The sequence below is a fragment of the Metabacillus bambusae genome, assembly GCF_017497975.1.
GTDB classification, from domain to species: domain Bacteria; phylum Bacillota; class Bacilli; order Bacillales; family Bacillaceae; genus Metabacillus; species Metabacillus bambusae.
The window spans coordinates 1-57,133 of record NZ_JAGDEL010000030.1; the positions used below are offsets into that span (position 1 = coordinate 1).

Annotated in this window: 70 protein-coding genes, 1 tRNA gene, 3 pseudogenes, 1 riboswitch and 1 other annotated feature (1 of these 76 cut by a window edge); of the genes and pseudogenes, 62 read left to right on the forward strand and 12 right to left on the reverse strand. The window is 35.0% G+C overall.

What is annotated here, in order from left to right; all coding sequences use genetic code 11:
- The 6 genes from I7822_RS25715 to I7822_RS25740 form a co-directional block, all read left to right on the forward strand.
- Positions 1-332 (forward strand): DnaD domain-containing protein (locus tag I7822_RS25715; RefSeq protein WP_372442229.1); only part of this gene is annotated, 332 nt, incomplete at its 5' end.
- A gap of 4 nt (positions 333-336) precedes the next feature.
- Entirely contained in the window at positions 337-537 is a 201-nt protein-coding gene (gene fbpA, locus I7822_RS25720) for a Fur-regulated basic protein FbpA (protein WP_207981920.1), read from the forward strand.
- Complete coding sequence (locus I7822_RS25725) at positions 534-683, forward strand: DUF6011 domain-containing protein (protein WP_207981921.1); 150 nt, start codon at positions 534-536, stop codon at positions 681-683. Before fbpA ends, I7822_RS25725 begins: the two co-directional genes overlap by 4 nt.
- Positions 673-1,113 (forward strand): DUF1064 domain-containing protein, encoded by a 441-nt coding sequence (locus I7822_RS25730; RefSeq protein WP_207981922.1) that lies wholly within the window; start codon positions 673-675, stop codon positions 1,111-1,113. Before I7822_RS25725 ends, I7822_RS25730 begins: the two co-directional genes overlap by 11 nt.
- 117 nt (positions 1,114-1,230) lie before the next feature.
- The gene (locus I7822_RS25735; RefSeq protein ID WP_207981923.1) at positions 1,231-1,683 is read left to right on the forward strand and encodes a hypothetical protein; all 453 of its coding nucleotides are present in this window, start codon (positions 1,231-1,233) and stop codon (positions 1,681-1,683) included.
- A 213-nt stretch (positions 1,684-1,896) separates the two neighbouring features.
- On the forward strand, positions 1,897-2,061 hold the full coding sequence (locus tag I7822_RS25740; protein ID WP_207981924.1) for a hypothetical protein: 165 nt from the start codon (positions 1,897-1,899) through the stop codon (positions 2,059-2,061).
- Between the two features lie 64 nt (positions 2,062-2,125).
- Here I7822_RS25740 and I7822_RS25745 read toward each other — a convergent pair whose 3' ends face one another.
- Positions 2,126-2,506, reverse strand: a complete 381-nt coding sequence (locus I7822_RS25745; RefSeq protein ID WP_207981925.1) for a DUF4183 domain-containing protein — start codon at positions 2,504-2,506, stop codon at positions 2,126-2,128.
- A 160-nt stretch (positions 2,507-2,666) separates the two neighbouring features.
- Between I7822_RS25745 and I7822_RS25750 the strand changes: the two genes are divergently transcribed.
- Positions 2,667-3,011, forward strand: coding sequence for a DUF4183 domain-containing protein (locus tag I7822_RS25750; RefSeq protein WP_207981926.1), 345 nt, complete (start codon positions 2,667-2,669; stop codon positions 3,009-3,011).
- A gap of 359 nt (positions 3,012-3,370) precedes the next feature.
- On the opposite strand, the gene I7822_RS25755 is transcribed toward I7822_RS25750, so the two are convergent.
- From I7822_RS25755 to I7822_RS25765, 3 genes are all read right to left on the reverse strand, one after another.
- Positions 3,371-3,520, reverse strand: coding sequence for a hypothetical protein (locus I7822_RS25755; protein ID WP_207981927.1), 150 nt, complete (start codon positions 3,518-3,520; stop codon positions 3,371-3,373).
- Positions 3,521-3,750: 230 nt separating this feature from the next.
- The gene (locus I7822_RS25760) at positions 3,751-4,239 is read right to left on the reverse strand and encodes a Spo0E family sporulation regulatory protein-aspartic acid phosphatase (protein ID WP_207981928.1); all 489 of its coding nucleotides are present in this window, start codon (positions 4,237-4,239) and stop codon (positions 3,751-3,753) included.
- A 440-nt stretch (positions 4,240-4,679) separates the two neighbouring features.
- On the reverse strand, positions 4,680-5,132 hold the full coding sequence (locus tag I7822_RS25765) for a hypothetical protein (protein ID WP_207981929.1): 453 nt from the start codon (positions 5,130-5,132) through the stop codon (positions 4,680-4,682).
- Positions 5,133-5,289: 157 nt separating this feature from the next.
- Between I7822_RS25765 and I7822_RS25770 the strand changes: the two genes are divergently transcribed.
- From I7822_RS25770 to I7822_RS25815, 10 genes are all read left to right on the forward strand, one after another.
- On the forward strand, positions 5,290-5,451 hold the full coding sequence (locus tag I7822_RS25770; RefSeq protein ID WP_207981930.1) for a DUF6877 family protein: 162 nt from the start codon (positions 5,290-5,292) through the stop codon (positions 5,449-5,451).
- A 253-nt stretch (positions 5,452-5,704) separates the two neighbouring features.
- Positions 5,705-5,887, forward strand: coding sequence for a DUF3954 domain-containing protein (locus tag I7822_RS25775; protein WP_207981931.1), 183 nt, complete (start codon positions 5,705-5,707; stop codon positions 5,885-5,887).
- Between the two features lie 45 nt (positions 5,888-5,932).
- Positions 5,933-6,205, forward strand: a complete 273-nt coding sequence (locus I7822_RS25780) for a helix-turn-helix domain-containing protein (RefSeq protein WP_207981932.1) — start codon at positions 5,933-5,935, stop codon at positions 6,203-6,205.
- Positions 6,206-6,307: 102 nt separating this feature from the next.
- Positions 6,308-6,499, forward strand: coding sequence for a hypothetical protein (locus I7822_RS25785; RefSeq protein WP_207981992.1), 192 nt, complete (start codon positions 6,308-6,310; stop codon positions 6,497-6,499).
- Entirely contained in the window at positions 6,496-6,954 is a 459-nt protein-coding gene (locus I7822_RS25790) for a hypothetical protein (protein WP_207981933.1), read from the forward strand. Before I7822_RS25785 ends, I7822_RS25790 begins: the two co-directional genes overlap by 4 nt.
- Positions 6,955-7,057: 103 nt before the next feature.
- On the forward strand, positions 7,058-7,519 hold the full coding sequence (locus I7822_RS25795; RefSeq protein ID WP_207981934.1) for a DUF3908 family protein: 462 nt from the start codon (positions 7,058-7,060) through the stop codon (positions 7,517-7,519).
- Between the two features lie 310 nt (positions 7,520-7,829).
- The gene (terS, locus tag I7822_RS25800) at positions 7,830-8,585 is read left to right on the forward strand and encodes a phage terminase small subunit (protein ID WP_207981988.1); all 756 of its coding nucleotides are present in this window, start codon (positions 7,830-7,832) and stop codon (positions 8,583-8,585) included.
- The gene (locus tag I7822_RS25805) at positions 8,582-9,841 is read left to right on the forward strand and encodes a PBSX family phage terminase large subunit (RefSeq protein ID WP_207981935.1); all 1,260 of its coding nucleotides are present in this window, start codon (positions 8,582-8,584) and stop codon (positions 9,839-9,841) included. Before terS ends, I7822_RS25805 begins: the two co-directional genes overlap by 4 nt.
- Before the next feature lie 22 nt (positions 9,842-9,863).
- Positions 9,864-11,372, forward strand: a complete 1,509-nt coding sequence (locus I7822_RS25810; protein WP_207981936.1) for a phage portal protein — start codon at positions 9,864-9,866, stop codon at positions 11,370-11,372.
- On the forward strand, positions 11,372-12,415 hold the full coding sequence (locus I7822_RS25815; protein WP_207981937.1) for a phage minor capsid protein: 1,044 nt from the start codon (positions 11,372-11,374) through the stop codon (positions 12,413-12,415). Before I7822_RS25810 ends, I7822_RS25815 begins: the two co-directional genes overlap by 1 nt.
- Positions 12,416-12,424: 9 nt before the next feature.
- Here I7822_RS25815 and I7822_RS25820 read toward each other — a convergent pair whose 3' ends face one another.
- Complete coding sequence (locus I7822_RS25820) at positions 12,425-12,760, reverse strand: hypothetical protein (RefSeq protein WP_207981938.1); 336 nt, start codon at positions 12,758-12,760, stop codon at positions 12,425-12,427.
- A 176-nt stretch (positions 12,761-12,936) separates the two neighbouring features.
- On the opposite strand from I7822_RS25820, the gene I7822_RS25825 reads away from it, so the two are divergent.
- The 16 genes from I7822_RS25825 (at position 12,937) to I7822_RS25900 (ending at position 29,228) form a co-directional block, all read left to right on the forward strand.
- Entirely contained in the window at positions 12,937-13,662 is a 726-nt protein-coding gene (locus I7822_RS25825; protein WP_243459686.1) for a scaffolding protein, read from the forward strand.
- A 21-nt stretch (positions 13,663-13,683) separates the two neighbouring features.
- A complete protein-coding gene (locus I7822_RS25830; protein WP_207981939.1) occupies positions 13,684-14,055 on the forward strand; it encodes a head decoration protein in 372 nt (123 codons plus the stop codon).
- Between the two features lie 64 nt (positions 14,056-14,119).
- On the forward strand, positions 14,120-15,190 hold the full coding sequence (locus I7822_RS25835) for a major capsid protein (RefSeq protein WP_207981940.1): 1,071 nt from the start codon (positions 14,120-14,122) through the stop codon (positions 15,188-15,190).
- Positions 15,191-15,247: 57 nt separating this feature from the next.
- Positions 15,248-15,502, forward strand: coding sequence for a DUF7210 family protein (locus I7822_RS25840; protein WP_207981941.1), 255 nt, complete (start codon positions 15,248-15,250; stop codon positions 15,500-15,502).
- A 10-nt stretch (positions 15,503-15,512) separates the two neighbouring features.
- Complete coding sequence (locus tag I7822_RS25845) at positions 15,513-15,878, forward strand: hypothetical protein (RefSeq protein WP_207981942.1); 366 nt, start codon at positions 15,513-15,515, stop codon at positions 15,876-15,878.
- Positions 15,875-16,192 carry a hypothetical protein gene (locus tag I7822_RS25850; protein WP_207981943.1) on the forward strand — a complete coding sequence of 106 codons (318 nt, stop codon included), beginning with the start codon at positions 15,875-15,877 and terminating at the stop codon, positions 16,190-16,192. Before I7822_RS25845 ends, I7822_RS25850 begins: the two co-directional genes overlap by 4 nt.
- A complete protein-coding gene (locus I7822_RS25855) occupies positions 16,185-16,628 on the forward strand; it encodes an HK97 gp10 family phage protein (RefSeq protein ID WP_207981944.1) in 444 nt (147 codons plus the stop codon). The genes I7822_RS25850 and I7822_RS25855 overlap by 8 nt, the downstream gene beginning before the upstream one ends.
- A 9-nt stretch (positions 16,629-16,637) precedes the next feature.
- Complete coding sequence (locus I7822_RS25860; protein WP_207981945.1) at positions 16,638-17,042, forward strand: minor capsid protein; 405 nt, start codon at positions 16,638-16,640, stop codon at positions 17,040-17,042.
- Positions 17,043-17,059: 17 nt separating this feature from the next.
- A complete protein-coding gene (locus I7822_RS25865; protein ID WP_307847889.1) occupies positions 17,060-17,593 on the forward strand; it encodes a hypothetical protein in 534 nt (177 codons plus the stop codon).
- Between the two features lie 48 nt (positions 17,594-17,641).
- A complete protein-coding gene (locus I7822_RS25870; RefSeq protein ID WP_207981947.1) occupies positions 17,642-18,019 on the forward strand; it encodes a hypothetical protein in 378 nt (125 codons plus the stop codon).
- 89 nt (positions 18,020-18,108) lie between these two features.
- Entirely contained in the window at positions 18,109-18,342 is a 234-nt protein-coding gene (locus I7822_RS25875; protein ID WP_207981948.1) for a hypothetical protein, read from the forward strand.
- 16 nt (positions 18,343-18,358) lie between these two features.
- Positions 18,359-21,121 carry a phage tail tape measure protein gene (locus tag I7822_RS25880; RefSeq protein WP_207981949.1) on the forward strand — a complete coding sequence of 921 codons (2,763 nt, stop codon included), beginning with the start codon at positions 18,359-18,361 and terminating at the stop codon, positions 21,119-21,121.
- A complete protein-coding gene (locus I7822_RS25885; RefSeq protein WP_207981950.1) occupies positions 21,122-22,555 on the forward strand; it encodes a distal tail protein Dit in 1,434 nt (477 codons plus the stop codon).
- Positions 22,552-27,678 carry a phage tail spike protein gene (locus tag I7822_RS25890; RefSeq protein WP_207981951.1) on the forward strand — a complete coding sequence of 1,709 codons (5,127 nt, stop codon included), beginning with the start codon at positions 22,552-22,554 and terminating at the stop codon, positions 27,676-27,678. Before I7822_RS25885 ends, I7822_RS25890 begins: the two co-directional genes overlap by 4 nt.
- 18 nt (positions 27,679-27,696) lie before the next feature.
- Complete coding sequence (locus tag I7822_RS25895) at positions 27,697-27,957, forward strand: hypothetical protein (RefSeq protein WP_207981952.1); 261 nt, start codon at positions 27,697-27,699, stop codon at positions 27,955-27,957.
- A 161-nt stretch (positions 27,958-28,118) separates the two neighbouring features.
- Complete coding sequence (locus I7822_RS25900; protein WP_207981953.1) at positions 28,119-29,228, forward strand: GerAB/ArcD/ProY family transporter; 1,110 nt, start codon at positions 28,119-28,121, stop codon at positions 29,226-29,228.
- A gap of 202 nt (positions 29,229-29,430) precedes the next feature.
- Here I7822_RS25900 and I7822_RS25905 read toward each other — a convergent pair whose 3' ends face one another.
- Positions 29,431-29,598, reverse strand: a complete 168-nt coding sequence (locus tag I7822_RS25905; RefSeq protein WP_207981954.1) for a hypothetical protein — start codon at positions 29,596-29,598, stop codon at positions 29,431-29,433.
- A 190-nt stretch (positions 29,599-29,788) separates the two neighbouring features.
- Here I7822_RS25905 and I7822_RS25910 point away from each other — a divergent pair, with 190 nt between their 5' ends.
- The 4 genes and pseudogenes from I7822_RS25910 to I7822_RS30040 all read left to right on the forward strand — a co-directional run bounded on the left by I7822_RS25910 (position 29,789) and on the right by I7822_RS30040 (position 31,400).
- The gene (locus I7822_RS25910; protein ID WP_207981955.1) at positions 29,789-30,070 is read left to right on the forward strand and encodes a hemolysin XhlA family protein; all 282 of its coding nucleotides are present in this window, start codon (positions 29,789-29,791) and stop codon (positions 30,068-30,070) included.
- A gap of 1 nt (position 30,071) precedes the next feature.
- Positions 30,072-30,317: a cation diffusion facilitator family transporter gene (locus I7822_RS25915; RefSeq protein WP_207981956.1), complete on the forward strand. Its 246-nt coding sequence runs from the start codon at positions 30,072-30,074 to the stop codon at positions 30,315-30,317.
- Between the two features lie 48 nt (positions 30,318-30,365).
- Positions 30,366-30,884 (forward strand): annotated as a pseudogene (locus I7822_RS30035) (peptidoglycan recognition protein family protein); the annotation flags it as partial.
- Positions 30,861-31,400 carry a peptidoglycan-binding domain-containing protein gene (locus I7822_RS30040; RefSeq protein ID WP_307847890.1) on the forward strand — a complete coding sequence of 180 codons (540 nt, stop codon included), beginning with the start codon at positions 30,861-30,863 and terminating at the stop codon, positions 31,398-31,400. The pseudogene I7822_RS30035 and the gene I7822_RS30040, both read left to right, overlap by 24 nt.
- Before the next feature lie 293 nt (positions 31,401-31,693).
- Here the strand turns inward: I7822_RS30040 and I7822_RS25925 are convergent, their stop codons facing one another.
- Both I7822_RS25925 and I7822_RS25930 read right to left on the reverse strand, forming a co-directional pair.
- A complete protein-coding gene (locus tag I7822_RS25925) occupies positions 31,694-32,065 on the reverse strand; it encodes a hypothetical protein (protein ID WP_207981958.1) in 372 nt (123 codons plus the stop codon).
- Positions 32,066-32,084: 19 nt separating this feature from the next.
- Positions 32,085-32,798, reverse strand: a complete 714-nt coding sequence (locus tag I7822_RS25930) for an EAL domain-containing protein (RefSeq protein WP_207981959.1) — start codon at positions 32,796-32,798, stop codon at positions 32,085-32,087.
- An 89-nt stretch (positions 32,799-32,887) separates the two neighbouring features.
- Positions 32,888-32,970: riboswitch (cyclic di-GMP riboswitch) on the reverse strand.
- A gap of 227 nt (positions 32,971-33,197) precedes the next feature.
- Here I7822_RS25930 and I7822_RS25935 point away from each other — a divergent pair.
- The gene (locus I7822_RS25935) at positions 33,198-33,671 is read left to right on the forward strand and encodes a CBO0543 family protein (RefSeq protein ID WP_207981960.1); all 474 of its coding nucleotides are present in this window, start codon (positions 33,198-33,200) and stop codon (positions 33,669-33,671) included.
- A gap of 630 nt (positions 33,672-34,301) precedes the next feature.
- Here the strand turns inward: I7822_RS25935 and I7822_RS25940 are convergent.
- The 3 genes from I7822_RS25940 to I7822_RS25950 all read right to left on the reverse strand — a co-directional run bounded on the left by I7822_RS25940 (position 34,302) and on the right by I7822_RS25950 (position 35,372).
- Entirely contained in the window at positions 34,302-34,751 is a 450-nt protein-coding gene (locus I7822_RS25940) for a hypothetical protein (protein WP_207981961.1), read from the reverse strand.
- A gap of 86 nt (positions 34,752-34,837) precedes the next feature.
- Positions 34,838-35,038, reverse strand: coding sequence for a hypothetical protein (locus I7822_RS25945; protein ID WP_207981962.1), 201 nt, complete (start codon positions 35,036-35,038; stop codon positions 34,838-34,840).
- Positions 35,031-35,372 (reverse strand): YolD-like family protein, encoded by a 342-nt coding sequence (locus tag I7822_RS25950; RefSeq protein ID WP_207981963.1) that lies wholly within the window; start codon positions 35,370-35,372, stop codon positions 35,031-35,033. Before I7822_RS25950 ends, I7822_RS25945 begins: the two co-directional genes overlap by 8 nt.
- Positions 35,373-35,479: 107 nt before the next feature.
- Between I7822_RS25950 and I7822_RS25955 the strand changes: the two genes are divergently transcribed.
- On the forward strand, positions 35,480-35,701 hold the full coding sequence (locus I7822_RS25955; RefSeq protein ID WP_207981964.1) for a hypothetical protein: 222 nt from the start codon (positions 35,480-35,482) through the stop codon (positions 35,699-35,701).
- A gap of 12 nt (positions 35,702-35,713) precedes the next feature.
- Here I7822_RS25955 and I7822_RS25960 read toward each other — a convergent pair whose 3' ends face one another.
- Positions 35,714-35,932, reverse strand: a complete 219-nt coding sequence (locus I7822_RS25960; protein ID WP_207981965.1) for a helix-turn-helix transcriptional regulator — start codon at positions 35,930-35,932, stop codon at positions 35,714-35,716.
- A 311-nt stretch (positions 35,933-36,243) separates the two neighbouring features.
- Between I7822_RS25960 and I7822_RS25965 the strand changes: the two genes are divergently transcribed.
- The 23 genes and pseudogenes from I7822_RS25965 to clpX form a co-directional block, all read left to right on the forward strand.
- Positions 36,244-37,524 carry an FtsK/SpoIIIE domain-containing protein gene (locus I7822_RS25965; protein WP_207981966.1) on the forward strand — a complete coding sequence of 427 codons (1,281 nt, stop codon included), beginning with the start codon at positions 36,244-36,246 and terminating at the stop codon, positions 37,522-37,524.
- Positions 37,466-38,044: a replication-relaxation family protein gene (locus I7822_RS25970; RefSeq protein ID WP_207981967.1), complete on the forward strand. Its 579-nt coding sequence runs from the start codon at positions 37,466-37,468 to the stop codon at positions 38,042-38,044. Before I7822_RS25965 ends, I7822_RS25970 begins: the two co-directional genes overlap by 59 nt.
- Before the next feature lie 130 nt (positions 38,045-38,174).
- Positions 38,175-38,591 carry a hypothetical protein gene (locus I7822_RS25975; RefSeq protein ID WP_207981968.1) on the forward strand — a complete coding sequence of 139 codons (417 nt, stop codon included), beginning with the start codon at positions 38,175-38,177 and terminating at the stop codon, positions 38,589-38,591.
- 15 nt (positions 38,592-38,606) lie between these two features.
- Positions 38,607-38,897, forward strand: a complete 291-nt coding sequence (locus I7822_RS25980) for a hypothetical protein (RefSeq protein WP_207981969.1) — start codon at positions 38,607-38,609, stop codon at positions 38,895-38,897.
- Between the two features lie 261 nt (positions 38,898-39,158).
- Positions 39,159-40,700 (forward strand): recombinase family protein, encoded by a 1,542-nt coding sequence (locus I7822_RS25985; RefSeq protein ID WP_207981970.1) that lies wholly within the window; start codon positions 39,159-39,161, stop codon positions 40,698-40,700.
- 33 nt (positions 40,701-40,733) lie between these two features.
- Positions 40,734-40,823 (forward strand): annotated as a pseudogene (gene gerE, locus I7822_RS25990) (spore germination transcription factor GerE); the annotation flags it as partial.
- Positions 40,824-41,023: 200 nt separating this feature from the next.
- Entirely contained in the window at positions 41,024-41,473 is a 450-nt protein-coding gene (locus I7822_RS25995) for a MarR family winged helix-turn-helix transcriptional regulator (protein ID WP_207981990.1), read from the forward strand.
- A gap of 9 nt (positions 41,474-41,482) precedes the next feature.
- Positions 41,483-42,304 (forward strand): glutamate racemase, encoded by an 822-nt coding sequence (gene racE, locus I7822_RS26000; RefSeq protein WP_207981971.1) that lies wholly within the window; start codon positions 41,483-41,485, stop codon positions 42,302-42,304.
- A gap of 183 nt (positions 42,305-42,487) precedes the next feature.
- A complete protein-coding gene (locus I7822_RS26005) occupies positions 42,488-43,558 on the forward strand; it encodes a GerMN domain-containing protein (protein WP_207981972.1) in 1,071 nt (356 codons plus the stop codon).
- Positions 43,559-43,671: 113 nt separating this feature from the next.
- Positions 43,672-44,439 (forward strand): ribonuclease PH, encoded by a 768-nt coding sequence (gene rph, locus I7822_RS26010; protein WP_207981973.1) that lies wholly within the window; start codon positions 43,672-43,674, stop codon positions 44,437-44,439.
- Complete coding sequence (locus I7822_RS26015) at positions 44,436-45,029, forward strand: XTP/dITP diphosphatase (protein WP_207981974.1); 594 nt, start codon at positions 44,436-44,438, stop codon at positions 45,027-45,029. Before rph ends, I7822_RS26015 begins: the two co-directional genes overlap by 4 nt.
- An 18-nt stretch (positions 45,030-45,047) precedes the next feature.
- Complete coding sequence (locus tag I7822_RS26020; RefSeq protein ID WP_207981975.1) at positions 45,048-45,560, forward strand: metallophosphoesterase; 513 nt, start codon at positions 45,048-45,050, stop codon at positions 45,558-45,560.
- 179 nt (positions 45,561-45,739) lie between these two features.
- Positions 45,740-45,816: transfer RNA gene (locus I7822_RS26025), tRNA-Arg, on the forward strand.
- A gap of 759 nt (positions 45,817-46,575) precedes the next feature.
- Positions 46,576-46,829: a binding site (T-box leader), on the forward strand.
- Positions 46,830-46,939: 110 nt separating this feature from the next.
- Positions 46,940-48,664 (forward strand): acetolactate synthase large subunit, encoded by a 1,725-nt coding sequence (gene ilvB, locus I7822_RS26030; protein ID WP_207981976.1) that lies wholly within the window; start codon positions 46,940-46,942, stop codon positions 48,662-48,664.
- Positions 48,661-49,176, forward strand: a complete 516-nt coding sequence (ilvN, locus tag I7822_RS26035; protein ID WP_207981977.1) for an acetolactate synthase small subunit — start codon at positions 48,661-48,663, stop codon at positions 49,174-49,176. Before ilvB ends, ilvN begins: the two co-directional genes overlap by 4 nt.
- 99 nt (positions 49,177-49,275) lie before the next feature.
- On the forward strand, positions 49,276-50,307 hold the full coding sequence (gene ilvC, locus I7822_RS26040) for a ketol-acid reductoisomerase (protein WP_207981978.1): 1,032 nt from the start codon (positions 49,276-49,278) through the stop codon (positions 50,305-50,307).
- Positions 50,294-50,513 (forward strand): annotated as a pseudogene (locus I7822_RS26045) (hydroxymethylglutaryl-CoA lyase-like TIM-barrel protein); the annotation flags it as partial. The gene ilvC and the pseudogene I7822_RS26045, both read left to right, overlap by 14 nt.
- Before the next feature lie 48 nt (positions 50,514-50,561).
- Positions 50,562-51,671 carry a 3-isopropylmalate dehydrogenase gene (leuB, locus tag I7822_RS26050; protein WP_207981979.1) on the forward strand — a complete coding sequence of 370 codons (1,110 nt, stop codon included), beginning with the start codon at positions 50,562-50,564 and terminating at the stop codon, positions 51,669-51,671.
- Positions 51,672-51,839: 168 nt separating this feature from the next.
- Positions 51,840-53,267 carry a 3-isopropylmalate dehydratase large subunit gene (gene leuC / locus I7822_RS26055; RefSeq protein ID WP_207981980.1) on the forward strand — a complete coding sequence of 476 codons (1,428 nt, stop codon included), beginning with the start codon at positions 51,840-51,842 and terminating at the stop codon, positions 53,265-53,267.
- A 14-nt stretch (positions 53,268-53,281) separates the two neighbouring features.
- Positions 53,282-53,875 (forward strand): 3-isopropylmalate dehydratase small subunit, encoded by a 594-nt coding sequence (leuD, locus tag I7822_RS26060; RefSeq protein ID WP_207981981.1) that lies wholly within the window; start codon positions 53,282-53,284, stop codon positions 53,873-53,875.
- Positions 53,876-53,986: 111 nt separating this feature from the next.
- Positions 53,987-54,991 (forward strand): tetratricopeptide repeat protein, encoded by a 1,005-nt coding sequence (locus tag I7822_RS26065; RefSeq protein WP_243459687.1) that lies wholly within the window; start codon positions 53,987-53,989, stop codon positions 54,989-54,991.
- A gap of 367 nt (positions 54,992-55,358) precedes the next feature.
- Positions 55,359-56,648, forward strand: a complete 1,290-nt coding sequence (tig, locus tag I7822_RS26070; protein WP_207981982.1) for a trigger factor — start codon at positions 55,359-55,361, stop codon at positions 56,646-56,648.
- A gap of 423 nt (positions 56,649-57,071) precedes the next feature.
- On the forward strand, positions 57,072-57,133 hold the beginning of the coding sequence (gene clpX / locus I7822_RS26075) for an ATP-dependent protease ATP-binding subunit ClpX (protein WP_207981983.1). It continues 1,219 nt past the right edge of the window; only the first 62 of its 1,281 coding nucleotides appear in the window; it begins with the start codon at positions 57,072-57,074; its stop codon lies beyond the right edge, outside the window.

The following is a 57,133-nucleotide window of genomic DNA, read 5'->3' on the forward strand; positions in this document are numbered from 1 at the left end:
ACGAACCTCAAAAAGTAATCTTAGAAGCTATAACATTATCAGCTCGTGGTAACGGTAGAACCTGGCGGTTTGTATTTAACAAATTGAATTTTTGGCGTAAACAAGGGGTTAAGAGCGTTTCAGATGCAATTAACCTTGAAAATAAACCAATTGCTAGTCCGCCTAATCGATTTGGTAAAGCAATTCGTACTGAACAACAACCTGAATGGCTTGGTAAAGAAGATCAACAACTTAAACGTGAAGCTACACCAGAAGAGATTGCAGCCTTTGAAGAAGAAAAACGTAAGCTATTCGGCCGTATTAAAGATTATAAAGAACAGAAAAGTGGGTGACCTGATGAATACACAATCAACTAGGCTTTCACAAGCAGTTGAGCAAAGAAAAGATTTTCTGAAAAATGAATTGCTAAAAATGGGGTATTTCAAAACTCCTGATAATAAGCAGATGTACCAATTGAACCTTAGCGACTTGGAGCAGATATATATCAATGTTAAGGCTCAGTTCGATAAAGAATTGTATAAGGGTGAGGATGAATGAACTGTCCAATCTGTAATCGTCCGTTAAAGAGCAAGAAAAGCATTGTGAGAGGTATTGTTCCTGTTTGCGAAAGAAAGCTTGAAAAATTAAAAGACAATGCAGATGAAGATCAATTGAAAATGGAATTGAAGAATAATGCCTGCTAGAAAATATGGGAACAAGATCGTCGTTGTAGATAATCATAAATTCGATAGCAAAGAAGAGGCTAAGTATTATGATCAGCTAAAATGGCTACTACAAGCCAAACAAATTAAATCATTCAAGCTTCAACCAAAATATTTACTGCAGGAAGCATTCAAAAAGAACGGTAAGACTTTCCGAAAGATTGAATATATCGCAGATTTTGAGATTCATAACCTAGATGGCTCGATTGAGGTAGTGGACGTAAATGGAGTAGAGACTGAGGCTTTCAAAATTAAACGTAAGCTGTTTGAAATGAAATACCCTTATAAACTATCTCTGATTACCTACGAGCTTGCATTTGGAGGCTGGATCGATCTAGAAGAGCTAAAGAAATTAAAACGGAAGCCACAAAAGAAAGTGAGGGCGAAAAAGATTGGCAAGCCGAAAACGTAAGCGCAAATGGTATTTACTCTTTCGTTTTGAAAATGGACAAGCCGTTCACCTTTATGAACCTTTACAAAGGCATGATCTTAATAGTCGTTTACGTGCAGGGTGGAGGAAGGTGAGTTAATGCTACAAGGTATTTGTGTAGACACCGAAAACACTGTGGTCTTACAAAAAGGAGAAAGTTACTATCTTTTCCCTAACGGACCGGATCATTATTATGTATCAAGGTTTCCAAATGAAGGTGCTCATACTGGTTGTTTTCAAGTAAAGCATTTTGAGTTGATCGATGAAGAAGAAAAAGCCATGCCTGGCATCGATCGAGACAAGGTGTATTTTGCTCAAATGTATTGTAAAGTTGGCTATCCAAGCTTTGAGCTAAAAGAATATTACATCAAGCCAAGAAAGACTCATTGTAACTTGTATGAAGATCAGGCATTAACACGATTTAAAGGCTGCTTTCCCCTTGAATGGTTCACTGATTTTGAGGAAATTGTTACTGAAACCAATGAAAACGATCATATTGTCGAGGGAATTGAATTTAGAAGTGCTGAAAACGGACAGCTGCTGCTGTTTTAGGAGGAATCAATGATGGATCCAATACTTACTGTTATCGCTATTGTCACTTTGATTGGTTTGGTTCTTACATTCGAACATGATTGGCGTAACCGATTTAAGTGGAGGTAAGAGCATGAAGAAGGTTAAACACTGGTTTCAATGTAGATTTTACAAGAAACATAGATACAACATCTACACTCATAAATGCATCGTTTATAGCAAGGCGGTTAGGAAATGAACGATAAATTGCAAGAAATAATCACGATTCTAGATTTATATTCCTACCACCACGAATCGGAGTACTTAAAGAAAACATTCGAAGAGCTTTTGGAATATAAAAAAGCCTATTATTCGTTGAAAAAAGCTGGTGTTGATCTGCCATATGTAAAGTCGATCTAGAAAGAAAAAGCGACATAAAACATATATGTAAAAACCCCTGAATCCAGATTCAGAGGCTCTGGTATTAAGTGACAATTGTAGTGTTTGATGTTGGTGCAAAGTTTGTAACAACTAGAACCACTGGAGAATTTTGTTCTATTGTTGAACCAGCAGGAACTGTAATTACTAGCTGCCCGACTCCTGTACCACCAGAGGTATAGGCTGATACATCATCCATCTGTAATACGCCATTAACATAAACATTAAAGTAGCTATTATCAGTAGCTAAAGCTGGTAATGTAGTTGCAGCAGCTCCAGTATCAGTAAAGAAGTCTTCAACAGCAATTGTTAAAGTTCCTGGACCTGTAACTGTTGAAGCTGCTTCATTAAAGAATCTTTCAACAGTTGGAACTGTGTCGACAGTAGAACTAGCAGTAATAGCAAGTTTCATAATTTGAAGTGCCAATTAAATTTCACCACCTTTATTGATCGCCTTATATAGATTATGTAAAATAACAACTTGTTGATTAGACCAAAAGAATATAAATCAAATTATTTATGCACAATTTTAAAGTCAAATTTATAAAATGTAAGGATATGCAATTAATTAACGAGGTGAATGGTAAATGAAAAATAAAGAAACAAACTTATTGACGCCAAGGCCATTAATAAATATCCCTACATTACCCTCAATAATAATGCATAACCGTTCGCCTAAAAAAGTAAAGGTTTTCGAATTTTATACAATATCAAATGGATTTAGCAGAATTTATAAAGAAAACGACGGAGTAAAAGAAATTGGAAAACAAATAATCCTTGACCCTAAAAAGGTATCATACATGAACCTTTTTATAAACGGAGTATTGCAACCTAAAGAAAGCTATGAAGTGGGGAGAGGAGTAATAAAGTTAAAAACAGTGGACGTACCAATAAAAGGAGCACCAGTTATACTGCAAATGTTTATAGTATAATTTTGGACACTTCTTATTCGGCGAAAGTGGACAAGTTAAAGTGGACAAGTTATAAAAAATTTATTGCGCAATTCGCTAAATTTGAGTAATTAAAAAAACTGTTATCATTCGATAACAGTCACAAGATGGATCAGTGATATGCTATTATTTTTTACAAGTTAATGATATTCAATTATTGCATATTTAAGACCAAAAAAGAGATTTTCGATTTTATTAAGTCTGTCTCAACATAAATTGCGACGTAACGAGGATGGTTTATTTTAATAAACACTAGATAAACAGTTAAAAAAAGCCAGCCAGGAGCTATAAACTCCCAACCATTTCTATTATAGCATTTTAAAGTAATTATTTTACTAACACTATACAGTTTGCTGCTCTAATATGGAGTTTAAAAAGTAAATTTCTTTTCTTATTTGATCTTTTATAGATTGATCATTACATCGGCTTAGATCATCAACTAACCGATTAATTTCCCTTGTAAAAAGGAAAAATTCAATTGAATCAAGCATATTTGTCCTCCAATTAGTTTTGAATTTGTGAAGTTCTTGGAGTATGACTTTTAATTTATTTGTAAGATAAGAAATATATATTTAATTTTAATGTAATTATTTCTAGATTAACATCAAAAACATTAATGCACAATTCGCACAAATAGTGACTTTTGATAGAAAGTGCGTTCAGGAACAAACTGTAGTAAAAATCAAAAAACGGGAAGATAAGAGACTCCCGTTTAGCGATATTATATAGCAATAAAATTCCCACAATTAATTTCTTTTAATGCATTAGGGATTCCCATAAGATTTAATACTTCAAATGAAGTTTTGGTTGTGCAGATTTTTTCTATTGAAATGTTTCTATCTCTAACTTCAAGTATTAATAAAATCAATGAGTGAATACCAGACGTATCAAAGAAATTAAGTTTACCCAGATCAATATTTAATTCTTGGACGCTTTTCCATTTATGCTTATTAGTTTCTATATATGACGATAACACTTCTGATGTAACCATATCTAAATCGCCTTCGATTTGAAGAGTTAGAGTGTAACCTTCTAGACTTCCATGGATATTCAACTTAGAAATTTTTCGATTCTGATAATGGTTAATAAAGTGATCAAGTTGTTTACTACAATGTATAGTTTCTTCTGAGGTCAAAGGAGTGCTTAAGGTAGCAAATTTGTTTAATTCTTTTCTTTTTTTTTCATAAGCATTTGAAACTGAAAAAAACATTTTTATTCTATCTCCAATTCAGTTAATAAATTTAGGAAGTAGTTGTAAACACGGTTGAATTTAGCTCTGCCCCTACAAGATATTAACTAAGTCTAAGGTATTAGGCAATATTTATTAGATATGTTAGAAAATTGAATGTTTTCAGTGCTATTTTAGAAAAACAATTATTTGATGCAAGGGAAATAGGATAGTTATATTCTGGGTAATGTTATAAAAAAATATTAGTTTAAAGTTATTTAGTTATAACTATATGAATAAGTCTAATTGCTATTTAAAATCACTTGTATTGTAGAAATTCGCAGAAAAAACGGCACAAGGTCATGGAAGTGAAAACCAAGGTGAAGTTGGAATCTTGACCCTGTACCTTAAAAGTTAAAGTGTCCATTTCGCGGGCTTCGCCAAAATTCAGAGCCATAATGAGTAAATAAATTATTCGAAATTTAATGTCCAGTATTTTTATTTCGAGCAAAATAAAAGTGCCAACGAGTAATTAGACAAGTAATTAAGAAATAGATAGGAGTCCACCAAAGCTTCCAGCCCTTATACACAACGTACCCAAAATAGCTGGATAAAAGTTCATATAATGATGAAAAGATCACCCAAAACAATAGATAATAGATAAAACTTTTTTTGTTTTTTGGCATGAAGTTTAAATATAGAATGCCAAATGTAGCTGGCAAGGTCATCTGTACAAATAAATCATATGTTTGAGGTCCAGGGTCAATTAAATCGTATAAATCAAATACATCGCCAAAAAATAGATCAGCTGCAAGTACATTGAGTGTAACAAACATCCATGTTATATAAATATCTTGTCGTGTTAGTTTAATGGGTACTAACAGAATTATTAGTATGTTAATAACTAATGAAGAAATAGTAAAAATGTAGACCAATGTAAGTCTCCTAGTTATGGAATAAATGATAACTGATTTCGTTATGTACAAAATCTAAGAAATTAAATTTATTTTTGGAAAAACATAACGAATTTATACATTAATTAAAAATTGTTTAATGCACAATTCACATAAAAATGGAAGGAGCCCAGATAAATTGAGTTATTTAGAAGAATTAAATAACATTGCACATCAACTTCCATTAGAAGTTCTTAAAGATGTTGATAAACGCATTGGTGATTGGCTTGCGAGTGGAGGTAATGAACACGATCCTTATATCGAGCAACAGTTACGATTTGCCAAGAGATTTATCACGTGAAAACAGAAGGAGGTAATAACCTATGCCACATGCTTTAGAATGGCGGTTAGTAAGAGCCTTTAAGAATGGTGATAAAGAGGAAATTCAAAGATTGAACAAAATATGGTTTAAACAAAATAAAAGCCAGGCGGCAACCTGACTTTCATAGAATGCTAATCTTATTCGATTCGATTCGATTCGATATTAGTATATACGATAAAAAAATCAAAAAGATTCATAAAAGCAAATAATATTTTACCATTGGGGTGTTTGGATGAAAACAAACATTAATAAAATGACTGTTGAAATTGACCTTATGAAAAATGCAACGTACATCGTAAAAGATGGAGAAATTAAAGTAGTCCCTACACCTGCAGCTGGATACGGAAAGCAAATTATTAATTGGCAAGGTGGTAAGCCATGTCACGGTAAATTAGAGACAGACATTAAATTTTGAAATAAAATATGAATAACTATATAAAAAAACTCTGTAGGTGAAATTATGCACAATTTTGCTAATCGCTTAAAAGAATTAAGAGAAAAAAATCGTTTAACACAAAGTGCATTAGCGTCACTTTTAGAATTTGATCAATCAACCATTTCTTACAATGAATTAGGGAAAAAAGAACCTAGTATCGAAAGTTTAATTAAATTATCTGATTTTTTTTGTGTTAGTTTAGATTATTTAGTTGGGAGAACAGACTTGGATGTACAGTTTAAAAGGTTTGTATTAGAAGAACTAAATCAATTGATTAAAAAAATTGATGAAAATTAAATAAGCTTATCGGAAAAACCGAGGGCACATTTCATTCATTGCGATTAATTCGTAGTGGTGATTTGTACCCTCTTTTTATTTTATTCAGGAGGGGACAAGCTTATGCAGAAATCATTTCAGGAACAGTTGAAAGAGTGGAAGAAGGACCATATGGAAGTGAAAGAGCAACGTAAACAAACTAAGAAAAAACCACCTGCTAAGAATCAGGAAAAGCTTTCTGAAAGTGATTTGCGGTTTTTGATGGGTTCAAGCATGCAAACTTTAAGACGCGGTAAAGGTGGGGCTTATAAATGACAGAGCAAATGATTAAATGGCAAGTAGAGGAATGGATCAGAGATTATAATTTTATGCTTAGAGAAATAGCGCGTTTGGATAGGTTATTAAACTCTGCAAGTCGAGGGGAAAAACTTACAGCGACCTATGGCATTGAATCAGCAATGCCTAAGGGTAACGGTGGAATTAGTCAGGCTGAGTTAAGACAGATGGATATTAGAGAGAGACGATTGTATAAATACGAAATGGTTATTCATTACTTAGAAGATACCTTAGACTCGTTTAAATATGATAAGCACAGGATCTTATACGATTGCATGATCGAAGGAATGAGTTACAGAGCGATAGCAGCACACTTAGCTATGTCTCGTGACACCATAAGAAAAATGCGTGATGAAATAATTGATATAGTAGTCCAAAAAGTCCAAAAAGACCAGTTTCTGCAAAAGTTGAAATCTGTAAAAGTTGCGGTGTAAGATGGGAGGGAGGTCGGCGCGGATTAGTTACACGGCCGATGATCTAGCTTCGTTCAATAACCTTCGGTTTTATTTTATTCAACAAAGAGGAAAATATCCCCTTTTGTCGAAATTAGTAGACGGAAAGGGAGTGTTAATTGTGGATATGGATTTTAAAACATTTTGTAATCACTATCGTGACTTGAAAGTTAATCAAAAACCAATCGAAAACTTAATTGAAGATACTTTACCAATCATTAGTGATCTTTCGTTCTCAAATGATCATGAAGTATTTTATCCAGAGGGAATTTTTACAGATGAAAAACTTAATTTACTTTTCTTTACTAATTCTCACATTAACAGAGTTACTATTCTTGATGACAGTTTAGAAGTTCAAACATGGGCTTATAACGAGGTAAGAAGTGTAAAATTAATTGTTCCTGATCGCTTCTATCTTAGATTGGAAATCACTTTAAAAGATGGACAACAAATTAGTCTAGATAGCGAGAAGGATACAAATAACACTTGGTCGAGTAAATTAAAAGAAAAAATTAAAACTATATATGAACTATATATGAAGTCTTGAAAAAGGCTTAAACCAAAGCATCCTTAGTGGGTGCTTTTTTTATGTGGTAAATAGCTGATTTATATTAAGTTTACTTGTATAAAGCGTTTTTTTATATAGTCGCTTAAAAACTAGCAGCAACTTAATGACAAAATATATAGTTATTACAGGTTTAATTGAGATTAAAGACTCAATATCAAAATCAGCAAAAATGTTTATAGTCATGAAACAACACCTCATATATTTATTAATTGTTTATATTTTCTCTTATCCAGTTAATTTTATACTTTCAAAACATAAACGAAATCCGGAGGTGGCAGGTGAATGTGATATGCCGAATTGGGATGAAATAAGAAAAGAATTCGAAACATCGAAAATTACACTTGCTGCATTAGCTGAGAAACATGATATTAAATTAGGCACGTTAAAGAGCCGGAAAAGTCGTGAAGGATGGTCAAGAGATCCCACTAAAAAGGATGCAACCAAAATAGAAAAGGTTGCAACCCTACCAAAAGAGGATGCAACTAGAAAGAGAAGTGGCAATCCTAATCCTCAGAATCAATTTACAAAACGGAACAAGGCAGCTGAAAAGCATGGTTTCTTTTCTAAGTTCATTCCATCTGAAACATTAGAGATCATGGAAGCTATGCAAGAGAGAACAGCAGCTGATTTAATTTATGATCAGATACAGATTCAATATGCTGCTATCATTCGAGCGCAACAGATTATGTTTGTTACTGGTAAAGATGAACTGGTTAAAGAGCTTAAGAAATCTAAGTATGATGTTGTCCCTGATCCAGATAAAAAAGGTCAGTGGAAACAAATTCCCACAGAAGAGGAATTTGAAATACAGTTTGCTTGGGATCGTCATGCTACTTTCTTAAATGCACAATCTAGAGCTATGAGTGAGCTTAGGAGCTTAATAAAACAATTTGATGAACTTGCGCACATTGAAGACGAAAGACGACTTAAGTTGGAGCAAATGAACCTTAATATTGAGAAGGCTAAGAAAGAAGTGCAATCACTGAGTAATGGTCAAGGCAAAGAAACTCTCCGAATAGAAATTGATTATGGTGATGATTCATGACCGTTGTAAAAGTTCAGTTCAACAGGCACTTTAAAGAAGTGAATCAAACTAAGCGTCGTTACCGTGCCTTACGAGGAAGCGCTGGTTCTGGGAAATCTGTAAACATTGCTCAAGGTTTCATCTTAAAACTTAGTGATCCAAAATATAGTGGCGCTAATATGTTGTGTGTCCGAAAAGTAAATGAAACGAATAGAAATAGCACTTACGCTGAATTAACTGGAGCAATTAACCGAATATACGGAGAACGAGCAGAAGAATTTTGGGAAATGCGTCAATCTCCTTTATCCCTGAAAAGCCGCGTTACAGGTAACGAGGTTATTTTTCGTGGTGTAAATGATGCTCGAGATAGAGAGAAACTAAAATCAATCAACTTCGCGAATGGTAAATTGGTTTGGATATGGGTGGAGGAAGCTACAGAGTTACAAGAATCGGATATTGATATACTCGATGACCGTTTACGGGGAATTCTTCTTAATCCAAATCTTTACTACCAAATCACTTTTACATTCAACCCGGTATCTGCAACACATTGGATTAAAAGAAAGTATTTCGATATCGTAAACCCTGATGTTCTTACACATCATTCAACGTACTTACAAAATCGTTTTATTGATGATGCTTATCACCGTAGGATGATGTTGAGGAAAGAACAGGATCCAGAAGGCTATGAAATTTACGGCCTTGGTAATTGGGGAGAAACTGGAGGACTTATTCTTAAGAACTTCATTGTTCAAGAGTTTGATACTGACTTTTCAATGTTTGATACTATGCATCATTCACAGGATTTTGGATTTAATCATGCAAACGCCATTCTTACAGTAGGTGTGAGGGATGGTAATTTTTATATCTGTGATGAAATATATGTTCACGAAAAAGATACTAGTGAGATTATTGAAATGGCTGATAGATACGGATTAGATAAATATCTAAGAATGTATTGTGATTCTGCTGAACCTGACCGTATTCAAATGTGGCAGAATGCTGGCTATAATGCGTCTGCAGTTGTCAAAGAACCTGGCAGTGTTCAAGCGCAAATTGATTACCTGAAACAGAGAAAAATATACATCCATCCATCCTGTGTAAATACAGCGAAAGAAATCCAGCAATGGTCATGGAAAAAGGATAAGAAAACTGGATTGTATCTAGATGAACCGGTAGAAGTGTTTGATGATGCCATGGCTGCTCTTAGATATTCAGCTGAACCATTAAGACGTCCTGAGTTGAATTATAGTAACGAACGTCCATCTGGATGGTAAGTAGATAGAGTGAGGTGATATCATGACAATCGTTTATTTAAAAGAGAAATTCCCACCACCACCATTTGACGTTGAAGTAGAGCAAATGCAGTACTTTCGTGATCTTTATGAAGGAAACCATGAGAATATTTTCCCTCGAGCTCAAGAGTTAGCTAAGCAAGGGCAGATAACTAAAAGCGATTTGCGAAAATCTAGACGCAAGTATTACAAATATAATGCAGATAAATTAGCTCAAAAACATGCAGTTCATCATTACGTCATTATCAATTTTGCTTCTGTAATTGCAGAACTACCAGCTGATTTAATTAATCGTTCATTGGGAAATGTATCTGCAGATACTGAGAATGACAAGGAACTGCTTACATTTGTCCAAAATGTCTCTTATAAATCTAAACTTAATCAAAAAATATGGTCGGCTGTTGTTCAACATCAAGTAGACGGTGGTGTAGCTTATCGTATTAGGCGTGATGTTAAAGGTACCTGGTTTGAATGGAAGCCAGCTGATCTTTACTTTGAACATGAAGATGGACCTGGAGCAGATATTGCATGGATTGAAATCCGAGGAAAAGAAAATTATTTACGAGTTGAGCGCCAACGGATAGAAGATAATCAATTATCTATTCAACAATTAGTTTTTTCAATGTCAGAGGATTCAATAAAAGAAGAAATTGATATCAAGGATTACGCTGTACAGTTTAACCTTGCTATTCCAGATAATCAGACCTTTGAAAGTATTGGTGAGCTGATGTGTGGTTTTGTTCCTAACGACGAGACGTTATTAATCCCCCGTGGCCGTTCGGGCCTTCGTAATATCGACGTGATTCAGGAAGAAATAAACTGGACCATTACACGTGATTCGATTGTATTTGAGATGCATGGAAAACCAAAATTAGCTATCCCTAGAGCACTTTGGGATAATGTGGCCAACAAGAATCAAAAGTATTATGGTGAACGCTTTGTTCGTAATGCTGATCTTGAGGTTGTTAGTTATGACGAGAAAAACGGTGCTGTACCAATGTACATTACGTGGGACGCCAAGACAGAACAGTCATTTAACCACGTTAAGAGTTTAATAGATAGAATGTTAGCAATTTCTAAAACTTCCTTACAAGCAGCTGGTATGGATAATGATACTGGTGGGCGTTCAGCAATTGCTATTTTATATGAGTGGATTCAATCAGTTATCAAGTCTGAAGCCATTAGGGATAAGTTTGATATAGCAATTAAAGATGCATTACGAAAGTGCATCATACTTGAAAATGCTTTAGGTGGTACTAATTATTCAGCTTCTGACCCAGTAATTGAGTGGCAAGATATGTTACCAAAAGCAGAAAGTGAAGTTGCTGATGAAGAAATTAAGAAGTATTCAGAAGGCGTGCAGTCACTTGAAACCACTGTTCGTAATCTTCACCCTTCATGGTCTGAGAAAGCAATAGCAGCTGAGGTTGAAAAGATTCAAGAGGAGCAAGCAACTGACAGCTTTTCTCCAACATTTACTCAACCACCTAAAGCTAATGTCGGTGAGTCATAATGACAAAGACAGAGAAACTTATTCAGATGTATACCAAAGCTAATGAGGATCTCTTATCGCAAATTCGCCAGTTAGAAAATGGTATTGCTAAACGTCGCGTACAGCAAATCTTATACCATGTACAGGAAATTTTAATGAAGCTTCAAGAAGAAAGTTCTAGTCTTTCTAATGAAATTGTAACTGAATCATATGAAGAGGGTTCAAACGAAGTTATTAATCAACTAATTGAACAAGGAATTACAGAGGTTGAATCTTCTTTGAAATCAGCAATACATGAACATGCAGTCCAAGAGATTGTTAACGAGACTTTTTACCGTATTCTTGAAGCGACTGATTACATGTCAACAGATGTTAAAGAGCGCATTGAGGAAGTTGTACAGATAGCAAATGAGAAGTCATTGTTGCAGGGTATATCACGTAGACAGGCAACTAAAGATGCTATAGCTGACCTAGCTAAACAAGGGATAACCGGAATGGTTTACAAAAACGGTGCTGTTATGCCTGCTGAAGCTTATATGGCTAACGTAATTCAGTATAATCAACGAAAAGCACATGTAGATGGTTCAATTAATCGGATGATTGAGAACGATCAAGATCTTGTTTATGTGAATTTAGTGGGGATCACCTGTGAAATGTGTGCTAAGTATCAAGGTAGAGTTTACAGTATTAGTGGCAAAGACAAACGATTCCCAGCACTTACTGTAAGACCTCCTTACCATGGGCATTGTGTTCACAGTACTTCTGCTTGGGTAGAAGAATATCAGGATGAAGAAGATATTGAGGATGCCTTAAAGGATTCTAATCGAACTTTCACCGACAATCGAACAGAAAAGAACATTCAGAAGTATGAAGAAATTCAGCGTGATAAATCGAAGAGGAATGAGACTCGTAAACAGTGGATTCGTTATAAGGCTAGAATGCCCCATTTACCCGATTTAAGGACCTTTGCTAGTCATAAGGCTAGGAAAACTAAAAAGTACCGAGAATGGCTTGTTGACTTCCGTATAATAGGTGGAGAGGTAAAGAAAAGAGGATCCGTATAAGGATACTCTTCAATAATCGGCTGGTATATGATAAAAATCCAAAATATATTTTTCTTTGTTATTTCTCAGGTAAGCATTATATTTCCCCTTATCTGAAAGCTTACGTAAGCATCTCTGCATATCAATACTTGAGGTAGGCCTCGATACAATTGCATCAAATGCGATTTCTTTAAAGTCAGATATGTCGATCTGAATTTCGTGATTCTGATCAGTGAAAATTAAAAGTGAATTTTCACTGATATCGTACAAATCAACTGCGACATTTTTTAGTGTTACAGAATTAGTGCCAATGTTACATCTTTTTTGTGTGTTTTTTAAGTGTTCCAATAAAGTTACTATAGGCAATATTCATCTCTCCTTTAATTTTTAATAATATATATGCCAAGCTTTGAGGTGTAATGATTAACAATTAACCTATAGCACTCAATTTTGAGTGTTATAGGTTGTCTTTTTACTCATTGTAGACACGATAAAGAACAAGAGGAACTAGCCAACTAAGGCTTAAAACTAGGAGGTTAATTATGAAGTATTTAAAAGCTTTATTTATGTTTATATGGTTACTCTTTACCAAGGAAAAAGAGGTTAAACAAACACCGACCTTATTACCTTTAAATCTACAATTCTTCTCAGAAGGTGGAGACGGAGGAGAAGGTGGTGAAGGTGCTGGATCAGGTGAAGATGAACCATTTGCTACATTTAAATCTAAAGAAGATCTAAACAAACGCCTTGGTCGTGCGGAAAAGAAAGGTCAAAAAGAACTAGCGACACAGCTAGGTTATGATTCTGTTGAGGAAATGCTTGCTTCCCTAAATCCAGATAATGATAAGGATAAAGACAAAAAGGAAAAAGATAAGGACAAGAAAGATGATCCTATCGATGTTGATGCTTTACTAGAATCAAAATTGAGAGAAGAACGTGATAAGACGTTTAAAAGATTAGTAAATTCCGAGGTTAAGTTACTTGCGAATGAACTCGGGTTCGCTGATTGGGAAGATGCTTTAGCTCTCTCTGATCTAACAGAAGTAAAAGAGGATGATAAAGGTAATATTGTTGGCGTAAAAGAGGCTCTTGAAGCATTAGCAAAGAAAAAACCTCACCTTTTGAAACAAACTACAAATGGGGCTTTTGGTGTTACTGTACCTAATAATGGCGGTGCTGGAGGTTCTCAAAAGGATCTTGAAGATATTAAAAAACTTGCTGCTAGTCGTGGTAGTAAACAAACGTCCGCGAATAATCCGTGGGCATAATTTTAAAAGGAGGAATAATTTATGCGTTTACAAACAATTACAAAGTTTGAAACACAAGACGAATATGAAATCTTAGCAAGCTATGAAGTAATTCGTGAAGTAGTTAATGGAATTACTATAGATTCATCTGCAGTTACTGCAGCAGATGGCAAAAAGATTGTAAAAAAAGGACAGCCAATGTCAAAAATGGCAAGTGGAAAGTATGTTCCTTATAATGCTACAGGTGCTGATGGAAGTGAAAATCCTTCAGTGATTCTTAAGCATACTTACGATGTAACTGATGGAGATCACATTGCTGGGGGTTATGAAATGGCAAAAGTTATTACAGAACGTATTCCAGTAACTGTAGATGCAACGTTAAAAGGTAAAATGCCTAATATCACATTTGCTTAAACCATTTTGTTTAATTCAGCAGGATGGTTTTTTATTTTAACTCAAAATTGAAAGGATGATCTAAATGCCTCCAGAATTAGTGTCTTTAGAACAAGCATTATCGGGTCAAGAATTAATTGTTTATTCACGTAATCTAGCAACACCTACTAACTACTTACATGATCTACTATTTCCAGCACGTGAAACATCTGAATTAACTGTTGATGTTGTTCGTGAAGGTTCTCGACTTCCTGTAATGGCGCAAATTGCTGAACTAGGAACACAAGTTGAGTATGGCAGCCGTGAAAGTATGACAGGTAAACGTATTGAAATACCTAAAATTCAACGTGGTCGAGCAATGGAAGAGAAATTAGTTCGTTTATTACTTCAAGGAAACCTAAGAAGTAATGAATTTGCTGAACTTCGACGCACTCAATTAAATGACGCAGATTATGCAGTTGATGCCATTAAAGCTCGTAAAGAATGGATTGCAATGCAGTCCATTTCTACAGGAGGCATCACCTATTCCGAGGGTGGTGTTCAGATTTCTGTAGATTTTGGTTACACAAATGACCAGAAGCCTGTTCTTTCTGGAACGGACCTTTGGAGCGATACAGCAAACTCTAATCCAATTGAAGATATTCAAGGTTGGGTAAATACAATGGGCGATAAAGGTATTACCTTACCTCGTGCATTAGCATCTCGTCAGGTTATTAATTACTTGTTGCAGAATAAAAATGTACGTATTGCTTATCACGGTGATCCATCAGGCTCAGCTAACCCACCTCAGTTAACAAAGGCCCAGTTGGATAGCTTATTCGAATCATTGGGTTTACCTAAAATTGTGGCATATGATACTCAAGCTCGTGTAGAGAATCGTGCATTAGTAGTTGGAAAGGTTTCATTCTCAAACGTTCGTATGGCTCCTCAAAATCGTTTTGTTATGCTTCCAGAAGGTCCATTGGGTCATTACTTATGGGCTGAATCTACTGAAGAAATGTTGGCGGATATTCAAGTTGAGAAAACGGATAGCAATGGAATTTATGTTTTCCGTAAAGTAAATGAGCATCCGATTCGTGTTGAAACAATTGGTGTAAATTTAGCCTTCCCTAGCTTCGGTTATAACGATTCAGTTGTATCTGCTACAGTAATTTAATTGTATGGGTGTCAGTTTTACTGATGCCCTTTAGATTTTTATGAAAGGGTGAAAGTTATGGATTTAGTGGCACTTGGTAATGTGAAACACAATGGCAAATGGTTTAATTCAGGAGATTCAATGAAAAAGGTAAAGAAAGAAGATGGAGAGCGTCTGGTCGATATGGGTGTAGCTAAAATTGATGAAGTATCTGAAAAGCTAAAGGTTGAAGAGGAAGCAGCTAAAAAGAAAGCTGAGGAACAAGCCAAAAAAGACGCAGAAGCAAAGGCGAAAGCCGATGCTGTAGCAAATAGTGAAAATGAGAAGAAGTAGGTGGCGATAAATGCCTACAATTGAAACCATTGACTTATGGATACAATCAAATGTTCTTGATACAAAAGCCTGGGATGAATCGACAAAGCAAAGTATTGCAGTTACACAGGCTTCACGTAATATTAATCGTTGGTATCCTGATATTGAATTAACAGATGAAATTGTTTCCTATCAAGTAATATGGGAACTTCAAGCTCTTGACCCTGTCTTAAAATATCAGAAGCAAGGATTAAAGCATATCAGCGAATCTGGGGAACGTATTGAATACAATATCAGGGATGTTGTGGCTCCTGAAGTACGAGAGATTTTAGGTTCACCTCTATTCGAACAGGATGAGGAAGTAGCATTTGTACTTGAAGGTGGTACTTTACTATGAGCCTCTTTGGGTACCCTGCGGACATCGTTCACAATGTAGCTATTCTCGATACTTGGAATCGTATTACTGGTTACAATCCTGTCGCGAAGAAAGCTAAAGTGGTTGAGGAACAAAAGCTAATTCGTAATGCTGAGGGTGAAGAGGTTCATTCAATTGCAGAAGTCCATCTCGAAGGAAGTCATTCCATTAGTACTAACGATTACTTTTTGTATACAAATGTACTAGGTCAGGAAGTAAGATACACTGTCCGTCACATAGAAATAAAAAAAACGATGGGTACTGATGATGTAAAGAAAGTGATTATCTATGGCTAATCGTGAGGTTTTTTCCGTTGAAGGTATCGGAGCAATGATATCTGAATTAGACAAGATTGAACGAGAAGTAGATCAAAAAATTGATAGAGTTTTAATCAAATTAGCTCAAAAGGTAATAACCGATGCAAAAAAACTCGCGCCCTTAGATTCAGGAGATTTAGAGGCAGCCTTAATTGTTGGTGAAGTGCGAAATATGTTAAAAAGCAAATTCATTGACTTTGGTACTAGTCCTGAAGTAGATGACTATGCAATGGTTCAGCATGAAGGATTCAGAAAAACAAAGACCGGTAAAGTAGTTTATATGTCCCCTGGTCCTAAAACTGATAGTAAAGGTGCGTATAAAGGCTATATGCCTGGTAAGAAATATTTAGAAAATGCCATAAAAATAAATGAGAAGTTGATCATTGAAGAACTGACAGCTGCTCTTAGATTTTAGGTGATCGAAATGCGTGGAAAAGAATTAATAGATTACCTGACAACTGAAGGATTCAATGTTTATCCTGATGCCAATTTCATGCCTGATGTAGAAGAGAGCCAATTGCCGGCTCTTTTTGTTTTTGGTACTGGTGGAAGTGAATCAGATTCTGATTTACCTATTGAGTATCCGACATTCCAGATCATTATTAAGGGTAAAAGTTACAAAAATGATATACAGCAGATGGATCTTACTGAAAAACTTACAAAGGATTTAATCAAACTTCTTGATGATCGAGGTCATTACACTGTAGGAAGTAATTTTATTTATCTTAGTAAATCTATGCAGAGTAATCCCATCCCTATCGGATTAGATATACACGACAGACCTACATTTTCAACGAATTTTAGATTTAAATTACAACCAAACATTTAATAGAAAGGATGATACGCATGCCAGTAATCGATGTTCCTATCGGACCTGCTAAAGTTGAATATGGAGAATCATCACCTACAATATTTGATATCACAAAAGGTGGTATTCAATTTCAGGTAAATACAACGAAGCAAGATGTAACTGTAGATCAATTTGGGGATACACCAGTTAAATCAATCATAAAAGGTCGTACATGCCAAGCTATAGTTCCATTTGCGCTTAAAGATTTAAAAAAACTAAGTTCAGTTACTCCTAATAGCAAGTATGGTGAGGATGTTACAAATCCAGAGGCAGTTAAGAAACGTTTAGATGTATATGCTCAGGCAGGATACGACTTACTTAAAGAAGCAAAAAAAATGGTGATTAAACCTACTTCACCTGGAACAACTGCAAATGATTATATTACAATTCCAACTGCAGGAGCAATGGCCGATGTTCAGTGGACGTTTAATACAGAAAATGAACGTGTATGTAATATTACATTTGTCGGATATCCAGATGATACAGGTTTATTGTATTTCTTAGGTGATGAGTCAGTTGTAATTGCATAACTACATTGGGGAGGGCTTAATGCTCTCTTTTTTATTGGAGGTTTTTACATGATTAAGAAGTTAAAAGAATCATTACTTGGTGAAAACACTATGTATCTAGGCGAGAAGAGAGTTGAAATTAAAAAACTTACTCCTAATCTTTGGAGGCAACTCTTTGAAACTATTGATAAATTGCCTGGTCTTATTGTGCAAGTTTTACTTGCTCCGAAAGAAGAATTTTATTCTTATATGGTTTCGGTTTGTCAGATAGCTATGGATGAATTTATAGAAATTGTCTCTTTGTTAACTGGACTGGAAAAGGAATACATTGATGACAAAGTTGGCTTAGACGAAATTATTACTTTTTTGATTCGAATAATTAAAAGGAACAACCTAGGTGAAGTAGCAAAAAACCTCAAAAGCCTTCTATCCAAAAAAGATCGGTAGAGGGCGATTTTATTTCTTCAGAAGATTTTTTAATCCAAGCCTCATTAATATTGGATGTATCTCAAGTAACGATTGAAAATGAGTTTTACATGACGGATATTCCTAAGCTACTTGAAGCTAAGGCAAAAGAACGTAATGAAAAGATATTTAAACAAATAATGGTCTTGTTAGCCACAAATAACCGTTCCTTAAATGAAGAGAAATACGAAGAGTTCATGAAAAATATTACTAAGCAATTGGATATTAATCCAGTTGATCAATTTGATCGAGAAAAATTTGAACACCTTAGATTCTTAACAAATTCTGGTGCTAACAAGTTATAGGAGGGAGGTTTACTAATTGCAGGATTTAGGAGCATTAAGAGCACGTCTGTTACTTGAAGCTAATAACTTCAAACAAGGTATGCAGCAAGCGAGAGAAGAAATGAAGAACACTGGTTTTTCAGCTAGACAAGCTAGTAATGATTTGCAACTTATTCAAAACGCATCTTTAGCAGTGGGTGCTGCAGTAGCAGCAGGAATTGGATCAAGTGTAAAAGTTGCTGTAGACTTTGAAGCTCAAATGAGCCGTGTTAAGGCTATATCTGGTGCAACTGATGAAGAATTTAAGAAATTAGAAGCTTCTGCACTTGAATTAGGTGCATCAACTTCAAAATCAGCTAGCGAAGTAGCGATAGCATTTGAAGATATGGCTGCAAAAGGTTTCAATGCAAATGAAATTATGGCTGCTATGCCTGGGGTTATCGCTGCTGCTGAAGCATCAGGAAGTGATTTAGCATTAACTGCTGACGTTGTTTCTTCAGCTCTAAATGGATTTCAATTAGAAGCTTCAGAAGCATCAAGAATCGCTGATATTCTTGCTAAGACTGCTAATATTTCTGCAGCAAGCATGGATGATATGGGCTATGCATTTAAATATGTATCTCCTGTTGCGAATACATTAGGGATTAGTATAGAGGAAGTTTCAGCTGCAATTGGAATAATGACTAACGCAGGTATCGATGGTAGTAGTGCTGGTACTGCTCTAAGGGCTGCGTTACTCGCACTTAACAATCCAGCAAATGAACAAGAAGAGATAATGAAAAAACTTGGGTTTTCAATGCGAGATAGGAATGGTGAAGCGAAAGATCTTTCAGAAATCTTTGCAGATTTAACCGAAGTTACAAAAGATATGACAGATGCCGAAAAAGTGGCAACCATAGCAAAACTTGTTGGGACTGAAGCTTCATCAGGAATGATTGCTGTAATGGAAGGTGGAGTCGATCAACTTAACGAATTCACTGACGCACTTGAAAATTCATCTGGTGCATCAAAAGATGCAGCCGACATTATGAAGGATAATCTGAAAGGTGCATTTCAAGAATTCCAAGGTGCTTTAGAAACACTTGGAATTCAGGTAGGTAATGAGTTTTTACCTATGTTTAAGGAGATTATTCAAACGGGTACAGATGTTGTCGAAATGATTGGAGAATTAGATCCAACAACAGTTAAAGCTGGACTGGCCTTCGCTGGAACAGCTGCAGGTATTGGTTTGACAGTCACGAGTATTGGTAAATTAATTGTTGCTCTTAGAACCTTAAGTTTATCTATGGGTCCGGCTGGTTGGTTAATAACCGGTTTATCTTTAATTGGTGGTTTAGTTGCTGGAGCCAATATTGCTTACAGTGATATGAATGAAGTTACCCTCGAACATGTTGATGCAGCACAAAAAGAAATTGATTCTCTTAGTACAATGACAGCTAGATATGATGAACTGAAAGGAAAGTTAAATCTCACCACTGATGAACTTGGTAGATTTTTAGATATAAATGATGAAATAACACGTACATCTGATCCTAAAGTCATTGAAAAGCTTAAAGATGAACAGATAAAACTCAAAAAGGAATCTGGTCTCACAAACGCTGAATTTGAAGAATTTTTAGGATTGAACGATAAAATAATTGAAAAAGTTCCTGAATCAAATGTTGTTCTTTCTGAACAAGGTAATATTATGTTAGCGAATTCCGAGGCTGCAAAGAAATTAACTGAGGAAAAAGCTAAGCAATTACGGATTGATTTAGAAACTGAACAAGCTAACTTAGAATCTACACTAAATGAAAATATAAAAGAGCGAAAAAGTCTTTTAGAGGATATAAATGGGTTAGCCGAAAAACGTAATACTACAGAAAAAGAACTAGAGGCTCAAACTAGGGTTGTGGGTGAACTAGAATCTGAATTGCAAACTGCTAAAGCAAGTGGTGATGATGAAGCTATTTATAAAGCAGAAGTTATTATAGGTAGAGAACATATCAAGCTTCAAGAGCTAAGAGAACAACATGCTGCTAACATGGATAACATTAAGGCAAAAAATGAAGAATTAACAAAAGTAGATCAACAAATAGGTAAATTAGACAAAGTAAAGAACTCTCTAATTGCTTTAGAGTTACAACAAGTCGGCATCAATGCAAAAAAAGGACAAGAAATCCAACAAATCGATGCAGCTATTTCTAAACTGGAAGCAGAAAAGAAAAAGCTTCAAGAAAAGGTACCTGTTAGTCAGAGAAACACTCAGGAATACAAAAATGCTGTAGCAGCGATTGATAGTCAAATTTCTAATCTAAGCACTGTAAAATCACGTGTTCAAGAAATCACAGGAGAAGCTAGTACAATGAATAGCGTTCTAGGAGTGAATATACAAAAACAAGTAAACATTACTACCACGAACCGTACGCGTCAAATTATCGAAAGAGGTTATGAATCAGCAACTGGTCCAAGAGAAATGCGTCATAGTGGTGGGACGTTACCAAAATTACACGTAGGTGGTGTACCAGATTGGCTAACTAATGTCCCAAATCACAATGAAATTGACGTTCGTTTATTGCGTAATGAGATGGTTCTTACCGAGACGCAACAGGCTAATTTATTTAAGATGATCGATGAAGGGTCTTTTGATAAATCTGGTAATTCAAAAGCTGAGTCAACTAAATCATCAGGTCTTAATCTTGGACCACTTGTCTTTCAGACCTTTTTAAATAGACGTTTAGTTGCTGAAGAAATCGTAGATGACATAACTGATTTGCAAGCTCGTAAAGATAAAGTAGAAAATATGTTTGGAGGTGGGTAAATGTTTTACTTTAAAGGAAAATGGAGCAATGAATATCCTATTATTGTTAATCGAATTATACGTGGAATTTTATCTCCCATCTCCAGAGACTTTTTAGAAATACCTGCTCGACCAGGTGCTTTCCTTCAAAATACTAAAAGAGGTCTGAACGCTTTTAAAGTCGAAATTACAATTCATCATGAAGATGTTGAAGAATATAACACTTTAATTCGTGATCTTGCGGGTTGGCTTTTTAGTAAAAAAGCAGAAGAATTTATCATTGCTAAAGATCCCAGCATAAAATATTATGCTGTCTTAGAAGGTAGTACTGATCTTAATGAGATAGTTACTTTAGGAGAAGGGGTACTTACCTTTGTATGTCCCAATCCAGATGGACAAGGTCCACTTAAAGGAATAACTATTAATGATACCAGCGATCCTTCTATTGATGGGATAATTGCGAATAACGGTACAGCCGAAACTTTCCCAAAATTCATTGCTGAGATTACTCAACTAACAACCTCTTTATCTATTGTAAGTTCTGAATATCACGTTACATTAGGTTCACCTGATAACGTAGATAGCACTCCTGTACCTCCAAGGGAAAGAGTATTCAACGAAACGATGAGCTCAACAACTGGGTGGACAAATGGTTCTAGTGTGGATGAAGGAACTGTTGGAGGAACATTTACTACAGATGGCCAGAACTTTATTCCAAATGGTTTTGGTACCGGAAATTCATGGCATGGTCCAGCTGCAAAGAAATCTTTAACTACTCCTGTTCAAGATTTCATGGTTGAAGCTGTTATGGATAATGATAACAGTCCCGTTGCTTCGCTTGGCAGAGTGGAGCTTTATTTATTGGATGAAAATAGTCAGGTTATTGGTGTAATGGGTGTTAAGGATTCTTGGAAAAACGAAAAGACTAATACTGTATATTTTCGTGCAGGTTCATTAAATAACGGCACATACATTCTAAATGGCTATGGAAGTAAGAAGACAAATTACAATGATTTTTATGGTTACTTACGAATTGAAAGAGTAGGTACCTTGTGGACAGTTTATGTTGCAAGAATCGATGCTAACGGAAATCATTTTGTAGAGTGGTCTAAAAGTTTTAGAGACTCTAAAAATTTTTACACTGCTCGACTTGCTCAAATTCAGGTTCATTTTGGTCAATATCAAACCTATACCCCTACAACATTAAGAGTAAGGGATATAAATGGATACAAGATTAATGATCTTTCATCAACTCAAATTCCTTATATAGGGCAACCAGGAGACATTTTTGAGATTGATCATATTGTGAAAAAAGTAAGAAAAAATGGTGAACTGTTTAGCGATATCGATTTGTCGAGTCGCTTTTTTGCATTAAAGAATGGTAATAACGCATTAGAAGTATATCCAAAAAATGTAGCAATTGTATCTGCAGAGTATAGGGAGAGGTACTTATGATTCTTGTACTTTCGAAAGAAGAAACATTTTTATGTGTATTAGAGAACGATAACTCAGATGCATGTCCATATAAAGATGATATCCATCATGAGAAATTAAATGATAGTTATTCAACCTATCCCTTTTCAGTTCCACTTTATCATGATGATGCCAAGTTTCTAGTAAGAGAAAATAAAGTGGTCATACAAGATCTTGATGGTAATTCTCTTATGTTCACCATCAAAGATACGGAAATCGATACCAACTCAAACCTGAAACATGTTCAGACATTGAATTCTGGTCTGGAACTATTAGGTAAACGCATCATGCCCCAAACGATTCAAGCCACTGATGTTAATGACATCTTGGATAGATACCTTGATGGAACGAGATGGAAAAGGGGTAGAACGGATTGGGCTGGTACACGAACAGTTGTGATTGAACAAGTACAAACAGCTGTTAAGTCAATCCATGACCTAAGAAGCCTTTTTGATTTAGAACTCCAATATCGAGTTGAATTAAAGAACGGTAAGATTTCTGACCGTTATGTTGATTTAGTTGAACGGATTGGGAATTTCACAGGAAAAAGAATTGAAAATGCAAAAGATCTAATAGAAGTCCGCATAAAAGAACATAGCAACGATCTCTACACTGCATTAGTTGGTGTTGGCCCACAACAAGATGATGGAACACCAATGACTTTTGCTGATGTTGAGTGGTCTATCGCAAATGGTGATCCACTTGATAAACCTCTAGGGCAAGCATGGCTAGGAGATCCAGACGCACTTGAAAAGTGGGGCATAGAGGGCGTGCATATTACTGGAGAGTATGTGTACAGTGGTAGCTCTGATATTACCCCTATTAAACTTCTAGAATTAACTTATGAGCAATTAAAGAAAAGCATTGAGCCTGTCGAGACGTTTGAGATTAAATTTGCTGATCTTGAAAATGTCATCGCTGGTGATGGAGAAGATTATAGTCATGAGAAGGTAAGAATGGGGGATACAATTACTGTCTACCATTATGGGATTGATGATAGTACGGCTATTCAGGCGAGAGTAATTGAGCTGAAAAGGAGTAAATCGAATCCATTAGCTGGGGAGATGATCTTAGGTGATTATAAACGAATTGCCTTAAAAAAATCTCCTATAATAGAATCAATTCAAAAAAGGCTACTTAACTATGAAACTGTTTTAGGTGCTCAAAAGAAAGCTGACAATGCTAAGGTCATTGCCATAGATACTGCTTCCTTGGATGCAACCAGTAAAGCAAATGCAGCACAGCAAGCTGCTGAGGAATATGCATTTGCAAAAGCTGAAGCTGAGCGAATAAAAGCTGAAGCATATGCAGACGGCATTGTATCTGCAGAAGAACAAGCAAGGATTAATGATGCTAATGAAAAACTAGCTGTTGCTAAAAGTCATGCTGAGCAAAAAGCTGCAGATGCACAAGGTGCGGCTGAATTATACACACGACAGCAACTTACTAACTATGTAAGTGCTATTACGTATAACCAAGAAATAAGTGATATCCAAAGTCAAATTGATGGGAATATTACATCTTGGTTTTATAATTATGAACCTACTTTATCAAATGAGCCTGTTTCATTGTGGACTACAAATGAAATAAAAAATAACCATTTAGGCGATCTTTTTTATAATACGTCAAACGGTTATTCTTACAGATTTTCTCTTGAAAATGGTGTATATACGTGGATTCTCCTTAAAGATTCAGACGTACAGAAGGCTCTTGCGGATGCAGCTAAAGCACAGGATACAGCTGACTCAAAAAGACGTACTTTTGTAAATCAACCTGTGTCACCTTATGATGTTGGAGATCTGTGGGTGCAAGGTACAAATGGGGAAATCATGAAATGTCAAACTGCAAAAGCGCAGGGGCAAACATTTAGTTCAGCTAATTGGATAAAGGCGAGTAAGTATACTGACGATTCAAGAGCAGTCCAAGCAGAAGAAAATGCGATTGCATATACAAATACTCAAGTATCACAATTGGACGAAGAAATTACACATCAACTAACGTTAATTGAACAGAATGCAAGTGACATCTTGTTGAGAGCAGAAAAGACAGTTGTTGAGGGAATTGATAGTAGGTTAACCAGTGCTGTAGCTTCTATTCAAACTAATGCAGAACAAATATCTCTCCGTGTTACAAAAACTGAATTTGATAATCTGCAAATTGGTGGAAGAAACTTAATCAGAAAAAGTAGAATTGATGTAGAAGGAACTCCTATGACAACTGATGGAGAATATGCATTTTATAAACCTCTAGCAAGTGGTAATTGGAGAATCAGTGAATTCACACAAAGGGAAAAAGGAATATATTCTCTAAGCTTTTGGGCTAAGGTTGCAACTGCAGGAACAATAATGGTTGATATTTGTGATGGTTACAATACAGATTTTAACCTTACTACTGAATGGCAGTATTTTAAGATGGAAAACAAAAATGTCACAAGTGGGTATTTGGGTGCAACTTATTATGGGTTTATAGATTTCTTTGCAAAAACAAATGTTGGAACTCTCTACCTTAAAGAGGTCAAACTAGAAAATGGTACTAAATGTACTGGATTTTCACCTGCACCTGAAGATATTGATTCTGATATTTCAGGTCTTGACGGAAGAATAACTACTGCTGAAAGTTCTATAACCTCCAATGCCGAACAAATTCAGCTTAGAGTTACAAAATCAACCTACGACACGGATATTAATAATTCAGGTGGACTTAAAGCTAGAATGTCTTCAGCGGAAAGTTCTATAACTCAAAATGCTAACAACATCAATCTTAAAGTTAGTAAGGATGGAGTTATTTCATCTATTAATCAAACTGCTGAAACTATTAAAATAGCAGCAAGTAAAATAGACATTAATGGTGCAGTTACTTTCAGTAGTTTTGATTCAACGACCAAGGGTGTTTTATCAAATGCTGATGCAAGTATAATCAATGCGAATCCAAATTTCCTAGATTGGACAGGAACTTATCCTAGTGGATATAGTGGTTTGAGTGGTACAGGCATGAGTAAAGTTTCATCAGGCAACGGTATGGGAAATGCTGTTAAGTATGTAGTTGCATTAAATACGAATAGTTACCTAAGTCCAAATCAAATTACTAATCAACCTTACTATCAATATGTAACGGTAGAAACAACATTCATGTTGGAAAGTGGAACAATTGATGGTGCAGGGGTTTTATTTAGATATAATGCAACTGCAAACTCTGACCATAAAATTCATTTGAAGGATTTAATAGCATCTCCAACTTTAAATAAATGGTATACAGTATCAAAAATTATCAAACAAGCAACAACACCTTCTGGATTTACAGGATACACCATTTTCCCTATGGGTGGTTGGACATCGTTCATTGGAACTATTACCGCAAAAACAATTCAATTCGATTCTGTTAAAACTAGACCATCAACAGAACAAGAAATTGCTTCATATGAAAATGATGTAACCATTTCAGGGAGTAAATCAACGTGGGATAGAGCAAGCAATATCAACAGTAATGGAACATTTAATACTTCTAAATTATCTGGTACTGTTTCTGATTCACAAGTCGCTAGTGCTACAAAATGGAATAATGCAGAATCACTATTAAATAGTTGGAAGTCAGGAACGACACTTATTAATGGCGGTATGCTTGCAACCAATTCCGTCTTTGCTACTTCAATGGTCTTATCGGACTGGACTAATCTTTGTGAAAACCCTGATTTTGAACTCGATAATGTTGGTTCTTCGCCAAGAGGCTATACGAATGTTTATGGTAGAGTTGCCGATATTTCTGCATTCTCAGGTGGGAATGGCTCTAATCGTGCTTTAGAGATTGACTCTAGAAACGGTGCTAATGCAGACGCATATAGTTCTAATTTAATTCCTGTTCAAGCAGGACAACAATTCTATGTGGAGTTTGAGGGTAGGCATTTAAATACTGTTGGTACGGGTTCTACAGGAGTAGGTTTTAGGACTTATGACGAGAAACGTGTGGCTCAAAGTACATGGGTTCAAGTAGCAACATTCGGTAGTGCAAAAACGACTGTTTTCACTAAGAAAAGTGGTTCATACACTGTGCCATCAGGAGTTGGATACTTACAAATATTTATCACTTTTGCTAACAACGCTGAGACAACGAATAAGTTTTATGTTGACAATATTCGCATTAACAGAAAATCAGCAGGGGAACTTATCGTTGATGGTGCTGTTACTGCTGATAAGATCAACGTTACTAGCCTAGCTGCTTTATCAGCTAATTTAGGAAAAGTAAATGCTGGGGAAATCACTGGTTCATCATTTACTACTACAGGTACTGAAGGAACAATTGATATAAGAAATGATTTCGTTCATAGTGTTAAAACTTTATCTGGGTCTACTGATAAATCAAGCTCGAGGCTAACAAGTGTGATTGTATCAGTAAGAGAAACGTCAGCTGATCTAGCTTTACTTAGAAGTGCAGCATATTTAAAAAGTAATCAATTAGAGTTTGAAGGTCTTTACGGCACGTATACTCATTATGAGAAAAACGGTTTTAATGGTGTAGCCAGAAATGAAACAACCTTGGTAAATCATTCATATTCAATGGAATTTGATCCATACATCCAAGGTTTTGAATTTTCAGCACCAAATGGATTAGGTATCAATGGTCAATCAAGAATGACCTCTGATAGTTCTTACTTTAGAGTATTATCACCAAATGGAGGAGCAAATCAGATGCGCTTTGCAAGCAATGGCGAATTTGCACTTTATCAAAATGGATCTTATCGACATTTATTTAAACCTGATGGGAGTAAAATAGGTGGATCTATTGAAATCGAAGGTAAGGTATGGGGGATGTCTCCAATTGATAGTCCTCAGGTCAAGATTAGTCTTTTATTAACAGATATAGAACTTACAGAGGGAATTGAAACAACAATTGCATATGAAGAGAGATTTTATAAAGCAACAGCAAATATTGCGATTTTCCCTTCTAATCCTAATGTAGAAGTTATCACTAAATTAGATGGATCTTTCACTGTGGTTGCTTCAAAAGACTGTAAAACTGATTTCTTTGTCATTGGTGAACGTCTCGGCTACGAAGGAACTTATTTTACTGATATGGATGCGGTATATGGAAATGCTGAAGGCGTTGTATAAAGAGAGGAGAAAAATGAAATGGCACAAGCTAATTTAATGATTCAAGACTTAAAGAATCAGATTTCTAGATTAAGTGAGGAAAGAGCAATTTATTTTGCTTTGGCAAGTGAAAAAGAGACAGAAAATAGCTCATTACAATCTCAAAATTCTTCCCTTATAAATGAAATTGGATCAATCAAACAGCAATTACAGGAAGAAAAGGATAGAAACAAAATACTTGAGGATACACTTGAAGATTTGACCAAACCAAATAATATGGAAGTTCAAAGCGCTGAATAAGGGCTTTTTATTTTGTCTTTCACTATGTGTTTAATGAAGATTAGGAGAAAAGAGTGAATCAGTCTTAAAACGAATTCCTTATCGCTTAAAGAATGAATAACTTTTTTAGTTCTGGAAATGATAATAAAATTGATATTTTTTTATTTTGAGGGGACACAAAAATGGAGCAGCAAAAAATAAGTGGACTCCAAATCTTTTATGTCTTAGTGGGATTTGAATTTGGAACTGCAATTATTCTAGGTGTAGGAGCGGGAGCGAAGCAGGATGCTTGGCTGGCTATTATGATTAGTATGTTAAGTAGTCTAATTTTAATGGGTGTTTTTACACAATTATCACTTTTTTATCCAAATGATACATTAGTATCTATGCTTCCAAAAATTATCGGGAAATACCTTTCTTATCCAGTAATGATTATTTATATTTTTCATTTTATCTACTCTGCGGCAAGAGCATGTCGTGATTTCGGTGAATTAATTACCTCAACAATCTTAGTCCAAACTCCAGTATTAGTTGTGATCGGAAGTTTTATGTTGTTAATAATTTATTGTCTTCGAGGCGGAGTTGAGACTTTAGGTAGAATGGGAGAAATGGTATTTCCTATTTATTTTATTTCAATGATTGTGATTTGGATTTTATTATTAAGTATGGAAGATTTTAATTTTAAAAACCTTTCACCTGTAATGGGAAATGGAGTAAAGCCAATATTAAAAGAGACATTTCCTGGTATCATAAACTTTCCATTTGGAGAATCCATTATCATCATGATGTTTTTTCCTTTTTTAAAAAATAAAAGAATAATTAGAAAGGTGGGCATGTCAGTAATTTTAGTTGGTGGATTATTGCTTACACTTAATTCAATTTTTGTTTTGTCTGTCTTAGGACCTGAAATTTATGGCAAGGATTGGTTCCCCTTTCTTACAGCTACTCGGATGGTTTCTATTGCAGATTTTCTTGAACGATTCGATGCATTGATTATTTTAATGATGGTAGCTGGAGTATTTTTTAAGGTTGGAGGTTGGACATTCGGTGCTGTTATTGGAATATCTCAATTATTAAAGTTAAATCAAACTAAATCGGTAGTTCTTGCCTTGGGAACAATTATTACCCCTTTATCACTACTAATTGCAACGGATTTTGGTGAACATTTAGAAATTGGATTAGATTATTTTGTTCCATATTTCCATGTTCCATTACAAATAATTTTCCCGATTTTATTGCTTGGAATCGCATTTATTCGCAAAAAATTCAATTTTGATAATTCTTCTACCTGATATTAAATCTAATTGTAATTCATGGCTAACAACTCAGCATCCGAATACAGGTAGCGCAGTAGATACGAAAGTATATGTTAGTAATGACGATGATAAAAAACGTATGAAAACGTGTTGAGAAAATTATATAAATAAGAAGATGTGAGCATCCGAAAGGGTGCTTTTTATTATGCCTTAGGGTTAAGGAGTAGAAAAGAATCTACTACTTATCATCATTTCCATTCATTATTTTTCTGTATCTTTTTTCAACACTAATTGCGGTCCTACCAAGTCTTTGGCCAATTTCAAATTTTAATCCTGATTTACGAAGTTCGAATAATTGACGCTCTTCAGAGGTGGACCAATGATTGTAATCTCTTTTGTTGCTCATAGCATTCACCCCTATTTATTTTCATAGGATATTATTATTACCAAAAAGGAGAAGTTTATCTTAGAATATTAACAAAGAATTAACTAAGAATTTACAAATGATTAACAAATAAAGTCCTATCTTACAGGGCTTTTTATTTTGCCTTTAAGGAGGTGACCAATCTTGAAATATATATAAGGGGGCGAGGGCAATGTCGCAAGCTGTGGAGGGTCAACAAGATATGAACACAATATCTGAATTAAAGGCTGATGTGAAGAACTTAGAACAACGAGTGTCTACACTTGAAAGAACTTCAGATCGTCACGATCAACAAATAATTAATATGAACGAGAAGTTAAATAAGATTGATGATAATACGACTTGGATAAAACGCACTATTACTGGTGCAATTATAACAGCGATTTGCACCGGAGTTATTGGCGGAGCAATCGCTATTTTTTATGCAGTTTTACAACAAAAAGGAGGAGTTTAATTTGGCAAAAGATATTGCAACATTATTAGGTGGATTTTTAACAGCTTTACTTATGTTTTTTGGAACTGTTGGTATTTCTTTTGAGTGGTTCACCATGGATAGTATCAATGCATTTGTAGTACTGGTCACTGCATTTATTGCTTTGATTATAAACGGTTTTGCGATTTGGAAAAATACCTACGTTTCTAAAAGGGCACAACAATTCAAGAAAAATGCATTAAAAGCTCAAGGAATCATCAAAAAATAAGCTGCCATTTGGTGGCTTTTTATTTTATCTAAAAGGGGAGTGTAAGTAATGGCAATATCAAACAAATATCAAATCGAACAACGTTTTATTTCGTATGGAGATGCACGTTCAGGAGAAAAGCTAATATGTCCAAAATTTGTTGTCTCTCATGAGACTGCAAATAACACAGCTGATGCAGATGACCATTATAAATATTTCGATGGTCAGCAACCAAATGCATCAGCACATACTTTTATAGATGATACAAAGATTTTGGAGATCATACCACTTGATGAAAAGGCTTGGCATAACAGATATGGAAACCCTGAAGATAATCGTATGTTTGGCGAAGATGCAAACGATGCAGCTATTGGGGTTGAGCTTTGCCGTACAGGAGACTTTAAGAAAGCATATGACCGTTATGTTTGGTATCATGCTTATTTATGCAGAAAGTTTGAGTTAGATGTATTTAAGAGAATTGTTGCACATAAGACTCTTGATCCACGTAGACGTTCAGATCCAGAAAGCTGGTTAAAACCTAATGGTGTTACTTGGTCTAAATTTATTAATGATGTTAAAGCTTATTACGATGCGTGGGATGGGGAGGAGACAACTGTTAAAGTTGAAGCTCCAGAACAAAAGGTAAAAGCAGTTGTTGTATCAAATCCTGAACGAGCATTACGTAAAGGCGATAACGGAACTCCGGTAACTAATTTACAAAAGAAGTTGATTGCTGCAGGGTTTAAATTACCTAAGTATGGTGCTGATGGAGATTATGGTTATGAGACAGTTTCAGCAGTAAAAGTATTCCAGAAAGCAGTTGGAATTACGGTTGATGGTATTGCTGGTCCTGTGACTTTTTCTAAACTTGAAACATATAAAAAGCCAAAAAATAAAAGCAAGTCAATTGTAGCCTATCCAGGACACCTTATTAAAAAAGGATCACGAGGAAAAGATGTAGAACGTGTACAAAGGGCTGTTAGTGTTTCACCAGACGGAGTATTTGGTACTAAAACAGAAGTTGCTGTAAAAGCATATCAAAAACGGCATGGTCTAAAAGTAGATGGTTTAGTGGGTAGAGAGACATGGAATAAGTTGTTTTAATGACATAATACAAATGTTCCAGCTCAAGAGTGTACCATTCCAGTGGGTACACTCTTTTATTTATTTGAAAAAGCCCTCCCTTATTGGAGAGACTATATCAAAATCTGAATTACTCGGGTTTGTAAACCTATTCAGTCTTATCCATTTCTTTAACGGTCTCCATGACAATCTTCACCATTTGATACCCTCGTATCATCTTGTTAGCTTAAATGGGTGTGATACCTTCTTTCTCCAAATCATTTATGAGCTTGTTCCAGTCTTCATTCATTTATAACTTACTCCTTTAAAGTTCATTAATTTTTCTTAGTGTTTATTACTTTCATCCCTTCAAGAAGTATTATGGCAACTTTACTTAAGTATTGTATAATATCAGGTCTCAATAATAGCTTAATGTTATTTTTGACAGAGACTTTTAATCCGTGCCGATCAAACTTATACTCATAAGAATTTATTGAATTAATTAGAGAAAAATCATATCTGTTGAGTGGTTCAATGCTAGAACTTTGATTAATTAAATACTCTAATAATTCTCTGGACTTCCTTTTTAAAAGATGTTTATTGTCTGATATTTGATCTATATTTTCATTAATATAATTTTGAGCAATTGATAATTCAAAACAGTCAACACTAAGATTAATCATCTTAATTAATTCTTGTAGAGCCATTAATAAGCTCCTTATCAGACTAAAATTTTGTAAGTTTTTTAGGTTTTCCTAAAATGTATCCTTGTGCATACGTAATACCAAGTGATTTTGCAACAGCAAGATCCTTTTCATTTTCAAGCCCCTCAAGAATAAGCTTTGTATTATAATTCTCTGAGTAATTAATAAACATCTGAATAAAGTCTTGTTTTTGTTTTGACTCTAGTAGGTTATCTGAAAAATAGCGATCTAATTTAATATATTCTGGCTCGAGTTCAATGATAGCTCTTAAATCTGAATTTCCCTTACCAATATCGTCAATTGCAATTAAAAATCCTTGTATTTTAAGTTCAATAATTTTTTGTTTTAAAGTAGTAAGATCTGTAATACTTTCCAAATCACTAATTTCAAAAACAATTTGTTGACATGATAAGTTATCATCAGTAATAATTTTTTTATAAAATAATGGGAAATTTGCATGAAGAATTGTTGAGGGAAAAACATTCAAAAACAAATACCCATCTGTTTTAGTAAATCCTGCAGCATTGTAAGTAATAACAGCTTTATGAATTGACCGCGAATCTAATTCATAAAGTTGCTTTTCTTTTTTTGCAGTTAAAAAGGCGAATTCCGGATTTGGGAATTTTTTAGTTCTTAAGAGTCCTTCATACCCAGCTATTTTCCAATTACTAATGTTATATATAGGTTGATAATTATGAAAATAATCATTATTCTTTATAAGTTCTTCAATAGACACTTAAGCATCAACTCCAGTCAAATTAAATGTTCAAAAAAAAGAGATGGTTCTCCGAAAAAAACGGGGAATCATCTCTTTTTTCTCCATTTTTCGGCGGCTCGACTACCATAGCATATGCCTTAGGTTCGTAGCTTTGCGTCCTTATTTTTCAATAAGTTTGCCATTATCGAAATAGACTTTCTAAATCTAATTAGAATTATATAGAAAAATATGACAAAGGTCTATTAAAATCGACAAAATAGACATTTAATGTTGAATTCTGTAAATATTTGTCGAAATTTATAGACTGTAATGTAGTTTTAAAGTACTATTGTTTTGTAACATTCAAATTTTCATATTATTCAGAAACAACTATGACTAGACACCTTTGTATATTAATGATGGGGTGGGGGATTTATTGTGATTGAATTGATTATTGAAACATTATCATGGATTATTGCAATTTTGTTATTTTATTTTTATGGTTTAAGAACAAAATATCGTGAAGCTATACTTAGTTTTCTTTTTATGCAATTTATTACATGGCCTCTGGGTTTTGTAGTAGCTGAAATGAAGTTAATATCATATCCAGTCCGTTTTTTTGAATATGCGAGTAGATCAAGTTTTACCTTTGAATATTTTATTTTTCCTGTAGTTGCTGCTTTATATACGGTGTATTATCCAAAAAATTCTTCTAAAATTAAGAAGGTTTTTTATTCATTTTTAATTGTTTCCGTTTTAACGGCTGCAGAATTTATTTTAGAAAGATATACCGATAATATCGAATATTTAAAATGGGATTGGTATTGGAGTTGGCTTACAATGTTAGTAACTCTTCAAATCGCTTATCATGGTACTTATTGGTTTATAAAAAACATTAAAAAATTTGTATGACAAAGATTTTTATTGGTTATCTATTCTCCACAGGAATATGTACAGGAAAATCGAACCACCAGATAAAGTAAATAGATAATGGAATTGAAACTATATAAGCAATTAAGGGTTTTTGTAGTACGAAAAAATCATTGGAAACATAATTACGTCAAATATAGCAGACCATGCCAAATTTCAACCATATTGATATTTAAAATAACCAGCAAATAATAATATAATTTCTACTGCTCTACATAAATGATAATCAAACCTTTACTTTCATCAATATCATAATGTATATTTCGGGCATTCAATGCATGCAAACATCTTAGTTAGAAACAAAGCCCTTCCTATTGGAGGGGCTTTGTTTCTATTACAAACTAACCAAAAATGATATCCACATTAAAACTAATATAATTACAAACCACCAACCAATAAATTTAAAGAACTTTATTAAAATCTTATTCTTTTTCCATGATGATTTTATCCATGCTAATTCTAATAAAGATTCAGTGTTTTTAATCAATATATAAGAAAATCCACCGAATATTAGCGAAAGTAAGAAGAAAAATGAAATTTGACCTACCATAATAAATCCCCTTTATTAAACTTAAATACATTCATAGGATGAATATATCATATAAACCCTTCCTAATGGAGGGGCTGCATTGTATTAAAAATTAACTGGTCTTCCATATCTTCATACTCGAAGTTTCTCTCGATCTCAACCCATGTTGTATTTGCTATATCCCAATCAAATACAGCAAGCTGATTTATTTGTCGAAGTTGGTCCACTTTCATATCTAAATATTCTTTATCTACGAAAAACTCCATTTTACTACGTATATATCCAGGTTCCAGCCTGTATTCTTCAATTTCAAAAACATACACCCGTTTGTCGCCTGACGAAAATTCCCGAAAAAAACATTGCGCTTCCAAAATTTCATTATGTGTTTGATATTTCATAAATGGAGATTCCCATTTTCTTGTTGGAATTGGTTTTTCATCTAAAATAATTGCACAAGCTTCTTCATTGAACTCTCCAAATTTTCCACCGGAAATTCCGATAACATGTTTGTTTTCCGACTTATAGAAATGCATACTTAAACCTCCTATGTGTTTTGTCCTAAGACAATTAGATCACAGAAGGTTAAAATTAATATTATAAAAATGTAAATTATTTGTAATTAAATCTTATAATTATACTTTCCACCCTCAATATCTCCCTTGATTGAACGAATATACTCCCTCAATTCTTGATCTAAATTATCTTTATCAATCTCATCGATCGTGAAACCTATTATCCTTCCATCTCTCCAATCCATGACTTTGATCATTTTATGTGGTCCATTCAAATAAACATGCATGATGTTGTAACGATCACCCATTGTTATCTACTCTCAAAATATCTTCGAATTTAATGAAAAACTTATCACCATGGCTATTGAATATTCTAAGTTCTTTTTTTAATCCATCAATAAAATGAACATGGCCAATAAATAGCTTTATGTCTCCACGATCAAAATACGTAAAAACAAGTTCTTTATTATACTCCATAGCTTCATAAATTTTTTGGTTGATTTCCTCTAATTGATCTTCGTCCAATGTAGGCATTTCTACTTTATCTAAGCTCTCGTTATATTCCCTGAGTAACTTAACGTGCTCTGGGAGCATCATTGCGGTCCACTTGATTGATCCTCTGTCTTTAATCACGATTATCATCCTTTTATTATTAGTTCTCCTTATTATACGAAAATATGTTCTATTTTCTAATTGAAATCGAACGTTTGTTTGTATATAATCATTTACATAGAGAAGGAGCTGAGAATATGACGGGTCTATTGTTTACATCAAAAGAGGATCAAATGCCAATTGAATTAATGTACATATCTGGAAAAGGGGATATTACACACAGAACTGTAATTGTGAGGGATATTCAGGATGATTACATTAAAGCGTTTTGTTTAACTAAACAACAACCTCGTTTATTCAAACGATCAAACATTCTGTCAGCTGCTAAAGTACGGCGGTATGCAAAAACCGCCTTTTAAGGGGCGGTTTATTTAATCCTCAATTTTCACCCAAACTTCATTGAAATTCTTTCCTAGCTTTTCACAGATAGCATAAGCTACTGGAAAAGAAGGTAAAGAATGTTCATTAGCTAGTGAACTTAGAGCCCCAAGACTAATTCCAATATCATCTGCAAACTTACCTTGGGTAAAGTTCTTATCCTCCATTTTCTTCTCTGCGAAAATAATCTTTAGCCTACACTTAAACTTCATGTTATTCACCTCATGTAGTTCATTTCTCCATTCAATTCTTTATCCCTTCAAAAAAAGTACAAGTTCAACTTAAAAAAGTTCATGAGGACATGCAAAAATTCAATACGCGGCCATATACATTATCATGGGCGCTAAACAATACGGAGACAAGGACGTTTTATAGTGCGTTTGAGTAGTACGTTTATAAGTGCGTGCGGCGAACGCTATAGTGAATTAATTAAACCTAATAGTACCAATGGTCCAGTCATCTTTTCAAAATTCGTTTTCGTAGCAACTATTACTACGTAATATCCAAAATTGGAGGTGGTGTGATGTTATTCGAAATAGGAACAACAATTATCATGGGTGGTGTTGCTGGTTATGCTTACTTAAAAACAAGTGGATCACCTTCAAACGATGCTGATAAAATTCAAAGAATTTTTGCTAACTCAGGTTGGAACGGTCGAAACGGCGAGATGATCCGACTTCAAAGAAAATCAAAATTTAAAGGTGGTGTTGAATATGCGTATCAGATACCTTTAGGATTTGACCGTAAGAAAATCGAAGCTGACAAACACATATTAGAGGATGGTTTGAACATTCGTCACAAATACTTTGAGATTGATCCCTCGGAACTATTAAAGATTAAATTTGATAAAACTGTTCTGCAGCAAATAAAGAAGATACTCACAAATCAAAAGATTAAGAGAAAAGAAATTGAGCTTTTATTCGATGGAATGCTACGAATAAAGGTTTATAACGAAAAAATGCAAGATCAGTATGACTGGGATGAAAGTTATTTAAAGAAGGGTACATGGTCCGTTTCTATCGGCAACACTCGACAAGGGATTGTAAGACATGATTTTGACGAATATAAGCATTTAATCATTGCTGGTGCTTCAGGGTATGGAAAAAGTGCCCTTTTAAAGCTCGTAGTTACTTCTTTAGTATTACAGCAACCAGACAATGCGAATTTACATCTGATTGATCTAAAGGGCGGTTCGGCCTTCCAAAGGTTTAAAGATATAAAACAAGTAAAAAACTATACTCGTGAACCTGAGGAAACTAAGGATATTTTGAAAGAAATTCAAGAAGAAATGAATAAAGCTTATACAGACATAGTTGATCAAGGTTATGAGGATGTTAAAGAATCCGGCCGCAAAGAGCGTCATTTCATAATTATTGATGAAGCAGCTGACATTGCAGACAATCAAGCATGCATGGATGTTGTAACAGATATAGCAAGAAGGGGAAGGGGGGCCGGTTATTATTTGATCTATGCCACTCAGTACCCTTCAAGTCAATCCATCCCTCAGCAAACTAAAAGAAACATACCTACTCGATTATGTTTTGTACTAGACGATGCAACAGCTTCTAATACTGCACTTGGTCAAACGGGAGCTGAGGAGCTTCCGTTAATACCAGGCAGAGGAATCTATAAAAATGTGAAAAGTAAGGTCGTTCAAACACCGTACATTAATAATAAAGAAATTCAAAAGCGTATTGAACCTCACATTGTCATAAAACCTCGAAAAGAAAAGGAGAGTGACAACGTTGAATCTAGAAAAGGAGAAGAGGGAAGAAGCAATTCTTTTATTTTTGAAGAAACTTGATTATTTGACGAGAGAACAGTTGCAAAATCTTCACGATTTAGGGAAAAAACGAAATGCTCAAAAGGTACTAAGTAACATGGAAGGAGTTTCTTCATTTACAAACGATAGAAAACATGTATATTACCTTAATAAAACAGGTCGTGAAAAGGTTGGTGCTACAAAGGTTAGGAAAAAAACTGCTATGATCAATCATTATCTTATGAGGAACGATTTATATATTGCACTTGGCAGACCTTCTACATGGAAAAATGAAATGAAAATCACTATACCCCATACAAAAATCTCCATTATTTCAGACTCTATATTCGTCTCAAATAAAATACACCACTTTGTAGAAGTTGATTTTAAGCAATCAATGACAAAAAATACCGCAAAAATTAAAAGGTACCGTCAATTGTATGAATTTAATCCTAATTTTGTTCTTATTTGGATCACAACAACACCTTATAAAAAGAAAAAGATTCTATCTCTATGTGAAGGTTTAAATGTCCAAGTGTATCATTGGGATGACATCAAATAGGGGGAATTACCATGTGGAAAAAGGCAGCGTTTCAAGTTGGTTTGATGGCACTCGATTACGGATTAAAAAAGCGTAAAAAGAGAAAGACGAATAAAAAACGTAAGACTAATAGAAAGAAAGGGTGATCATCATGAGAACACAATCAATGACTATTAGTGAATTTATGTCTGGTGAATATAAGGTGAAAAAGAGAAGTTTTTCGCAAATGAAGACAGCTGCAGCATCAGTCCTGCCCCTTTCTTTACTTCCGACATTTGCATCAGCTCAAACAGTAACACCAGAAGTAGTACCAGCTGGTGCTACAGAATGGATGAGCGAAAAAGCGTTACAAACTATTGCTCATGCTTTAGATCCACTTGTAGATATTATGGTTGCTCTTAGTTTTCCGGTTGCATCTGTCATCATTATGGGTGCTTGTTTCTTCTTTATGCTCGGTAAATCGGAGAGGGCTTGGAGTACGATAATGAACTGTGGATTAGGATACGTATTAATTCAAGTTATGCCATTATTATTAAATGTCTTAAAAGAGGTTGGAGGGGCGATTTAAGGAGGTAATTTCAAAATGAATTTTATATTTTTAAATTATAGAGACATAAGAGAGTGGTTAAAAATTTTCGAATATAAAACATCTTATGATTATGATGGAGAAAAACAATATTTCTGCTTCGATGATACCGAAAAGGGCGGAATATACACCTTAATGAAATACAGTAATGGCATTTTTACTCTCCATTCTAAAGGAGAAAATTATTGCGAAGATAAAGAAGTTGAAATTAATGAAGATGAATTAGTCAGATTTATTTGGAAAAACAGAAAGGTTATTCATAATGAGTTCAAGAGGGAAGGAAAGTGATAAAAATTCAAGAGTTATTGATGAAATAGATAGTTTTTCAAAAATAAATTAAAAGTGTCATCTTTTTAAGGGCTCCTGTATATGCTTTATTACAAAAGCGATGAGCCAATACTATGCCCTCTGTTCTAATTCAACAGAGGGCATTAATTTTCGTATTTAGTTACGAAAAAAAAGGAAACGAATGTTCGAATATTATGTCCATTTTGCAATCATTTACGTGTACAATATATACATATACCAATTGCAAAGTGAGGGGATTATATGTGGTGGGAAAAAGCATCTGACAGTGCAAATTTGATTTCTTTTAATGAATACCCTTATTTAGTTTACGGTCGTGTTTCAACTGAAAAAGATGAACAGGTATCTTCTTTAGAGAACCAGGTAGATATATGTAGAAACTGGTTAGAAAGAAATAACTTTGAATGGAACGAGAAAGCTATTGTTATTGACAACGGGATAAGTGGAACAGTTCTATTAGCTCGTGCTGCGATGCAGTTAATTTTAGAGAAAGCTAGAAAAAGAGAAATAAAAATGGTTCTATTCAAGTCCATCCATCGTCTTGCTCGTGATATGAAGGATTCTCTTGAAATTAAAGAAGTATTATTGGCACATGGAGTTCGTGTTGTAACTATTGAAGAAGGTTATGACAGTTTATACGAAGGTAAAAATGACATGAAGTTCGAGATGTTCTCAATGTTTGCTGCCCAATATCCAAAAAGCTTATCTGTATCCATTAGTGCGGTTTTGGCAGCCAAAGTAAGACGTGGAGAGCATATAGGCGGTAAATTACCATACGGATTTAGAGGTAAGGATAAAAAAATGGTGATCCACGAAGAGGAAGCTGAGGTAATTAGATACATTTATGACCTCTATAATAATTTTGGTTATGGATTTAAAAAGATTACTAACATTCTTAACGAAGGCCTACGAAAGGGAGAAGTGCTAGGGCCACAGTCAAAAGATAAATGGCAAGTTACTACTGTACAACGTATCTTAAGAAATCCAACATATTGTGGTGTGTTCGTATTAAACAGATACACTAAGATAAAAGTAGGTGGGCGAAAAAAGCAGATAGAAAATCCTCCAGAGAAATGGGTTACCTTTAAAGATCATCATCCAAAAATCATATCTATTGAGGATTGGGAAAAAGCTAACAATAAGGAATACACCAGCAATAAAACGAGAATCACAGCGTGGAATGAATTTCGAGGTATTTCAAAATGTAGTGAATGTGGTTCTAACATGGTAATTGTCCAATCATATAAAAAGAAAAAAGATGGAACAAGAACAGAATGGAAATACTTAAAATGTAGTGCATACCGTCGTAGTGGTGAACATGCATGTGTAAATCATACGCCTATTCAATACGAGGATTTTAGAGAATTCGTTTTGAAACGCCTAAAACGTAAAGGGAAGAAGATTTCAGTTGATTTTGGTTCGAACTTTCATGACCAGAAAAAAGCAGAGATTAAGCATCTTGAAAAAGAGATAAATATAATAGAAGAAAACAGAAAAGAGCTCATTGATTTGTATATCGAAGAAAAGTTAATAACAAAAGCCGAATTCCTAGTTAAGCGTAAAGAATATGAAGAAAATATCCTAAGAATGAAAGACCGTATGTTTGTATTGCAACAAGATGAAGAAGTGAAAATTGATATAAGTAATATCCAAGAGGCATTTCAACAACTTGAAAACACAGAAGAGGACTTACGCCATGCTTTTGAGATATTAATTGAAGAAATTAATATACATCCAGAAGGTAATGTAGATATTAAGTACACCTTTGAGTTTAAAGGTAAATAACCATAATTCTGTATAGATGGTGCGCAAAAGTACCACATCGCAAATGCGATGCAAAAGCTTGGTGTTAAGGGACGTTCTCAAGCGGTTGTTGAGCTCCTTAGAATGGGTGAACTAGAGCTCTAACCAATACCGGCTAACCTTTTCAGTAAGGAAGCCGGTTATTATTATTTTCAGTAAAAATTAGTAATGTAATACATAAAAACTAGCTGAATGATAAAATATGTAACTTGCATTTTTAAAAGAAAACATGGAAAATATGAATTGATAAGCTCGGGTGTCTTAATAAGAAGCATATCATAACTAATTAGTGAGGATTTTAAGTGATGACAAATAATGCAAGTGTTAACGAACAAACCGTAGCTGATCTAGAAAAGGCGCTACGTCACATATCAGCTATTATTAAGCAAAAGGGCCGGGAAATATTAAATGATTATACCATCACTCCCCCTCAATTTATTGCCTTACAATGGCTTTGGGAAAATGGAGACTTAACAATTGGTGAGCTTTCTAATAAAATGTATTTGGCATGCAGTACAACGACAGATTTAGTTGATCGTATGGAAAAAAACCAATTAATCTTAAGAGTGAAAGACCCAAAAGATCGAAGAGTCGTACGAATACATTTATTACAAGAGGGCGAACGTATTATTGAAGAAGTAATCGCTAAACGTCAACATTACTTAAAAGATATGCTCGTTACATTTGAAGAAAAAGAATTATCCATTTTGGAAAAATCGTTAATTAAGCTACAACATGAAATGAGAGAAGAATGAGGCGATTATTTGAAAAGTCCAATCGGTGTCATTGATTCTGGCGTCGGCGGTTTAACAGTCGCAAAAGAAATAATGAGACAATTACCAAAAGAAGAAATTATCTATTTAGGCGATACAGCTCGGTGTCCTTATGGACCAAGGCCTGCTGAAGAGGTACGTCGTTTCACATGGGAGTTAACAAATTACTTATTAGAAAATCATCATATAAAAATGCTAGTTATTGCTTGCAATACAGCCACAGCTATCGCTCTACATGAAATTCAAGAAAAAATTAACATACCTGTTATAGGAGTTATTTTTCCAGGAGCTAGAACAGCTGTTAAAGTAACGAAAAATGAACAAATCGGTGTTATTGGAACATTGAATACCATTAAGAGTGCTGCTTATGAAACAGCTCTTAAAACCTTAAATAATAATTTAACTGTAGAGAGCTTAGCGTGCCCTAAATTTGTGCCATTAGTTGAAAGTGGTGAATATGAAGGGGAAGAAGCAGAGTTAATTATTGAAGAATCTTTAGCTTCTTTTAAAGATCTTAAAATTGACACGTTAATTCTCGGATGCACACATTATCCAATTCTTCAGCATCATATCGAGGAATTTATGGGACAAGCGGTAAGAATTATTTGTTCCGGTGATGAAACTGCTAGAGAGGTTAGTACGATTCTATCGTTTAAAAAGGCTCTAAATCAATCTTCTGGTAAACGTGAGCATTTGTTTTTAACAACAGGACCTCAAAAATTATTTGAGAAAATTGCTACAAAATGGTTTGAACATCCTATTGAAAATGTTCGCACAATTTCATTGGATAATCTAGAGAATTTAAAAGCTTAAAAAACTATGGAAACACGGTGTTTATGGACATCGTGTTTTATTTTGTATCAATTTATATTTACTGCTTTTTTGCTGAACAAAACATACCTCTTCCACCTTTTAGAAAGTTTGTACAAATAATCGGTCTAAAACACATAATAGCTCGTATACATAGTAGTACAAACTGCCTTTGGAGGGATTTTAATGTCTAAATTCAACAAACAGATTGCAATCACTGTAATTGCGTCATCCATGCTACTCTCTGGTTGTGGTTTATTCAATGCAGAACAAGCTACAAAAGAAATTGATCCACCTCAAGATGTGACGTTTAAAGAAGAGGGGGAACAGTTGGATTCAAAGGGTAAAGTAGTAGATGTGAAAGGTGAAGAAGCAGCTAAAAAGGTGACGAGTCAATTATACTTAATTGATAAAAATGGATTTGTTGTCCCTTATTCGATGAATCTCCCTGAAACGAAGAGTGTTGCAAAACAAGCTTTAGAATATTTAGTAGAAGGTGGACCAGTTTCTAATATTCTTCCTAATGGATTCAAAGCAGTCCTTCCTCAGGACACACAGGTTTTAGGAGTGGATATTAAAAATGGTGTAGCAGTAGCTGACTTCTCTAAGGAATTTAATGCTTATAAAAAAGAGGATGAAGCAAAGATTTTACAAGCTATTACATGGACATTAACTCAGTTTGACTCTGTAGAAAAAGTGAAAATATGGGTGAATGGCCATGAACAAAAGGAAATGCCTGTAAATGGCACACCAATTCAAGATGGTGTTACCCGTGAAAGTGGAATCAACCTTGATTCAAGTGATGTAGTTGATATTACAAATACTCATCCGCTAACAGTTTATTACACAGCTGAATCAGATGGACAACAGTACTTTGTACCAGTAACAAAGCGTGTTAGCAATACTGAAACAGATTCAATTGTTTCTGCTGTAGAAGAACTTGTCGATGGTCCGACTGCTTCAACAGGTCTAATAAGTGACTTCCAAAATGGTGTTGAATTATTAAGTGCACCAAAATATGAAGATGGAAAAGTAACATTAGATTTTAATGAATCAATTTATGGAAGCTCTGATGAAGAACAAAAAATAATATCTTCTAATGTACTTCAATCTCTTGTATTGACATTAACTGAGCAACAAGGAATTGAAAGTGTTGCTGTAACTGTCAATGGAAAAGCGGAATTAATTAATGAAAATGGAGAAAAGCTAACAGAACCTGTTACAAGACCTGCCAAAGTGAACACAGGTAGTTTTTAATAATAAGTTTTTGATATACTATAAAAAGGGTAAAAAGAGGTATGCTTTTAAAAGCTGCCTCTTCTTTCTTGTTTATACATAAAATAGTGGACTTTCATTGGAGGGAATTTAGAATGAGACATGATGGTCGAAAAGTTAATCAATTAAGAAAAATAGATATAGTAAAGGATTTTGTCATTCACCCAGAGGGTTCTGTATTAATTACCTTTGGTGATACGAAGGTGATATGTAACGCAAGTATCGAAGACAGAGTGCCTCCGTTTATGCGTGGTGAAGGCAAAGGCTGGATTACAGCTGAGTACTCTATGCTCCCGAGAGCAACAAATCAACGCACGATTAGAGAATCCTCAAAAGGGAAAATCAGTGGCCGGACAATGGAAATACAACGGTTAATTGGTAGGGCATTACGTGCTGTTGTCGACCTGAAAGAATTAGGTGAAAGAACGATTTGGATCGACTGTGATGTCATACAAGCTGATGGTGGAACAAGAACGGCATCGATTACAGGTGCATTTATTGCTATGACATTAGCTCTTGGAAAATTAGTGAATGACGGTAAACTAAAGGTATTACCTATTACAGATTATCTTGCTGCCGTTTCAGTTGGGGTTGACAAAGAGCATGGAGAAATCTTAGATTTAAATTATATTGAAGACTCAAGAGCCCAAGTAGACATGAATGTCATCATGACTTCACAAGGTAATCTTGTTGAGTTACAGGGAACAGGGGAAGAAGCTACATTCACAAGGCAACAATTGAACAGTATGCTTGATCTCGCTGAACAGGGGATTCAATCACTTGTTGAGCATCAAAAAGAAGCGCTAGGAGATCTATCACTTATTGTGTCGGAAAATATGAAAAAGCAGGTTGGTACAAAGTGAAAGAAATAATTATCGCAACAAAAAATCAAGGGAAAGTAAAAGAATTTGAAGCATTATTAGCTCCGATTGGTTTCCGAGTTCATTCACTTCTAGATTACCCGGATTCAATAGATGTTGAAGAAACAGGAAAGTCATTTGAAGAAAATGCAATATTAAAAGCAGAGGCAATTGCAATGCAGTATCAGAGAATGACAATTGCTGATGATTCAGGTTTAGCGATCGATTATCTAGGTGGTAAGCCGGGGATATTTTCTGCACGCTACGCAGGACCAGAAAAAGATGATCAAGCAAATATCAATAGAGTACTTGAAGACTTATCAGATGTACACTCTCTTTTGGATCGTTCAGCAAGTTTCATTTGTGGATTAGCTCTATCGATACCAGGTGAAAAAACAAAAACAGTTGTAGGTACATGTGAAGGGTATATCGCAACAGAACCACAAGGTGAGAATGGGTTTGGTTATGATCCGATCTTTATTTTGAAAAATAGAAATCAAACAATGGCAAACTTGACAAAAGAGGAAAAAAACCGGATTAGTCATCGTGCAGATGCATTAAAAAAATTATTAGAAGTCATCAAACAATCTTAAAATGGGGCGACGTGTATCATGAAAGTTTTAATAATGAGTGATAGCCATGGCTTAACAACTGAAATAGATGACATTAAAAACCGTCATATTAATGAAGTTGATTTTATGCTTCATTGTGGGGACTCTGAATTATCAGGTGAGAGTTCGGAGTTAATAGCATTTAAAGGTGTTAAAGGCAATTGTGATTATGGTTCAAATTTGCCTGACGAGATAATTGAAGAACTTGGTGATTATACTCTGTATATGACACATGGTCATTTATATAACGTAAAAGCAACATTAATGAATTTAAAATACCGAGCATTAGAGATAAATGCGAAAATTGCTTGTTATGGACACTCACATATTGCAGGTGCTGAGATCATTGATGGCGTTCTATTTATTAATCCTGGTAGTATCAGACTTCCAGTACTGCGAAGACAGAAAACATATGCTATACTTGATGTGGAAAATACATTAGCAAAGGTTACATTTTATGAAGTGAATGGACGGGAAGTTGAAGAACTTTCTCGGCAGTTTACGCTTGAATAGTAAATATGAGGGGGATCATATCCCTCTTAAAGATAATTTCAAAAAAGTTAATAAAAGTTGTTGACTTTTATATCATTTAAAAATATAATAATAAATGTCGCTGATGATTATTGTGGAAATAACAAACAATACAGTGAGATGGATAAAGTACTTAGACAACATTTTTACTTTGATAATGTGTCCCAGTAGCTCAGCTGGATAGAGCATACGCCTTCTAAGCGTACGGTCGGGAGTTCGAATCTCTCCTGGGACGCCACTTATTACATACTCAACCTTTCATTACAAGATGAAAGGTTTTTTTGTTTTCTTAAGGCTCTTTTCTAAAAGATTGTTGCTTTTAAAACAAAAACTAATTCAGGTTAATTGGAGCGGAAACCAACCACACCGCATTACTTGGTAAATAGCAACAAAGTTTGCGAAAACAGCCTTTCTTAAATACAAAGCACTTTTAAATTCCAAAATTCAATATCAAATATCTAAAAAATATGGGAGAATACCTTACATGTTAGTACACGATGTAACATTTACCATGTAACATAATCCATAACTAAAGTTCATCAATGATCTCACGAACCTCATATTATTTAAAATGTTATAGAATAACCGATTTTAGAATAAACTCCACAGCTGCGGATTTTTATTTTCCTCAAAAAAATTTAAAATTAGCCTTTCCAATAAAATCAATAATGAAAGCGGATACAACAAAAATGATAAATCTAAATTATCAAATAATTCGTAAAACACTGTTGACACTTGCATTTATAGAGCGTAATATAAGTTCAAATAAAGTTACACGAACATTTAAAAAAGTGTAGAAAATTCTATCAAAGGTCTCAGAGTTTTCTATTCGACATAAAATGTTCACTTTATAAAATTACATCATTAGATGATCAATTTCTTTAAAAAATGATCCTCTGATAATAATGTGATTATGAGAAACGGGAGGTTCTTACCCCCTGGCTATATTTCAACTCATAATGTGATATTCCTTTATTCTGACTAACAAAATTTATATCGTAAAGCAGTGAAGAGGATAAGTAGTCTTTGGAAAAGTATTCAACAGAGAACCGGGGTAGCTGGAAGCCGGTGATACTCCCATATGATGAACTCGCCTCTGAGTGTTAATCTGAACATTAGTAAGATTAACCGAGTCCCATTCTTCGGTACTCGTTATCAAAGTGAACAGTAAATCTGTTCGTAAGGTGGTCGCTTTTGACCATGAAGAAGGGTGGTACCGCGAAAAAGTTTATTAACCTTTTTGCCCCTTTGACACACAAAGTTATGTGGAGTCTTATGAGGGGTGGGAAGGTTTTTTATATGCTGTTTTGTCAACAATAAAATAACACGAAGGCTAGTAGCCTGCTAAGGGAGGAAAGAAAATGAGTACAAATGTACAGTTGAACAGCTCAACTGCCAAATGTACAAACACAATGTCAGGGTCATTAATGCTGATTGAAGCACTTAAACAGGAAAAAGTTGAAGTAATTTTCGGATATCCTGGTGGTGCAGTATTACCTATCTATGATAGTTTATACGATTCAGGTATGAACCACGTATTAACTCGACATGAACAAGGTGGGATACACGCAGCAGAAGGTTATGCACGCATCTCTGGTAAGCCTGGCGTTGTGATTGCTACATCTGGTCCAGGTGCTACAAATTTAGTTACTGGATTAACAGATGCGATGATTGACTCATTACCATTAGTAGTTTTTACAGGGCAGGTTGCTTCTAGTGTAATTGGTTCAGACGCTTTCCAAGAAGCTGATATTTTGGGGATCACAACTCCAATTACTAAACATAACTATCAAGTTCGTGAAGTAAGTGAACTTCCAAGAATTATTAAAGAAGCATTTCATATTGCGACAACAGGTAGACCTGGTCCAGTATTAATTGATATTCCTAAAGATATTGCGATTTTTGAAGGGGAATTTAGCTATGATATGCCTGTTAACCTACCAGGATATCAACCAACAAGTGAACCGAATTATTTACAAATTCGCAAACTAGTGGAAGCAGTAAGTAGAGCGAAAAAACCAGTCATTTTAGCTGGAGCAGGTGTTTTACATGCAAATGGATCTGAAGAGCTAATAAAATACGTAGAACAACAGCAAATACCTGTTGCAAACACGTTACTAGGCTTAGGAGGATTCCCAGCAGATCATTCTTTATTTTTAGGGATGGCTGGTATGCATGGTACTTATACAGCTAACATGGCGCTTTATGACTGTGACTTACTGATCAGTATTGGAGCAAGGTTTGATGACCGAGTTACTGGTAACTTAGAGCATTTCGCGAAAAAAGCAATAGTTGCTCATATTGATATTGATCCTGCAGAGATTGGGAAGAATGTTCCAACTCAAATCCCTATCGTTGGTGATGCAAAGCTTGTTTTAGAGCAATTAATAAAACAAGACGGAAAACAAGGCGATAATAAGGAATGGAATGAACAACTCGCTAATAATAAGCAAGAATATCCATTGGTTTATAACGAAAGTGATACAGAGTTAAAACCGCAAAATATCTTAGAGCTTATTCACAAGTGGACAAAAGGTGAAGCAATCGTTACTACTGATGTAGGTCAGCATCAAATGTGGGCAGCCCAATATTATAACTTTAATAATCCTAATAAATGGGTAACATCAGGTGGACTTGGAACAATGGGCTTTGGCCTACCAGCAGCAATTGGAGCACAATTAGCTGATCGAGAATCAACTGTAGTTGCCATTTTAGGTGACGGTGGTTTCCAAATGACACTTCAAGAGCTTTCAGTCATTCATGAATTAAACTTACCTATTAAAGTTGTTATTTTAAATAACGGAGCTTTAGGTATGGTGAGACAGTGGCAAGAATTATTTTACGAAGAAAGATACTCTCATTCGAAATTTGTTTCTCAACCAGATTTCGTTAAACTATCTGAAGCTTACGGTATTAAAAGTGCTCGTATTGAGAAAAGTGATGAGGGCTGGGAAGAGAAATTGAAAGAAGCTATCACTTCAAATGAACCAGTACTTTTAGATATACATGTATGTAAGAATGAAAATGTCTATCCTATGGTAGCCTCTGGAAAAGGGTTGCATGAAATGGTAGGTGTTAAGCTATGAAAAGAATCATCTCATTAACAGTTCTTAATCAAACTGGAGTTTTAAATAGAATTACAGGTTTATTTTCAAAAAGACATTTCAATATTGAGAGCATAACAGTAGGTCATGCTGAAACAGAAGGTGTTTCACGGATGACACTTGTTGTAAATGTTCAAGAAGAAAAAGAAGTCGAGCAGATTACAAAGCAATTGAATAAGCAAATTGATGTTATTAAGGTTACTGATATTACATCACAATCAATTGTATCAAGAGAGCTGGCGTTAATTAAAGTAATGTCCACTCCAGCGACAAGAATGGAGCTTCAAGGACTCATTCAACCTTTCCGTGCTTCAGTCATTGATGTTAGCCGAGAAAGTGTTGTTGTTCAAGTAACAGGAGAACCTGAGAAAATTGAAGTCTTAATAGATTTATTAAAACCTTATGGTATCAAAGAAATTGCACGAACTGGAACAACAGCTTTCACTCGTGGAACTCAAAGATCTGTAAAAGAAGTTCCAATATCAATTGTATAAAGGTTAGTGATCTTACCTGAATAACACAGGTTTTAAGATTCATATATAAAGCAATTATCTTATTTAATTCTTACTACTATTTTAAGGGAGAGATTATACATGACAAAGGTATATTATAACGGAGACGTAAACGAAGCAGCATTACAAGGGAAAACAGTTGCAATCATTGGATATGGTTCACAAGGGCATGCACACGCATTAAACTTAAAAGAAAGTGGAGTTAATGTAATTGTAGGTGTTCGTCAAGGTGGTTCTTTCAATAAAGCTGTTGAAGATGGTCATACAGTAGTATCAGTTGCTGAGGCAGCAGAGCAAGGCGATTTAGTAATGGTATTACTACCAGATGAGCAACAAGCGAAAGTATATCAAGAAGAAATTAAACCAGGCTTAGAAGCTGGAAACTCTTTAGTATTTGCTCACGGCTTTAACGTACATTTCAGCCAAATCGTACCTCCTACAGATGTTGACGTATTCTTAGTTGCACCAAAAGGTCCAGGACATTTAGTAAGAAGAACATATGAAGAAGGTGCTGGTGTACCTGCATTATTCGCTATCTACCAAGATGTAACTGGTAACGCAAAAGAAACTGCTTTAGCATATGCAAAAGGTGTTGGCTCAGCACGTGCGGGTGTATTAGAAACAACATTTAAAGAAGAAACTGAAACAGATTTATTTGGAGAGCAAGCAGTACTATGTGGTGGTTTAACTTCATTAGTAAAAGCTGGTTTCGAAACATTAGTAGAAGCTGGATACCAACCTGAGGTTGCTTACTTCGAATGTTTACATGAATTAAAATTAATCGTTGACCTAATGTATGAAGATGGTATGGCTGGCATGAGATATTCAATTTCTGATACAGCACAATGGGGTGACTTCGTTTCAGGACCACGCGTAGTAGACAGCAGTTCTAAAGAAGCGATGAAAGAAGTACTTAAAGATATCCAAACAGGTAAATTTGCAAAAGAGTGGATCTTAGAAAACCAAGCTAATCGTCCACAGTTTAATGCAATTAATAACAATGAAAATGAACACCAAATTGAAGTTGTAGGTAAAAAACTTCGTGCAATGATGCCGTTTGTAAAATCTAAACAAAATAAGAAAGAAGCTGTAAGTGTGAGTGCGAAAAATTAACCTTTTTGATACAACGCTCCGTGATGGCGAACAATCTCCAGGCGTTAATCTTAATGTTAGATAAAAGCTTGAGATTGCAAAAACAGCTAGAAAAACTCGGAATGGTCGTTAATGAAGCAGGTTTTCCTGCTTCATTAAAAGGTGATTTATTAGCAGTTCAAGAAATCGCAAAGACAGTCAAAAACAGCTCAGTAACCGGGCTAGCTCCTTGGAAGCAAGTCTACTAAATTAAATCACTAGAAGGGGGATAGAACATGAAAAAAACAATTGCATTATTACCAGGGGATGGAATTGGTAAAGAAGTTGTTGATGTAACAGTTGATATCTTAAAAGCTATTGCAGAACATTTTCATCATCAATTTCAATTTAATTATGGACTTATCGGTGGAGACGCAATAGATCAAAAAGGCAATCCACTGCCAGAAGAAACTATTGCTATTTGTAAGGATTCCGATGCAATTATTTTAGGTGCTGTTGGTGGACCGAAATGGGATCAAAATCCTATGGAACTTAGACCAGAGCGCGGACTATTAGGATTAAGGAAAGAACTTGATTTATTTGCAAATCTACGCCCAATTAAAACATTTGAAAGTTTGTTAGACTCTTCCCCTTTAAAGAAAGAGTATGTTGATGGAGTAGATTTTGTAATCGTTCGAGAGCTAACAGGCGGTTTATATTTCGGCAAGCCAAGTGAACGTATTGTTCATGAGGGTGATGATGCTGTAGTAGATACTTTACTTTATAAGCGTTATGAAATCGAACGAATCCTTGTTTCAGCATTTGAAATTGCTTCTAAGCGTCGCAAACATGTCACATCTGTTGATAAGGCGAACGTATTAGAATCAAGCCGAGTGTGGAGGGAAGTGGCAGAAGAGGTAGCTGCAAGATATCCAGATGTTACCCTAGAGCATATGCTTGTTGATAATGCAGCTATGCAGCTTATCCGCTCACCTAAACAGTTCGATGTTATTGTTACAGAGAATATGTTTGGTGATATATTAAGTGACGAAGCATCGATGATTACAGGTTCACTTGGAATGCTATCATCGGCAAGCTTATCTTCAAGTGGATTGCATTTGTTTGAGCCAGTACATGGTTCAGCTCCAGACATTGCTGGGAAAAACATTGCGAATCCGATTGCAACTATTCTTTCAGCAGCAATGATGCTACGCCAATCATTTGGTTTAGAAGAAGAAGCAAAAGCAATTGAAAAGGCTGTTGATAATGTATTGAATGCTGGTAACAGAACAGCTGACCTTGCTGAAGATGGAAAGGCTGTTTCCACAAAGCAAATAGGTGAAGAGATTAAAAATGCACTTGGAGATGACCATGCAATCTTAAATATTATGGAAGCTTATTCTTAAATCGTAATGTTAAAAGACTGATCTGTAAGTCATTGGAGAGTCAGAGCTAACAATAGACTAATATACTATGTTATCTACTTGATAATAAACGATACCTGAGTTTGAGGGGTCTGACACGTGCATTCGTCAGCCCCTCATTTTTCCATCTATAAAAGGAGGTTTATGACCATGAAGCCAAGAACGATAATTGAAAAGATATATGATGAGCATATAGTTCAGCAAGAACAAGGTAAGCCTGATCTAATTTATATTGACTTACACTTAATACATGAAGTTACATCACCACAGGCGTTTGAAGGATTGCGTGAAAAAAATCGTAAAGTAAGAAGACCAGACAGAACATTTGCTACGATGGATCATAACATCCCTACGGTAAACCGCTTTGTGATTAATGATGAGGTTGCAAAACTTCAAATTGGAGCGTTAGAAAGAAACTGTAAAGAATTTGGAATTCGTTTAGCTGACCTTGAAAGTGAAGATCAAGGAATCGTCCATGTTATTGGCCCAGAATTAGGCTTAACACTTCCAGGTAAAACAATCGTATGTGGTGATAGTCATACATCAACACATGGAGCCTTTGGAGCGATTGCCTTTGGAATTGGTACAAGCGAAGTAGAACATGTTCTAGCAACACAGACATTATGGAGACAACGTCCAAAAACGTTAAACATACATGTTCCAGGAAAGCTACAAAATGGGGTTACAGCAAAGGATGTCATTTTAGCTGTAATTGGTAAATACGGAGTTCGTTTTGGTACAGGTTTTATTATTGAGTTTACAGGTGAGGTTATTGAGAGCTTATCAATGGATGAGCGAATGACAATCTGTAATATGTCGATTGAAGCTGGGGCAAGAGCAGGGCTTATCGCACCGGATGAAACAACCTTCTCTTATATTAAAGGTAGAAAATATGCACCAAAGGGTGAAGAGTTCGATCAGGCAGTAGAATATTGGAAAACGTTAAAAACTGATGAAGGCGCAGAATATGATGAAGTCATTACGTTACAAGGTGAAGACATTGCACCAATGGTAACATGGGGAACAAACCCTGGAATGGCAGTTGGTGTTGACGAAAAGACACCTGATCTAAACGGTTTTCAAAATGAAGAAGAAGTGGATGAAGCAAAGCGTGCCTTTGATTATATGGGATTACAACCAAATATGAAGATTGAGGATATTAAAATTGATCATGTCTTTATTGGGTCTTGTACAAATTCACGTTTAACAGATCTACGCCAAGCAGCAGAAGTTATTAAAGGTCTAAAAGGGCAAAAAGTTGCTCCTGCTGTCAGAGCAATCGTTGTACCTGGTTCTCAAACAGTTAAAAAGGTAGCAGAAGCAGAAGGCTTAGATGTCATTTTTAAAGAAGCTGGCTTTGAATGGAGAGAGTCTGGCTGTAGTATGTGTTTAAGCATGAATAATGATGTTGTTCCAGAAGGAGAACGCTGTGCTTCCACTTCGAATCGTAACTTTGAAGGAAGACAGGGTAAAGGTGCGAGAACACATCTAGTAAGTCCTGCTATGGCAGCAGCAGCAGCATTACACGGTAAATTTGTTGATGTTCGACACATTCAGAAGGAGAAAATTCACGCATAATAAGGAGGGGCAAAATGAAACCTTTTACTACTCATACTGGGAAAATAGCAGTTTTAAATAGAGCAAATGTTGACACAGACCAAATTATTCCAAAGCAATTTCTTAAAAGAATCGAAAAAACAGGCTATGGTCGATTTGCCTTTTTCGATTGGAGATACCTTCCTGATGGATCTGATAATCCAGAATTTGAATTAAATCAAGAGAAAAGTAAGGGAGCCTCTATTTTACTAGCTGGTGAAAATTTCGGTTGTGGATCTTCTCGGGAGCATGCTCCATGGGCTTTGTCAGATTACGGATTTCAAGTTATTTTAGCACCTTCCTATGCAGATATTTTCCATCAAAACTGTCTGAAAAATGGGTTGTTGCCAATTACTTTAGATCAATCTGTTTTAGATGTTATCCGACAAAAGTCAAACGCTGAAGGATACGAACTAAAAATAGACTTAGAAGAGCAAAAGCTTACAGATAGCGATAATCTTTCAGAATCATTTGCAGTTGATCCATACTGGAAGGATATGCTGTTATATGGGAAAGACGAAATTGACTTAACACTAAACTATAACGAAAAAATTCAAAAATTTGAAGAAAGTAGAGCTGCATTTCTATAATGCCAGCTCTTTTTTTTGCTCAAAACTTTTTTCATATAGATACCGCTTGTTTTCCAAGAGTTGGATTGATAAACTTGTAAGCAAAGATTTGCTGCTGGAGTTGACCAACATATGAATGAGAAAAAGCGTTCAAAGATCATACCCTTCCCTAATTTGCAAGAACGTTACATAGATAAGGGAATGGCTTTATTAAAAGAGAAAAAGTATCATGAGGCACTTGATATGTTTTCTGAGGCTAAAAAATTAAATGAAGATAAAGCAGAGCTCTATTTAGGAATGGCAATTTGTTTTATGGAGCTTGGAGAACTAACAGAGGCGAAAGACATTTGTAAGAAAATGCTCTTGGAGGATATCGGTCACTACTTCACGGTATTACAAATTTATTTAACGATTTTAATCCAGCTTCGAGAATACCATGAAGTTCAAACAACAATTGAAGCTGTTTTAGAAGAGAATCATCTTCCTGCAGAAAGTGCGGAGCATTTTTATAAATTATTAGAATTCAGTCGGAAAATGACTCAAAACGATGAAGATATTTTTGAAGATGATAATGATGAGGGTACGACATATATTGAAGACATCCTTGAAAACACAAATAAGCAAATGGCTTATATCCAATCATTACAAGATCGAAATTTAAGTAAACATTACTCATCTCTAAAGGTCCTATTAGAAAATCCAAATAGTCATCCGATGATTAAATCTATGATTTTACATCTAATGATAGAAAATGAAGTTGAAAAAGAAGTGACAGTGTACAAATTTGGCGAAACCGTCACGGTCATACCTGCAAAGCTCAATGATATTGCCGATTTACCATTTACGAAGAAAGTCCTAAATATATTAGATGACACGTTAGGGCAAGAAAATCCCACTCTTTTTGAGGCGGTAAAAGAGCTTTGGATTAGACATTTATATGTTCTTTTCCCACTTCTTCCTCAACCGACAAATGCTAATTTATGGGCTGCTGCTCTTCATATTGTTGGATATGAGATGCATGGAATAACAATAGATCAAGTGGAAGTTCAGCAAATGTACGAGCTATCTCTACCGACATTACAAGAAGTATGTAAAAAAATATATCAAATAGAAGAAATTTCTTATATGCAAATATGAGGCTATATGTTGAAAGGAATGTTTTCTATGTTATAATAAAATGGTTGCAAAATAGTGATCATCGTATACAAGGTCTTTTTAGTGTGGGCAAAAAATGGGCCTTCTTTTTTATCTAGTTCCAACCTGTCATATAAGCGGTTGACAATAGGAACAAAGGTAGTGAAACGAACATCGGTGGGGATGAGGAGAATCTCACGTCTGGGAGTTTCAATAATGCGAAATCCTTAAGCATGGTTAGTATTCGGTTATTTTTACCGTACATAAAACAGGTATATCATAGTGTTTGATTGTTTAAACTGGACAAGCAACCACCATTTACCTATCACTTATTCGCACAATCATTATAGATTTTTGGAGGGAACAACACATGTCAGTAAAATGGGAAAAATTAGAGGGGAACGATGGCGTTCTTACGGTTGAAGTTTCTGCAGAGGACTTCACAAAAGCACTTGATGAAGCATTTAAAAAGGTAGTTAAGCAGGTTTCTATTCCTGGATTCCGTAAAGGTAAAATTCCACGTGGTATGTTCGAACAACGCTTCGGTGTAGAATCTCTTTATCAAGATGCATTAGATATTATCTTACCTACAGCATATCCTAATGCAGTTGATGAAGCTGGAATTGAACCAGTTGATCGTCCTGAAATTGATGTTGAACAAGTTGAAAAAGGTAAAAGCTTAATTTTCACTGCAAAGGTTACAGTTAAACCAGAAGTTAAATTAGGTGAATATAAAGGTCTAGAAGTTGAAAAATTAGACGACACTGTAACAGATGAAGATGTGGAGAATGAATTAAAACAACTTCAAGAACGTCATGCAGAATTAGCTGTTAAAGAAGAAGGCGCGATTGAAAACGGTGATACTGCTGTTCTTGACTTTGATGGGTATGTTGATGGTGAAGCTTTTGAAGGTGGAGCAGCAGAAAATTACTCACTAGAAATTGGTTCAGGTTCATTCATCCCTGGATTTGAAGAGCAACTTATCGGTTTAGAAGCTGGAGCTGAGAAGGATGTTGAAGTAACATTCCCTGAAGAATATCACGCTGAGAATCTTGCAGGAAAGCAAGCTGTTTTTAAAGTGAAGATTCATGAAATTAAAGCAAAAGAACTTCCAGCATTAGACGATGAATTTGCTAAAGATGTTAACGAAGAAGTTGAAACACTTGAAGAACTTAAAGCTCAAACAAGAACTCGTCTTGAAGAAGCTAAAAAGACTGAAGCTGAAAATCAACTAAGAGACACTTTAGTTGAAAAAGCTGCTGAAAGTGTAGAAGTTGATATTCCAAATGCATTAATTGAAAACGAAATTTCACGTATGATGCAAGAGTTTGAGCAACGTCTTCAAATGCAAGGTATGAATCTTGACTTATACTTCCAATTCTCAGGTCAAGATGAAGAAGCATTAAAAGCTCAAATGAAAGTTGATGCAGAGAAACGTGTAAAATACAACTTAACACTTGAAGCAATTGTTAAAGCAGAGAACATTGAAGTTTCTGATGAGGATGTTGAAGCAGAATTAACTAAAATGGCTGAAATGTACAATATGCCAATTGAAAATATCAAACAAGCATTAGGCGGATCAGCTGATGGTCTTAAAGAAGATTTAAAAGTTCGTAAAGCGATCGATTTTCTTGTGGAAAATAGCAAAGTTGTTGCATAATAATAATTAAAGAACAAGGCGCGAGTGGATCGTGCCTTGTTTTGTACAATTATGTTTTATTTATATTCCTTTGGGAATGATATAAGAAAGCCAATACATACATACACATGAAGTAATATAATAAGTAATAATTCGAAAAGGGTTAACATGCTAACAAATAGGGAAATGGAAATACAGTACAATGACACTTTTTTCTATTTTTCAACTTTGTAACCTTTTTCAAAGTTGAAGTAGTATCATTACCTGTCAACGTGTTACTTATGGTAAAATGCAATACATACCTGTTTTAAAATTAGTTTCTTTACATATGTGTAAAGAAAAGCATCCACCTGCTATTGCCTGACATGGTTGGGAAAGATAGACATTAAATTAGGGTTGGGTAGAATTATTAAAGAATGAGATAAAGATATAAGGGGTGAAACAATGTTTAAATTTAACGACGAAAAAGGACAATTGAAATGTTCATTTTGTGGTAAAACCCAAGA

Coding starts and splice junctions, on each gene's coding strand:
- I7822_RS25860 (WP_207981945.1), top strand. CDS start 16,638: ATGCGTGGAAAAGAATTAATAGATTACCTGACAACTGAAGGATTCAAT.
- I7822_RS25845 (WP_207981942.1), top strand. CDS start 15,513: ATGCCTACAATTGAAACCATTGACTTATGGATACAATCAAATGTTCTT.
- I7822_RS25835 (WP_207981940.1), top strand. CDS start 14,120: ATGCCTCCAGAATTAGTGTCTTTAGAACAAGCATTATCGGGTCAAGAA.
- I7822_RS25865 (WP_307847889.1), top strand. CDS start 17,060: ATGCCAGTAATCGATGTTCCTATCGGACCTGCTAAAGTTGAATATGGA.
- I7822_RS25910 (WP_207981955.1), top strand. CDS start 29,789: ATGTCGCAAGCTGTGGAGGGTCAACAAGATATGAACACAATATCTGAA.
- I7822_RS25995 (WP_207981990.1), top strand. CDS start 41,024: ATGACAAATAATGCAAGTGTTAACGAACAAACCGTAGCTGATCTAGAA.
- I7822_RS25985 (WP_207981970.1), top strand. CDS start 39,159: ATGTGGTGGGAAAAAGCATCTGACAGTGCAAATTTGATTTCTTTTAAT.
- I7822_RS25885 (WP_207981950.1), top strand. CDS start 21,122: ATGTTTTACTTTAAAGGAAAATGGAGCAATGAATATCCTATTATTGTT.
- I7822_RS25950 (WP_207981963.1), bottom strand. CDS start 35,372: ATGATAATCGTGATTAAAGACAGAGGATCAATCAAGTGGACCGCAATG.
- I7822_RS25980 (WP_207981969.1), top strand. CDS start 38,607: ATGAATTTTATATTTTTAAATTATAGAGACATAAGAGAGTGGTTAAAA.
- I7822_RS25790 (WP_207981933.1), top strand. CDS start 6,496: ATGACAGAGCAAATGATTAAATGGCAAGTAGAGGAATGGATCAGAGAT.
- leuB (WP_207981979.1), top strand. CDS start 50,562: ATGAAAAAAACAATTGCATTATTACCAGGGGATGGAATTGGTAAAGAA.
- ilvC (WP_207981978.1), top strand. CDS start 49,276: ATGACAAAGGTATATTATAACGGAGACGTAAACGAAGCAGCATTACAA.
- I7822_RS25810 (WP_207981936.1), top strand. CDS start 9,864: ATGACAATCGTTTATTTAAAAGAGAAATTCCCACCACCACCATTTGAC.
- ilvN (WP_207981977.1), top strand. CDS start 48,661: ATGAAAAGAATCATCTCATTAACAGTTCTTAATCAAACTGGAGTTTTA.
- I7822_RS25750 (WP_207981926.1), top strand. CDS start 2,667: ATGAAAAATAAAGAAACAAACTTATTGACGCCAAGGCCATTAATAAAT.
- I7822_RS26005 (WP_207981972.1), top strand. CDS start 42,488: ATGTCTAAATTCAACAAACAGATTGCAATCACTGTAATTGCGTCATCC.
- I7822_RS25870 (WP_207981947.1), top strand. CDS start 17,642: ATGATTAAGAAGTTAAAAGAATCATTACTTGGTGAAAACACTATGTAT.
- I7822_RS25945 (WP_207981962.1), bottom strand. CDS start 35,038: ATGGGTGATCGTTACAACATCATGCATGTTTATTTGAATGGACCACAT.
- I7822_RS25975 (WP_207981968.1), top strand. CDS start 38,175: ATGAGAACACAATCAATGACTATTAGTGAATTTATGTCTGGTGAATAT.
- I7822_RS25850 (WP_207981943.1), top strand. CDS start 15,875: ATGAGCCTCTTTGGGTACCCTGCGGACATCGTTCACAATGTAGCTATT.
- I7822_RS25815 (WP_207981937.1), top strand. CDS start 11,372: ATGACAAAGACAGAGAAACTTATTCAGATGTATACCAAAGCTAATGAG.
- I7822_RS25900 (WP_207981953.1), top strand. CDS start 28,119: ATGGAGCAGCAAAAAATAAGTGGACTCCAAATCTTTTATGTCTTAGTG.
- I7822_RS25805 (WP_207981935.1), top strand. CDS start 8,582: ATGACCGTTGTAAAAGTTCAGTTCAACAGGCACTTTAAAGAAGTGAAT.
- I7822_RS25775 (WP_207981931.1), top strand. CDS start 5,705: ATGAAAACAAACATTAATAAAATGACTGTTGAAATTGACCTTATGAAA.
- I7822_RS25730 (WP_207981922.1), top strand. CDS start 673: ATGCCTGCTAGAAAATATGGGAACAAGATCGTCGTTGTAGATAATCAT.
- I7822_RS25905 (WP_207981954.1), bottom strand. CDS start 29,598: ATGAGCAACAAAAGAGATTACAATCATTGGTCCACCTCTGAAGAGCGT.
- I7822_RS25735 (WP_207981923.1), top strand. CDS start 1,231: ATGCTACAAGGTATTTGTGTAGACACCGAAAACACTGTGGTCTTACAA.
- I7822_RS25895 (WP_207981952.1), top strand. CDS start 27,697: ATGGCACAAGCTAATTTAATGATTCAAGACTTAAAGAATCAGATTTCT.
- terS (WP_207981988.1), top strand. CDS start 7,830: ATGCCGAATTGGGATGAAATAAGAAAAGAATTCGAAACATCGAAAATT.
- I7822_RS26020 (WP_207981975.1), top strand. CDS start 45,048: ATGAAAGTTTTAATAATGAGTGATAGCCATGGCTTAACAACTGAAATA.
- I7822_RS25760 (WP_207981928.1), bottom strand. CDS start 4,239: ATGTTTTTTTCAGTTTCAAATGCTTATGAAAAAAAAAGAAAAGAATTA.
- leuD (WP_207981981.1), top strand. CDS start 53,282: ATGAAACCTTTTACTACTCATACTGGGAAAATAGCAGTTTTAAATAGA.
- tig (WP_207981982.1), top strand. CDS start 55,359: ATGTCAGTAAAATGGGAAAAATTAGAGGGGAACGATGGCGTTCTTACG.
- I7822_RS25840 (WP_207981941.1), top strand. CDS start 15,248: ATGGATTTAGTGGCACTTGGTAATGTGAAACACAATGGCAAATGGTTT.
- rph (WP_207981973.1), top strand. CDS start 43,672: ATGAGACATGATGGTCGAAAAGTTAATCAATTAAGAAAAATAGATATA.
- I7822_RS26065 (WP_243459687.1), top strand. CDS start 53,987: ATGAATGAGAAAAAGCGTTCAAAGATCATACCCTTCCCTAATTTGCAA.
- I7822_RS25740 (WP_207981924.1), top strand. CDS start 1,897: ATGAACGATAAATTGCAAGAAATAATCACGATTCTAGATTTATATTCC.
- leuC (WP_207981980.1), top strand. CDS start 51,840: ATGAAGCCAAGAACGATAATTGAAAAGATATATGATGAGCATATAGTT.
- I7822_RS25825 (WP_243459686.1), top strand. CDS start 12,937: ATGAAGTATTTAAAAGCTTTATTTATGTTTATATGGTTACTCTTTACC.
- I7822_RS25960 (WP_207981965.1), bottom strand. CDS start 35,932: ATGAAGTTTAAGTGTAGGCTAAAGATTATTTTCGCAGAGAAGAAAATG.
- I7822_RS25725 (WP_207981921.1), top strand. CDS start 534: ATGAACTGTCCAATCTGTAATCGTCCGTTAAAGAGCAAGAAAAGCATT.
- I7822_RS25940 (WP_207981961.1), bottom strand. CDS start 34,751: ATGCATTTCTATAAGTCGGAAAACAAACATGTTATCGGAATTTCCGGT.
- fbpA (WP_207981920.1), top strand. CDS start 337: ATGAATACACAATCAACTAGGCTTTCACAAGCAGTTGAGCAAAGAAAA.
- I7822_RS25855 (WP_207981944.1), top strand. CDS start 16,185: ATGGCTAATCGTGAGGTTTTTTCCGTTGAAGGTATCGGAGCAATGATA.
- I7822_RS25890 (WP_207981951.1), top strand. CDS start 22,552: ATGATTCTTGTACTTTCGAAAGAAGAAACATTTTTATGTGTATTAGAG.
- I7822_RS25830 (WP_207981939.1), top strand. CDS start 13,684: ATGCGTTTACAAACAATTACAAAGTTTGAAACACAAGACGAATATGAA.
- I7822_RS25965 (WP_207981966.1), top strand. CDS start 36,244: ATGTTATTCGAAATAGGAACAACAATTATCATGGGTGGTGTTGCTGGT.
- I7822_RS25785 (WP_207981992.1), top strand. CDS start 6,308: ATGCAGAAATCATTTCAGGAACAGTTGAAAGAGTGGAAGAAGGACCAT.
- I7822_RS25780 (WP_207981932.1), top strand. CDS start 5,933: ATGCACAATTTTGCTAATCGCTTAAAAGAATTAAGAGAAAAAAATCGT.
- I7822_RS25875 (WP_207981948.1), top strand. CDS start 18,109: ATGACGGATATTCCTAAGCTACTTGAAGCTAAGGCAAAAGAACGTAAT.
- I7822_RS25755 (WP_207981927.1), bottom strand. CDS start 3,520: ATGCTTGATTCAATTGAATTTTTCCTTTTTACAAGGGAAATTAATCGG.
- I7822_RS25925 (WP_207981958.1), bottom strand. CDS start 32,065: ATGGCTCTACAAGAATTAATTAAGATGATTAATCTTAGTGTTGACTGT.
- ilvB (WP_207981976.1), top strand. CDS start 46,940: ATGAGTACAAATGTACAGTTGAACAGCTCAACTGCCAAATGTACAAAC.
- I7822_RS25955 (WP_207981964.1), top strand. CDS start 35,480: ATGACGGGTCTATTGTTTACATCAAAAGAGGATCAAATGCCAATTGAA.